The following is a 57,671-nucleotide window of genomic DNA, read 5'->3' as shown; positions in this document are numbered from 1 at the left end:
GCTTCAACGGTCGGTTCATCAAGGCCGTCAATTTCCAGCAGTTCTTTCATTGGCACGTAGGCCAGTTCTTCCAGCGTCGCAAAACCTTCTTCCACCAGAACTGTCGCGAAATCTTCATCGATATCGAGATATTTGGTGAAGGTATCGATGGCGGCATGTGCTTCAGCCTGATGCTTCGCTTGCAGGTCATCAACGGTCATTACGTTGAGTTCCCAACCGCTCAGTTGTGAAGCCAGGCGGACGTTCTGACCGTTACGTCCAATCGCCTGAGCCAGGTTACCGGCTTCAACCGCGATATCCATGGTGTGTTTGTCTTCATCCACCACGATAGAAGCGACATCTGCTGGCGCCATTGCGTTAATCACGAACTGCGCCGGGTTATCATCCCACAGGACGATATCGATACGCTCGCCGCCCAGTTCGGTAGAGACCGCCTGAACGCGCGCACCGCGCATACCCACACACGCGCCGACCGGATCAATACGCTTATCGTTGGTCTTAACGGCGATTTTCGCACGAGAGCCCGGATCGCGAGCAGCCGCTTTAATTTCAATCACTTCTTCGCCAATTTCTGGCACTTCAATGCGGAACAACTCAACCAGCATTTCCGGTTTGGAACGGGTGACGAACAGTTGCGCGCCGCGCGCTTCCGGGCGCACAGAGTACAGAACGCCACGAATACGGTCGCCAGGGCGGAAGTTTTCACGCGGCAGCATGTCTTCGCGCAGGATCACGGCTTCAGCATTGCTGCCCAGATCCAGGGAAATGTTGTCACGGTTAACTTTTTTCACCACACCCGTAACGATTTCGCCTTCGTGTTCGCGGAACTGATCAACAACCATTGCGCGTTCAGCTTCACGTACTTTCTGTACGATAACCTGTTTCGCAGTCTGGGTGGTGATACGGTCAAAGGTGACAGATTCAATCTGATCTTCAACATAGTCGCCCACGTTCAGGCTTTCGTCTTCGAAGCGTGCCGCTTCCAGCGTAATTTCTTTGGTTGGCTGGGTAACTTCTTCTACGATTACCCAACGACGGAAGGTATCGAAATCACCGCTTTTACGATCAATTTCTACGCGGACGTCGATCTCTTGCTCATATTTTTTCTTTGTTGCTGTAGCCAGCGCACTTTCCAGCGCTTCAAAAATTTTCTCGCGTGGCAGCGCTTTTTCGTTGGATACGGCTTCAACAACAGCCAAAATTTCTTTGTTCATCGCGGGCTTTTCACCTCAATCCAGACTGTTAAAAGTGGGGAACCAGGTTCGCCTTCTGGATATTACTCAGCGCGAACACTTCATCTTTACCTTCGACTGTGACCGTGATCATCTCACCGTCCACCGCTTTGATAACGCCCTGCCATTTACGACGGTTTTGAACCGCCATACGAAGAACCAGCGTGACTTCTTCCCCCAGGAAACGCACGTAGTGTTCAGCAGTGAACAGAGGACGGTCGAGACCCGGCGAGGAAACTTCCAGGTTATAGGCAACGGTGATTGGGTCTTCGACATCCATCACGGCGCTTACCTGATGGCTCACATCAGCACAATCATCAACATTGATGCCATCTTCACTATCAATATAGATGCGCAGTGTGGATGTGCGACCGCGAATAAATTCGATGCCGACCAGTTCGTAGCCCAGGGCTTCAACCGGGGCTGTAATCATCTCTGTTAATTTTTGCTCTAATGTGGACAAGCCCACCCCCAAGACATAAAAAAAGGGCCTAAAGCCCAGTTATTCTGTAGTCAGATAACAAAAAACCCCGATAAATCGGGGCTTTAGATAACTGAACCCTATAACCGCACCTGCGGTTCGGAGAACCTTCCGAAAGAATTTTTTTCAAATCCAGCTACGAAGGCCTAAGTCTTCACAGTATATTTGAAAAAGAACTCTAAGGGAAAGTGGTTGCGGGGGCCGGATTTGAACCGACGACCTTCGGGTTATGAGCCCGACGAGCTACCAGGCTGCTCCACCCCGCGCCTGAAACGTGGCAAATTTTACTCGTTTTGGGTAAAAAATGCAAATACTGCTGGGATTTGGTACCGAGGACGGGACGTAAAATCTGCGCACAGTATATTGATACTCTATGTGTTATGTCAACCTTGTTACCACTATGCAAATCAATGAATGCTGACCAGCGGGTGGTAATCAAGATAAATGTACCGGCCGCGCCGTTATTTAACGAAATTATCACTAAACTCTTCCTGTCATCCAGAAAAGATGATTAAATGAAAACTCATTTATTTTGCATAAAAATGCATTTAGTATAATAAGCCGACCTCTTCACCAGTCTATCAAGCAGGGTTTTATTTTATGACGACGATTCTCAAGCATCTCCCGGTAGGTCAACGTATTGGTATCGCTTTTTCCGGCGGCCTGGACACCAGTGCAGCACTGCTGTGGATGCGACAAAAAGGGGCTGTCCCATATGCATATACTGCGAATTTGGGCCAGCCGGATGAGGATGACTATGACGCCATTCCTCGCCGCGCAATGGAATATGGTGCTGAGAATGCTCGCCTGGTAGATTGCCGTAAGCAACTGGTTGCCGAAGGGATCGCAGCCATTCAGTGCGGCGCATTCCACAACACTACTGGCGGACTAACCTATTTTAATACCACCCCACTGGGCCGTGCAGTCACCGGCACCATGCTGGTTGCCGCCATGAAAGAAGATGGCGTGAATATCTGGGGTGACGGCAGCACCTATAAAGGCAACGATATTGAACGTTTCTATCGTTACGGCCTGCTGACCAACGCGGAACTGCAGATTTACAAACCATGGTTGGATACCGATTTTATCGACGAGTTGGGTGGTCGCCATGAGATGTCCGAATTTATGATCGCCTGCGGTTTCGACTACAAAATGTCTGTCGAGAAAGCGTACTCCACTGACTCCAATATGCTCGGCGCGACCCACGAAGCAAAAGACCTGGAATTCCTGAATTCCAGCGTCAAAATCGTCAACCCGATTATGGGCGTGAAGTTCTGGGATGAGAGCGTGAAGATCCCGGCAGAAGAAGTGACCGTACGCTTTGAACAGGGTCATCCTGTAGCGCTAAACGGTAAAACCTTCAGCGACGACGTTGAGATGATGCTGGAAGCCAACCGCATCGGCGGTCGTCACGGTCTGGGCATGAGCGATCAGATTGAAAACCGTATTATTGAAGCTAAGAGCCGTGGTATCTATGAAGCCCCGGGGATGGCGCTGCTGCACATCGCTTACGAGCGTCTGCTGACCGGTATCCATAACGAAGACACCATTGAGCAATATCACTCTCATGGCCGTCAGTTGGGCAAACTACTGTACCAGGGCCGCTGGTTCGACTCGCAGGCGTTGATGCTGCGTGATGGTCTGCAGCGTTGGGTCGCCAGCCAGATTACCGGCGAAGTGACGCTGGAGCTGCGCCGCGGCAACGACTACTCCATCCTCAATACCGTCTCTGATAATCTGACTTACAAGCCAGAACGTCTGACCATGGAGAAAGGCGAGTCAGTATTCTCACCTGACGATCGTATCGGCCAGCTGACAATGCGTAATCTGGATATCACCGATACCCGCGAGAAGCTTTTCGGCTACGCGAAAGCCGGTCTGTTGACCGCCTCTTCAACGACCGGCCTGCCGCAGGTTGAGAATCTGGAAAACAAAGCAAAGTAAGCATTCATCATTTTAAGGCCGCGAAAGCGGCCTTTTTTATGCGCGGAATATAAGGTGTCTGTAGGCCTGATAAACGTAGCGCCATCAGGCGTTGCAATAATGTCGGATGGCGGCGTAAACGCCTTATCCGACCTACAGACAGCCACGAGTAACAGACGAAAAAAAAGACGCTTTGCAGCGTCTTTTTCTGGAATTTGGTACCGAGGATGGGACTCGAACCCACAAGCCCGTTAGGGCACTACCACCTCAAGGTAGCGTGTCTACCAATTCCACCACCTCGGTACAGAATACTTAGTGTGGGATATCGCTGGTCGGCTGAGCCGGAGCAGCTGGCTGAGTTTGCTCGGTTTTCGCCGGTGCGCTCAGATTTTCCCACTCACTTCCTTTATTGGTCTTATTGCTGTTCATGTTACCCAGCACCAGACTGATGATGAAGAACAAGGTTCCCAATACAGCTGTCATACGGGTCATGAAGTTACCAGAACCACTTGAACCAAACAGAGTACCAGAAGCGCCTGCGCCAAAAGAGGCTCCCATATCAGCGCCTTTACCTTGCTGCAGCATGATCAAGCCTACCAGGCCAATTGCCACAATAAGGAAAACTACTAAAAGAGCTTCGTGCATAATCAACCTGTTCCTTGCGGAGTTGCCGCGTACAATGCTTCGACCATTAAAGCGGGAATATTTACTGTTTCCCACTGAAGCGGGTGTGAATACTAACCAAAGCGAATCACCTTCGCAAGGGCATTTTTAGTGCATTGTATCAACTGCGGAAAAAAACAGCAAAAGCGCCGCATTCTGCCGGTTAACGGCGGAAAAACGGCTATAAAACAGCCGGCTATTCGGGTTTCGCTTCCGGCGACACTTTCACGAGCCTGTATTTTCCATACCGTTTAACAATGCGCCATACGCCATCCGGCGTCTCTACGGGTTCTCTCTGCGCGTAGAAGGTGGTTTTTTTACCGACGCGCACGCCTATCTGCAAATTCTCCCCTTCCCCACTAATCAAAGCGATGGTCGGCGTCATATCCACCGGCTCGATAACCGCCTGTGTATCTGCCACGTGCGACACCCGCCTGGCATTGGGGTTTAATGTCGACGCAAAAAGCACCTCCATTGGGTTTACCAACTGGTGATGATGGCTGAGTTCCAGGTGGAGATGAGGACCGTTGATTCGCCCGGTCGCCCCTGATAAGGCGATAACATTGCCTCTGAATACCTTATCGCCTTTATGAACCTGAAGCGTATTTAAATGCAAATAGCGGCTGCTCCAGCCATCGGCATGACTGACGGTAATATAGAACCCCGTCACCGGACCATAGCCGGTCGCCGTCACTTCGCCATCGGCAACCGACATTACCGGGCTATTTACCGGTGCGCGCAGATCCACGCCTTCATGCCGCATAAACTGACGGGTGACCGGGTGGTAACGCATGCCATAAGGAGACGTTACAACAATTTCGTGCGTCAGGGGGAAGATAAACGCCCCGGCAGGCAGGGTATCGACCTCAGAAACGGCATGACGATTCGATAAAGACTGCCAGTTTGGCGCTGGGGCGCTGTTCGTGGGGATCGTCAGATTCAGCACCGAAAAAAAGCTGCTCGCCGTATCATTATCAGGAGCCGGATTGGTTGCAAAGCGATCGGTAGATACAACGCCAGCAGGAAAGAAGCTTGCCAGCGCCATAACCTGCGCGCAGGAAAGATCATCATCGGCATCGGCGTTCACCGTAACGTCAGAGGGCCACGTCATAAAAGCGCGACGTGACAAGGTAGCAGCGCTGATGCGACAGGAGAGAGGGTCGGTTTCCCGTCGGGTCTCAATAAGGTTCGCATGGTGTTTACCAGTCTGAAGATCATCGAAACAAGGCTGATAGCGCTGCCGTATTAAAGGCGATGTTGTTACTGGCGGCTGATTCATCAGCACCGCTGTTGCACAGGTTTTCTGCTGATGCACTGGCCGCCATACTGGCAGCGACAATAAATAAAGCGTACGTGGTATTCGCCCCGTCATGGCTGGCACGGTAGTGTATTGTCGTGGAGCGGGCGGAATGAGCGATACCGTCACGCTGAATTCATCACGCGCAACCTCGTCCCGATACATATCTGGCGCAGCGCGCAGCAAAAGTAACGAAAGCAGAAGAGTGATCACAGGTTAAGCACCGCCGTATACATTAGATAGATCGACATCACAACGATCGCCGGGCCAAATGGTATGTATCCCTGTTTCGCCAGCTCCCCCTGCGGCGCGAATCTGCGGATATAGAAGTAGCGAAACAGAAACAGGCAAAGACCCAACAGGGCTGAGCCCAGCATCAGCACCGCAATATTTTCCACCCCTAACCATGTCGCACACGCGGCGAACAGCTTAACGTCCCCTTTACCGAAACCTTCCCGACCGGTTATCCAGCGGTAACCTTCGGCCATTAGCCAGGTAAAGCCCCATATAAAAACGGCGCCCATTACGCTATCCCGCGGTGAAATTGGAATAAGGTGGCGTACAGAGGCAATAAGTCCCGCCCACAGCAATAAAAACACCAGGCAGTCAGGAAGCAAAAAGGTGCGGATGTCGATAACCGCAAGGGTGTACAACAGGCAGAGAAATAACGCCATGAACGCGAGCTGGAGTAAGCTATATTGCGGATAAAGCCAGTAAACCAGAGTGCAAAACACAACGCCAATGACCGCCTCACTTAACGGATAAATACCCGAAATTGTGCAATGGCAATGGCGACATCTGCCGCGTAACAGCAACCAGCTCACCACGGGAATGTTATCCCAGGGCATAACATTGTGCTGGCAGCATGGGCAGTGAGACGGCGGCCACCATAAATTTACCGCGGGAAGCGCGTTTCTTTCTTCATCGTCTGCGGTTTCACGCATCAGCATTATCGGTAAGCGATAAATAACGACGTTGAGAAAGCTGCCAATGAATAATCCCAGAAGCAGCGCGAGCCAGGGATAGCCAGGTGAGAAGAAAGCTTCTATATTCGTCATGCGCATTATTGACAACTTTCCGGCAGAGAAGCTAACTGAGTCGACTGGAATGGAAAGACCTTCGCATAGGGCAACAAATCAGAAACATCATCCGCCGGAGTTGACGTGCTATGGTTTAGCCAGATTTGCAGGCCAGAATTTTGCGTTAAGCGCAGCGTATCAGGTAAATTAACCCCGTTAAAATTCCCCGCCGCCGCGGTTCCTCCCATAGAAACAAGTTGCAGCTCGTCTTTGTTGCCTGCTGCGCGGTATTCCACAAAAAACGGCTCTGAATGGCCAACTCCGTTATCAAGCTGATTGGGCACAAACACCTCAATGCGCAATAGCTTATATTTCCTCACTGGCAAATAAAACCAAGTGAATGATGAGCTACTCGATGGGCTGATCGACTTTTGAGCAACACGAATGTCTTCTCCCGTAAATTCAGCTGCTAGCGAATCATAGGCAGAAACGCCTTTTCCTACGGTTCCGCTGCTGCTTTTTTGACATGCCGAAGAGGTCTTACACGCCGCCGTTGCATTACCTTTTAATATTCCAGTTCCAGGCCATGTTTCTACACCATTGACATTATATAAATTGACGTAATCGTCAATGTCGGCTGTATTATCGGCAGATATATAGATTAAGTTGACCTCCATATCTAATACATAAGTTTTGAGGCCGGGGGCAGGCATTCTAAACCCAACGGGAAACGGAGTTGACCAAAACGGACACATTCTCAATACACTACCAAAACCATATTTATTGGCGGAAAACGCCTGTGGCGCGCTAAAAATAAGCCATAAACAGCCCAGAGCCGCCAGGTATTTCCTGTTGAATATATTCATATTTAATCCATCCATGAATCATCCTACTGCACTTTTCGATAACGTATCCATTAATGAGAACAGCGCCAGAAACACCCAGATTACACTCCCGCCCAGGATAACGGTGGCTAAGTTCTTTAACAGTCCGGCAAGTTTTTTAATATATTCCTGTATATGTTCGCGGGAACGCTCCGATACCGAGAGCAAAACCTCATTAAACGAGGGGAGATCGGCATACAGGCTGATGTTGAGTAACTCTTCCGCGCCCATCAGTCCGGTATCGAGCGCTTTGCCATAATTCACGCCGTGCGCCATTTTCTCCAGCATGGTGAAAAGATGCCATTTTAGCCAACGGTTAGCATTGAGCTGAATAATTGAAAGCGCATCCGTCAGAGGAATATTGTTACTCAACATTAGCGACAAATTATTCAAAAAAATGGAGGAAGTTAGCTGCCGATAAGTTGAGAACGGCATAATTCTGTCGAGAACCTTATTCCTTATTGTGCCGCTAAAATTGGCCATTGTCAGCCGTGAAAAGATAACCAGAAAGATAAATCCCAGTAGAATTTTTAGCCACAACCCCTCGTAAAGTGCCACGCCAAAATTATAGAGATTCTGTGTCACGGTTGGCCATTTATCAATCGGCACAACGGAGGCAAAGGCGGGGAATACCTTTTGCGAATAGCCGGCAATAACAATTAACGACAAGGTAATCATTATCAGGGGAAATATAAGCGCACCGATGATCTTTTTACGCAGTTCATCGTTGTATTTAATAATCGAAACCAGGGTAAAAAATCCATCAGAAAGGCTGCCGCTTTTCTCCGCCGCGGTGATCACACTCAGTTCAGAATTCGGCACCATACCTTCGAAAACAGCCGCAACGGATGTTTCCTGCTTCATTTGCGTGATAAGATCCATCAACCGTTTACTAAAGGCTTTCCCCAGTAAAGATTGACCTTCTTTTTGCAGTTTTTGCATCGAATCATACAAAGGCAGACCGGCCTTAATCATGTCTGCGCAAAACTGGTAGATATAGATGCGCTGTTTCTTACTGAATTTTTTCAACGATCATCTCCAGATCTTCTGTTGGCAATACGCCAAATTCCATTGCGTACCAGCGCGCATCCACACGACCAAGCAGCACATGCGCCATGACTTTTTCACGGATCTCAAACCCTTCAGCAAGTCCTACCGCTGTCTTTCTTTTTTCCCGCCACAGGGTGTAAACATTAAGCCACTCCTGCCGGGAGATAGCCGCCAGTTCGTCATAGGTTGGCAAAAAATACTCCATCGCCAGCTGCCGTCCTTTGATACCGCTCTTCTTACACTTTACACACCCCTTCTCGCTTGCCCGGAACAGAGTAAAAGTGCGGCCGGAAAGGGTAATCTCTTCATGGACTTGCTTACAGGTATCGCAAAGCACCGGCACCAGTTTCTGACACTGCAACCCAGCAACGAAGCCTGGCGTGGAGAGCTTGTCACTGCTGATACCTAATGCGGACATACGCTGCAGGAGTGAAACGATATTGCCCGCATGCACGGTGGTAAAACAGTAATGCCCACTCTCAACGGCGCCCGCTAGGGCGTTAGCTGAAACATTGTCACGAATCTCCCCCACCATCAGTACATCCGGGTCGCGGCGTAACGCGGATTTAATCGCGGCGTGGAAGCCTCCCCCCTCGACGCTGACAACGGAGCTTTGCTTGGCGCCGTATATCTGATATTCCACGGGATCTTCGACCGTCAAAAAGCAGCCGCGATCGTCATAGCGGTTAATTTGTAGCCATTCCATCAGGTTTTTCAGCGTGGTGGATTTGCCCGAACCTGTCGTTCCCGCAATGACATACGCGCCATAAGGGTTGCTAAGGATCTTTTTCAAATCGGCAATTTCGGCAGACGAAACGCCTATTTTATCCAGCGAGCCCAGGTTATCTTTTTGCAAACCGGAAGGAATAATACGCAGCACAGCATGGTAACAATCCGCCGTTTCGCCAAAAATGGGAAAATGGGCATAACGGAAGCGGTACGGTTTACCGTTAAGACTGTAGAGAATATTCGCATTCTGCGGAATTGCCCGGTTCCATGTTGTATCTCTGGTTGTAGCCTCTACGTTGTACAAAACAAATACCAGTTCATCACACTGCTGTGATTTAATCTGCATAAACGGCATCAATACGCCATTTACGCGCGCCTCAAGCAACGCCAACACATCATTCCGTGTAATATGAAGGTCGCTGGCCCCCATATTTACAACGCGCTGTAAGATATTGACCAACTGTTTTTGCGTGTCTGTGATATCAATATCATTATGCGCAGCGTTAAGGGCTTTAAGAGAGATAAATTCCAGTATATGAAAATAATCTTCTTCCGTTACTATCGCCAGGCCAATGACTGGCCGTTTATGCATTGATTTCAGCCGGCTTATCTGGAGCTTGTATTCAAATAGCTTATCGATATTGATAGTGTGTACTAATAAATACTCATAACCATCATGAATAGCATTAATGCCTATTCCTTCAAATTCATGATATTCCCAAAGACCGGAAAATATATCTTCAGTCGTTATTCGTTTAAAATCTATATTCACGGGTTAGCTTCCTTAATTTGCAACCCGTTTTTACGATCTTTGGTTAAAATGTATTGTGCGCCGTCCATGGAAAATACATTTCCTGGAGTGACGTATAACAATGTATCACCGCGTTGATTAGCAATAGCAACCCGAGAAAGACCGCCAATGACTGATTCCAGTACTACGTGCGGCTTCGCAATATTATTACCTGTATTTACCGCAGGCGCGCTCTTTTCAGTCTTGATCTTCGCTTCGATTACGGGAGTTGGAGTTGCCCTCGCTTTTATTTTATCTTCACCGCGCAGCTTACGAATTTCGCTCAACATTTTTTCTAGTTCAACCTGTTGCTGTAGCTTGCGATATTCTGACTGATATAGATAATCCTGCTCAACGAGTGCCTGAATATGATCCTGCATCGTCAGTTCCGCTGACTGTTCATTCAGGGCTTTCTCATCGACATTTTTTACCTCAGGAGACGCAGCTTTCTCGCCATTGCCTACCAGCGCTGGTTTACCGGTCTGGTTTTTGGGTGCAGGCGGCAAGTCAGTAGTCGGAGCGGCCTGTACCAGTCCGGATCCCACCATTAATACTGCAAATATGATGATATTTTTTACGCTTTGCATACTAATCCTCCGGATACTTTTATTCCATCGTTAATTGTTTCAATCTTCCTGATAAGAAAGGCATCCCGATACGCCTGTTTATACAAGGCAACCTGTAATAATATCCCTTCGTTCACTGATGTGGAGTGTGGTTTTGTCAGCGTCATGTTCCACTCTGCTGAAAGCATACCGTAAGCCTTAACGTCCCCCGCTAATGTTTTTTCCAGCGCTGCGACTGTCGATTTAGGCAGGGTCTTAAATACAATCTCGCCATTTTTCTTTTTACCCTTTCCGCCCGTCAACGTTGAGTTATAGCTTTTGATATAAGAGATAACCTCATTACAGGAATATAACGACAAAGGTTTGTTCTTCTTATACGCGCTTAATAAGCCGTTTTCTTTGCGGGCAATTTTCATGTCATTGTATTCAAGTGAAACCCCATTCGACCTGTTCTTTCCTTTTTTTACAGGAAATGATGCTGCGTAGGTTTTACCAAAGAAAGTTAACTCTGGTTGCGTCAGAATAGCAGCGGGATCGATTTCAAAAGTCATGTGACACGACTTTAGCGAACAGCCATAACTTCGTCCCTCAACAGGAAGTTTAATCAATGCGAACGGAATAACGCTGCGATGAATTTCATCAATCAGGCGAATACCGAAATCAATACTCATTCCCTCTAATGATTTCTCATACCAGTCATGTACAGAAGCCTTATCGTTAAGCAGTTTCTGCGCAGCCTGCTGTTGCTGAGCAAGCATTTCGTCTTGCGGCATCTTTATAAAATAATACCAATAGCCTGCACCAGCGCCACACAACAGTAAAGCAATAACCAGAATAATAATTATAATTCGACTTGTAGAAAATATTCCGCTCTTACCTTTCCAGAAATAGAGACTTTCCAGCATAAATTACCCCGCCACCAGAAAATGAAGTGCTAAAGCAAGCAGCGCCAAAAATATCAGACCACCAGCCAGAATGGAGCTAATAATGAATCTGCGACGTCGCTTCAGAGAGAGCTGATGCGCCGCGCATTTCTCTATCACCACAGAAAGCTGGACTTCGGTCAGCGACGTCACTTCCAGGTGTTCATATTGTTCCGGGTGCCGCATGAGCTCATCAAACAGGCTGCGCTCTATAAAGCAATCGGTTCCACTGACAATCCGGCCACCATTAATAATGAGCAGATAAGTGAAATTATCATCACCATGTGAGAAATAGATGCCATCCCCAAATAACTCTTTAATATAAATCGCAAAAGGCTCATAAAGGGTAGAAATTTTCTCACAATAACCCACTGCTAAACGCCCGTCAGAATCTTTATAGATTACCCGACGATTAGCCTTTACCATTCCGCGAAAAGCTGCCTGCGCGCCAGGGTCAAGGTGAGACATACTGTCCGGTTCCCAGAGCAGACCGGTAAGGATATTATTATCCTGTAACAGTTTATCCATAACCATTTATTCCTATCGGGAAGTAATAGGCTGACGATAATAATCGACGCCAATTACCATGACGATCGTCGCAGATTCATCTTCATTTTTGTCACCGATACCCAAGACCTGATATTCCAGACCACCATTTTCACCTTTCACATCATACTTGCCTACCATTAGCAGATCGCCCGGCATAATAATTGACGAATTAAATGATTCCGTGGTGCTTACGTTCGGTAACTGCACATCATCATAAGTTTCAATGCCTTCCAGATACCGTTTTGTGAAACCACTCACTACCTCAATTCGACCATCTGAAAGCACGCGGGGGGTGATGATAAAACTGGTCCCTGTAATAATGGATGATGTTTCGACCGCGACGTTAACCTCACCATTGTCATCGACGGTACGGGTTTTGCTGGAGACGTAATTTTGCGACTTCGTCATATTCAGCGGTATCGCCATATTGTTACGCGTGATAAAGGAACCGCTTTGTAACGTCCGGTCACCCGTTAACTTATATAACGCATCCAGCCCGCTGCTGATATCAACATTGCTGTTTTTCCAGCCTGCCGATATGCCACCCGTTAATGAGTCCAGCAAACTTGAACTGATCTTCATGGTGTTTTGCCCATCATCCAGAGAGAAGTTAACGCCGGCAGAAAGCTGTTTCACTTTCGATTTATCGAGCGTGAAAATTTTATAGGTAACAATAAACTGACGGCTGTTATCCGCTTTATATTTATCTAACGCACGATTGAGCGCCTCATACTCTGACGGTCTTGAGTTAACCATTAAGACAGAAGAATCTTTGAATAGGTTGTAGTTTCCTGAAGAAATATAATTCTTCGCCATATCCTCCACATCATCCCAGAAAGATGATTCGAATTTGGTTTCGGTCTTTCCGGTCAACCCGCCGCTGGAAGTCGCCTCGTTACCAGAAAGATCCAGGTTCGTTTCTGTCTTATTGTTTTCACCATAAAAGTCCAGCTTAATGACATACGTTTCATAAACATTTATTTTAAGAACGTTATGATTATCAAGTTTTGGGCTTACGTCATAAAGAGAAGCGATATACTGGATAAACGCCTCAAAGGTGCCATCAAATTTTACGCTACGCGCCGTATTCCAGCTACCGCTGTTATTTGACGCACCGGCTTTTGCGCCTATCGCACTCTCGTTGATCCGGTAACTGATTCCCGTTTGTGCAGAGACAGCGTCCATAATGACTGCCAGCGTGGCGGGTTCATAGGATGAAATTTTGACATGTTTTCCCATGATTCGCTGCTGCTCAACGCTGTAATCCACCTTTTTCCCTATGTATGCGCGGTCGTACTTGATATACGGCTTCGCTTTTGATTCATCCTGGGTGGTCGCATCTTTAAAATGCTTCTGAATCTGGTTTTCTGAGTCATATTTTTCTTCAAAATCGCTGACACAACCCTGAAGAAAAATGGCTAATATTAACAACCCTGTCTTAATCTTCATCCCTGCACCCATTTTACATTTCATCAATAACAATAACGCGATTTTTTTGATATTTCTTGACTACCAGGCCATAATTCTCAGAAAAAAACAGCTCGCCAAGTTCTTGTAGGATCTCGTCATCCGATTTCCCTGCCAGCGTAATATTGTTATAAACCAGGTAATCTTTTGCACTGTTCCAGAAAAGCTTATAGCCATTAGCCTCCACCCATTTTCTGATTTCCTGGCTTAATAATTTATCTTCCTGAATTACCAGTGGCGGCGCTGAAGGCGCATCCGCGTGATAAGTGTCACCAGTAAACGGGTTTCTGCCGGTATGTTGAACAACCGCACCAGAAGACACTGGAGATGCCGTCATATGGATCTCTGATGAACTATTATTACTTGCCATAGCCTGCGGCAAAAGCATTACCGACAATAAAAGCAGGCAGTATTTCCTGATAATCATATTATCTTCCCTCTGTTTATCAGATTGCTATTATTTGTATTCTGTCGTCGTCAATAAATCATATGGCGTACCTGATTGCGGTATCGTACTGCACCATTTGGTAATAACATAAGATATTGTCTGCGGGTTTACTATGCTAAACCCTGCTCCCGTTTCTGAATCATACATGCCCATCGTTGCGGTCACTGCCCATACATACTTGCTGCCCGGGAATATGTATTTTTGCGCCACATTATGATCGACACGAGCCCCACTTGAAACGTCCATCTCAGCCAACTCTACCTGCACAGTAACGCCACCAAGCAAATCTACTTTCTTGCTATCATCTAATTTGGCGCGAGTCTCATTTTGTTTGACATAGCTACCAGATATGCCGCCATCGTTGTAAGCTGAGACAGAAGATATACTGGCAGACAACCGTGGATATAACGCCCGGGTAACTTTTGTTTTTTCCTTATTGCCATCTTCATCCAGGATTGCGTCACCGTTGGCGTCACGCAAAATAATTTCCTGTTCGATGACAGGGCAGGTCTGCACTGCAAATCGATGCATGCCAGAGTTTATTGAACTGTCATCATATGCTGCCACATAATCTTTCTTATCTGTAATATCCGCAGATAAAAGTTCATAACCAGAATATTCACTCACTGACGGAGTCACAAGTTCAAAAGCATCATATGTACTGGAAGGGTAATAATCCGAAATAATATCAAATCCAGCCATGCTGCTGCCATTCTAGGCATGATAAGAGGTATTATCATCCAGATAAAAATCACCCTCAATTTCTTCGTTATTGTTATTTTTGTATGTAAAGCGCTCAGGGTTACCGTCGGCGGAAAGCATTAAATCACCGCCATAATTACGCTTGAATAAAAAAACTGGCCGTGACGTATTTTCCATCACCAGATTGGCTTTTAGCGTACCCGTTTTGGTCTCATCACCATAATTCTCCGGATCGGTCATATCCAGCGAAAGGATCTGATCTTCGCCATGGGCACCTGTGCCTGCCTCCTGGTTGTAACACAGTTCAACTTTACTTGCCTGGGTGTTCCAGCATGCCGTGCCTGAGCCGCCGCCATTGCTCCCCTGATCGTTATCATTCATGTCAAAGGTGATGCGAATACCCAGTTGCTGACCCTTTCCCAGCGTTTCCAGTCGCTCCAGGTTAGAGGCCATATCGGAAAACTCGACTGGCGTACTGCCGTCAGATTCCGTTATCAGTTGCCAGGCATCCGCCGTCCTGGCCCGGCGAACAAGCATGATATGCGAAGCAATCATGCCTGAGTTATTTAACGCATTGTTAAACGCGGAGGCATAATTGGCAAAACTATACTTGTCGTTACTCTCCGTGTAGTTGAACGCAACAATAGCATCCATACGCGCAATCGTGCTGGAGGGGGTTTTAAGATCGTCAGAAGCAAACCCAATCCGTTCAATTTTCGCCGCGGGATTTTTAGCCGCCGTCACAAGTGAGCAGGGTAAATATTCTTGTGTCAGTTCAAATGTTGATTTAAGTGAGACGTTACAGCTTTTGCTGATGAACAAATAACGTTGTTGCTTTTGCTGATTCGCCCCCTCTCCCCACAAAAAATAGTTCGTCCCGGTCCCGGTATCAATGTCCGTAACGTTATTAGTTATCCGGTAACGATATTGGGAATCGGTACTGCTGCCTTGCGTGGCTTCATACAGTGGGTTATCTTTTTCACCGTCTTTTGTTTGCAGAGTTTCATCACGCAAATAATTCATCACGCCCTTCATCTCCTGGACAAGCGCGTTCGCGATGGTCTGGCGCATTTCTTTCGCTGCTTGTTTACGGGCATAATTGGTATACATAGCTAGCGCGCCACCAATGATTGCCAGTACAACAATAACTTCCAGTAGTGAAAATCCAGCCTGATGGTTTCGGGACCGCATACTAATTCCTGAAGAACATGAATCATTTTTATATAAATAATAAGTGGCTATTCACAGTAAATAGCCACTTGTTTTTATTCTAAAAAAGAACAGATTCTAATTTAGAGCACAAAGTATTATTTACTACCGAAGATAACACCGTTAATAGAACCCTGACCGTCACAGACGCCAGTTGCAACAATATCAGAAGGCGAAATATCACTCGAGGTCAGCGTCTTAAGAATTGCACCACTTTTACCCACACTGAAGTCTCGGTCAGCGATACTTGGTTCAGACCCGGCAGCGGCACCGGTATTGAGCGCTTCAACATAGTCCCACTGGTTACCCATCTGGGAAATCAGGTTACGACACTCTTCAGACGCCAGACCATTCACCACCACAACAAAGCCTTTTCTCTGAGAACTTGAGCTATCCGTTAACGCGTTATCCATCTGGAACGCATCGTTAGAGAAGCCGTTAAACGCTTCATCAGCAGAGATTTTACCCATACGTACCAGAGTGGCGATTGGCGAGTCATTGGATACAGAAGTATCATTGATATCGGATTTAGACAAACCTTTAATAGAATCGCTTTGCGCCGGATATTGAGCCTGATCTTTATAAGCTTCATTCATTGCAGTACGTACACTGGTCAAGTCATCCTGTACAGCAGACAAGTCCTGAGCCGTAAAAGCCCGCTGGGCTAAAATAACCACACCAGCGGCAATAACACCGATAATCCCTAAGACAATAATTATTTCCAACAGCGTAACACCTCGCTGTTTCTTCATCTCTTTTAACTTAGAGACCTTTTTGGTCATATTCCCTTTTATGTTTAAAACCATTGTACTCATGTTATACACCCTTATTAATTCCGTTAAATTCAGGCTTAGCCACCTGTTCGAATATTATTAATATGGAAAAATAAGAATGCAACAGAACGAAAAAAAACTAAGAATACATTTATATTCAGCAAACACATTTCATACATTATTTTTATAAAATTTATAGGAAAGTATAATTATTATGAATTAGTTAAACCAATAAAACAAAACGTACTTTATAGCTGTACTTTTACATGAGATGCGGAATATTTTCAATAATTAAATGTCAATCTTGATAAGTTTCTCTTCTTCCTTATTTATTAAGCCCTTATCGATAAAACAATACCGATAATACTGTCATTCCTGTTACTCTGGCATGAGAATGAAAAAAAATGCCCGGTTAAATTAACCGGGCGTCTGATAAAAAATTATAACGTTCTTTAATAGAGGTAAAACTAACCCCTATAGCTATGTATTAAACCGCTTTCACTGCATCTGCAATACGATGGGCGAACTCAGATACCTGTGCCTCGTCTTCACCTTCAACCATCACACGAATTAATGGTTCAGTGCCAGACTTACGCAGCAGGACGCGTCCACGATTACCCAGCGCCGCTTCAACGTCTGCCATCACCGCTTTCACATTGTCATTTTCCAGCGGATCGCCGCTACCTGCGGTGTAACGTACGTTAACCAGCAGCTGCGGGAACATTTTCATGCCGCTGCACAGGTCGTGCAAACTCATATGATTGCGCACCATCGCGGTCAACACCTGCAGACCCGCCACGATGCCGTCACCGGTGGTGGTTTTATCCAGCAGGATCACATGGCCTGAGTTTTCCGCACCGATACTCCAGCCTTTTTCCTGCATTTTTTCCAGGACATAGCGGTCACCGACTTTCGCACGGGCAAACGGAATGCCCAGCTGTTTCAACGCCAACTCAAGGCCCATGTTGCTCATCAGCGTGCCTACCGCGCCACCGCGTAGTTGCCCCTGACGCAGCGCTTCACGGGCGATGATATACATGATTTGGTCACCGTCGACCTTATTGCCTTCGTGGTCGACCATGATCACGCGGTCGCCGTCGCCGTCCAACGCGATACCCAGATCGGCTTTTTCCGCGATCACGCGCGCCTGCAAGGCGCGGACGTCGGTAGCGCCGACTTCTTCATTGATGTTAACGCCGTTTGGCTCACAACCGATGGCAATAACATTGGCGCCCAGCTCACGCAGTACGTTTGGCGCAATGTGATACGTCGCACCGTTAGCGCAATCCACCACAATTTTAAGCTCACTCAGGCTCAGTTCATTCGGGAAGGTGCCTTTGCAAAACTCGATATAGCGACCGGCGGCATCGACAATACGGGTGGCTTTACCCAACTCAGCCGAGTCCACACAGGTGATCGCTTTTTCCATCTCGGCTTCTATGGCTTCTTCAACCGCATCCGGCAGTTTGGTGCCGTCGATAGAGAAAAATTTGATCCCGTTGTCATAGTACGGGTTGTGCGAAGCGGAGATAACAATCCCTGCTTCAGCACGGAAAGCACGCGTCAGATAAGCAACGGCAGGTGTTGGCATTGGGCCAGTGAAAGAGGCAGAAAGACCTGCGGCAGCCAGGCCCGCTTCCAGCGCAGATTCCAGCATATAGCCAGAAATACGCGTATCTTTACCGATGATAATTTTTCGTGAACCATGACGTGCCAGCACTTTTCCCGCCGCCCATCCCAGTTTGAGCACAAAGTCAGGGGTAATTGGGGAGTCGCCTACGCGGCCACGGATCCCATCAGTGCCAAAATATTTACGATTACTCATAGCGTTTGTTTTCCTTTGCAGACAATGTGGCTTCCACCACACGCATCGCTTCTACGGTTTCTTTGACGTCATGGACACGGACAATCTGCGCCCCCTGCATGGCGGCAATCACCGCGCACGCAAGACTACCGTTCAGGCGTTCGGATGGCCCCACATTCAGCAGTTGACCAACCATTGATTTTCGTGACATTCCAACCAGCAGCGGCAGCTCAAAATGATGGAACTCAGCCAGGCGCGCCAGTAATGCGTAGTTATGGGTGAGATTTTTACCGAATCCGAATCCCGGGTCGAGCAACAATTTATCTTTTGTGATTCCGGCTCGTTCACAACGTGCTATTTGCTCAACAAAGTAACGATTTACCTCAGCGAACACATCCTCGTACTTTGGCGCTTCCTGCATGGTTTTCGGTTGCCCCTGCATATGCATCAAACAAACCGGCAGCCCGGTTTCCGCGGCGGCTTCCAACGCCCCGGGCTCCGAGAGTGAACGAATGTCATTAATGAGATGTGCGCCGACCCGCGCGCATTCGCGAATCACTTCGGGTTTTGAGGTATCGACGGAAATCCATACTTCAAAACGTTGAGCAATCGCCTCCACCACAGGGATCACTCGCTGCAGCTCTTCTTCTACGCTCACATCAGCAGCGCCAGGACGCGTGGACTCCCCCCCCACATCAATGATAGTCGCCCCAGCGTTAATCATCAGATTTGCGTGTTTTACCGCCTCAACCAGAGAGTTGTGCGCCCCGCCATCGGAAAAAGAATCTGGCGTAACGTTTAAAATCCCCATGACGTGAGGATGGCTGAGATCCAGTGAAGAACCCTGAGCAAAGAGTTTCATAGTTTTATCCCTGGTAAAAATCTTGAGTATGCAGATAAGAAAAACCCCGGAGCAAGCCCCAGGGTTTTCAATTAAAACACGGTCATCATCAACGATAACTTATTTGTCGCCCAGTTGCTCTGACATGGTGCCAGAGTCCGGCGCACGCGGTTCATCAACCGGACGCGGCGCGCTCGGCTTGCCGGTGCTGCCAGAGTTGTTGTTCGAAGAACCCGGTTCTTCCCAACCCGCTGGCGGACGCACATCGCGGCGAGCCATCAGATCATCAATCTGCGGCGCATCGATGGTCTCATATTTCATGAGCGCATCTTTCATCGAGTGCAGAATGTCCATGTTTTCGTTCAGCAGACGACGCGCACGGTCATAGTTACGCTCAATCAACAGCTTAACTTCCTGATCGATGATGCGAGCCGTTTCATCGGACATATGTTTAGCTTTCGCAACAGAACGTCCCAGGAATACTTCGCCTTCTTCTTCAGCGTACAGCAGCGGACCGAGTTTATCGGAGAAGCCCCACTGAGTAACCATGTTACGCGCCAGGTTAGTCGCGACTTTGATGTCGTTCGACGCACCGGTAGAAACATGTTCAGCACCGTAGATGATCTCTTCCGCCAGACGACCGCCGTACAGCGTGGAGATCTGGCTTTCCAGCTTCTGACGGCTGGCGCTAATTGCGTCGCCTTCAGGCAGGAAGAAGGTCACACCCAGCGCACGACCGCGCGGGATAATCGTTACTTTGTGTACCGGATCGTGTTCCGGTACCAGGCGACCAATAATCGCGTGGCCAGCTTCGTGATACGCGGTAGATTCTTTCTGCGCTTCCGTCATCACCATGGAACGACGTTCCGCACCCATCATGATTTTGTCTTTCGCTTTCTCGAACTCAACCATCGACACGACGCGCTTGTTGCCGCGAGCAGCAAACAGCGCCGCTTCGTTCACCAGGTTCGCGAGGTCAGCACCGGAGAAGCCAGGCGTACCACGCGCAATGATTGCCGCATCGATATCCGGAGACAGCGGTACGCGACGCATATGCACTTTCAGGATCTGTTCACGACCGCGAACGTCCGGCAGACCAACCACAACCTGACGGTCGAAACGGCCTGGACGCAGCAGCGCAGGGTCAAGAACGTCCGGACGGTTAGTTGCCGCGATAACGATAATACCTTCGTTACCTTCGAAGCCGTCCATCTCAACCAGCATCTGGTTCAGGGTCTGCTCACGTTCATCGTGACCACCGCCCAGACCAGCGCCACGCTGACGGCCTACGGCGTCGATTTCATCGATGAAGATGATGCACGGTGCCGCTTTTTTGGCCTGTTCGAACATGTCACGCACACGAGATGCACCCACACCCACGAACATTTCCACGAAATCAGAACCGGAAATTGTAAAGAATGGAACCTTCGCTTCACCGGCGATAGCTTTCGCCAGCAGGGTTTTACCGGTACCCGGAGGACCGACCATCAGGACGCCTTTCGGGATTTTACCGCCCAGCTTCTGGAAACGGCTCGGTTCGCGCAGGTACTCAACCAGCTCAGCAACCTCTTCCTTCGCTTCGTCACAACCCGCAACGTCAGCAAACGTGGTTTTGATCTGATCTTCCGTCAGCATGCGCGCTTTGCTCTTACCGAACGACATGGCGCCTTTGCCACCACCGCCCTGCATTTGACGCATGAAGAAGATCCAGACACCAATCAGCAGCAGCATTGGGAACCAGGAAATGAAGATAGAAGCCAGCAGGCTCGGCTCTTCAGGCGGCTCGCCGACAACCTTGACGTTTTTGGTCAGCAGGTTATCAAGCAGCTTCGGATCGTTAACCGGAATGTAGGTCGTGTAACGGTTACTATCTTTCTTGGTAACGTTAATCTCACGTCCGTTGATCTTCGCTTCACGAACCTGGTCCTGATTGACCTCTTGCAGGAAGGTAGAGTAATCAACCTTACGGCCATTAGACTCGCTGGGCCCAAAGCTCTGGAATACTGACATCAGCACAACGGCAATGACCAGCCAGAGAATTAGGTTTTTCGCCATGTCACTCAAGGGATTAACCTCATATTACAACTGTGTTAAAAACAGCGTCAGGATACTCTATATCCAGTTTCTTTCAAACTTTCGTTTGAAATCTACCGGTTATGGTTTACGCCCGGTCGCTACAATATACACTTCACGCGAACGGGCGCGAGAAGAGTCCGGCTTACGAACTTTGACCTTCGTAAACAGGGAGCGAATCTCTCTTAGATACTCATCGAAGCCTTCGCCCTGGAACACCTTCACTACAAAACTACCACCTGGCGCTAAAACATCTCGAGCCATTCCAAGCGCCAGCTCTACCAGATACATGGCCCGGGGAATATCCACCGCCGGTGTTCCACACATATTTGGTGCCATATCAGACATGACAACTTGTACTTTACTGTCACCTACGCGTTCAAGTAACGCTTGCAGGACTAATTCATCACGAAAGTCGCCCTGAAGGAAGTCCACACCAACGATTGGATCCATAGGTAAAAGATCGCAAGCGATAATGCGGCCGCTGTTGCCGATCTGCGTAACCGCATATTGCGACCAGCCACCCGGTGCAGCGCCGAGATCAACAATCGTCATCCCCGGTTTAAAAATTTTGTCACTTTGCTGTATTTCATCAAGTTTAAACCAGGCACGGGAACGTAACCCCTTTTTCTGCGCCTGTTGAACATATTTATCGCTAAAGTGTTCCTGAAGCCAGCGACTCGAGCTGGCAGAACGCTTTTTACCTGTCATTTCACATTCCCAAAGGGCAGTTCATCGTAACCAATGGTGTAAATTTCTACACAGCTATTTGGTGATATATGGGAGATGGCGGTAGAATGACCCGTTTTCAATCCCAACGTAAGCAAAAATATACGATGAATCTGAGTACTAAACAAAAACAGCACCTGAAAGGTCTGGCACATCCGCTCAAGCCGGTAGTTATGCTTGGCAACAATGGTTTGACCGAAGGGGTACTGGCCGAGATTGAACAAGCGTTAGAGCACCATGAACTTATCAAGGTGAAAATCGCCTCGGAAGATCGCGATACCAAAACCTTGATCGTGGAAGCTATCGTACGCGAAACCGGCGCCTGCAATGTACAGGTCATCGGCAAAACGCTGGTACTGTATCGCCCGACTAAAGAACGTAAAATCTCGCTGCCACGCTAAGAATATCCCAAAGTCGCACACGAAGTTTGTGTAAAACGCGGGGTTTTCCGCTAGCAGGAGAGCAAAATGCCACGCTCTCTTCGTTGATAAAAGGCCGCTATGCGGCCTTTTTCCTTTCTTTACAATGTATCAACATCTTAACCAAGATGCGAATTACAGGTATTCGACCTTCGTTACTTCATATTCAACTTCACCGCCCGGCGTTTTGATAACGACGACGTCATCCTGCTCTTTGCCAATCAGGCCACGAGCAATAGGCGAGTTCACTGAAATCAGGTTCTGTTTAAAATCAGCTTCATCATCGCCGACAATACGCCAGGTCTGCTCTTCGTCATTATCGAGATTCAGAACGGTAACCGTCGCGCCGAAAACAACACGGCCATTGTTCGGCATTTTAGTGACGTCAATCACCTGCGCATTGGACAGTTTAGCTTCGATATCTTTAATGCGTCCTTCGCAGAATCCTTGCTGTTCGCGAGCCGCGTGATACTCCGCGTTCTCTTTCAGGTCACCGTGCTCACGCGCTTCCGCGATAGCGGCGATAATTTCAGGACGGCGCACAGATTTCAGAAAATCCAGCTCTTCGCGCAGTTTTTCAGCACCACGTAAGGTCATCGGGATAGCTTGCATTTGTTATACCTCTTGAACATTCCTGTAGGGGGCGATGCTTCTCACCCCGGCTGCTAAGCCCACCCTGGCATACACCATGCCAGAGTCAGAAGCAAAAAAATACCGACCCGGGGCTCAAGGTCCCAGGTCAGCTACAATTCTCTATTTGATGATCATTTTACCCTGGAGTTCCCTATGGGTCATCGTTTACTTTTTGGGGCGTTGCGCCGTAGTATGACGGCCTGTTTCCAGGTTGTTAGCGCGAGATTATGCGATTTCCCAGATTTACCATTGGATTGACTGCCAGTATAGCGTTCAGCGTTCAGGCTGCGAATGTCGACGAATACATCAACCAGCTTCCTGCCGGGGCCAACCTCGCCCTTATGGTACAGAAGGTTGGCGCATCTGCACCCGCTATTGATTTTCATAGCCAGCAGATGGCGCTCCCCGCCAGTACCCAGAAAGTGATCACCGCGCTGGCGGCGTTGATTCAGCTCGGGCCTGATTTCCGTTTTACCACCACGCTTGAGACGAAAGGCAACGTGGAAGGCGGCGTTTTGAAAGGTGACTTAGTGGCGCGATTTGGCGCCGATCCGACGCTAAAACGCCAGGATATTCGCAATATGGTAGCGACTCTGAAAAAATCTGGTGTGACGCAAATTGCCGGAAATGTTCTGATCGACACCTCTATTTTTGCCAGTCATGATAAAGCCCCCGGTTGGCCCTGGAACGACATGACGCAATGTTTTAGCGCCCCGCCTGCCGCAGCCATTGTCGATCGCAACTGTTTCTCGATTTCGCTCTACAGCGCGCAAAAACCGAACGATCTGGCATTTATTCGCGTGGCATCCTACTACCCGGTCACCATGTTCAGCCAGGTGCGAACCCTCGCGCGTGGCTCTGCCGAAGCGCAATATTGTGAACTGGACGTGGTTCCAGGCGATCTCAACCGCTTCACGCTGACCGGATGCCTACCTCAACGCGCCGATCCGCTGCCGCTGGCATTCGCCATTCAGGACGGTGCCAGCTATGCCGGGGCGATTATCAAAGATGAGCTAAAACAAGCGGGTATCACTTACAGCGGCACGCTGCTGCGCCAGACGCAGGTCAACGAGCCGGGAACCGTGGTTGCCAGCAAACAGTCAGCGCCGCTGCATGACCTGCTTAAGATTATGCTGAAAAAATCGGACAACATGATCGCCGATACCGTTTTCCGCATGATTGGCCATGCACGATTTAACGTCCCGGGCACCTGGCGGGCAGGTTCCGATGCCGTACGCCAAATTTTGCGTCAGCAGGCGGGCATCGATATTGGCAACACCATTATTGCCGACGGTTCTGGTCTCTCCCGCCATAACCTGATTTCCCCGGCGACCATGATGCAGGTGCTGCAATATATCGCTCAGCACGATAACGAGCTGAACTTTATTACTATGCTACCGCTGGCGGGCCATGACGGCTCCCTGCAATACCGTGCGGGCCTGCATCAGGCTGGCGTGGATGGCAAAGTATCGGCGAAGACAGGCTCACTACAGGGCGTCTACAACCTCGCAGGCTTCATCACCACGGCAAGCGGTCAGCGTATGGCATTTGTGCAGTATCTGTCGGGCTATGCGGTACAGCCGGCTGACCAACGTAATCGGCGTATTCCGCTGGTACGCTTCGAGAGTCGGTTGTACAAAGATATTTATCAGTCTAACTAAGCGGATGCAGGGAGCGGTAACGCTCCCTCGTCGTTTCTAATCGTTTACCGGGATTATCCGCAGCTCGGTTAACCCAATCCCCAGCTTCCTTGGCGGAGCGGATTTAGGAAAACCGATATAATTTCCCTCGTTACTCAACTCCGGATAAGGGGGGACAATCGTTAGCGTATCGAGTCTGTCAGGATTCGTCATATGTAATATCACCGTTTCCGCCTCTGCGTGCAGGGTGAGATAGTGGGTACAGGAACCGATGGAAACGGGAAGTGGTGCACCAATATTTTTGCCAAAGGCTTTTGCCTTGATCTCAACGTCAAATTTCGCGGGCAGTGGTTGGTTATAGGTGATAGCCACCGCGGGTGACAGGTTCGCATCTGACCACCGTCCCCAGTATTCTGGATGCCCCACTCCTGTTATTGATTTCACAAATGCAGGCAGTCCTTCCGCCGCAAACAGTATGCGATCGGACTGATAGCGGACATCCTTTGCGGAAAGTAATAACCGCGCCTGGATACGCTGAAAGCGTTCATGATTCGTTTCGCCCGGAAATTCACTCATCCCGCCTGAATAATCTTCAGCCATTATTTTCTCGATGTGAGTCTCGCTACCGGCTTTTCCAGAGGCAACACACCACCCAGTATTGACGGCAGAATCCGGTTGCCATACGGGGCCAATGCTCAGGCATTGATCTATCCAGATAAATTTATGGCCTTCAGGCAGAAATCCCAGGGTATTCCTTAAAGACATTCCCACGTCATTCCCGTCATCGACAACCGGCCAGACTCGTCCCGGAGATACTTCCAGTAAGGCGGGAATAGGGTATTCAAAACTATCAAAACGCAGCAACTTTCTTCTGGTATCAACGGTAAAATTTTTAATGGACTCGGGAATTCCCCAACGGGAGCGGATAGCAGGCCCCCAGGCTAACAACTTATTTTTAAAGTCGTCAAAAACCGCTGCCAGTGAAGGCTGACTTAATGAACTTCTCCCTAAGCCTATTGCATTATCGCCCCCCATCAGCTCAAGCACCGTTGCCCCATTATCTAACGTGCTTCGCTTATCGGCGATAACTTTCGGCGTCACACCATTTCTGAAAACCACAAATAAATTGCGACGAGGCATTTTATTTAAATAATCCACAGCAGCCGTCATATTTTGCATTACCAGATGATCGGATGAGAGAACAATAATTGTATTACTGGCCCAGGGCGAAGCCTGTATCCGTCTAATGAATTTAGCGATTTCCCTTTGGCTACAAAGCACAGAGGTTAACGCATCGACTTCACTACCATTTTTTTTATAGCTGACAGGACAGCTCGTGGGGATATAACCTTCAGGGGGATGGGTATCCAGCGTCAACGTGAATAACGCAAAAGGCGTTTTTTGCCGGGACAAATGCTCAAACTTGCGCCAGACCTTTTCCAGCAGCATATCATCATATAGCCCCCAGGCATTCTGGGCGGAAAAATCCTTCTCCAGGCCAGACTCCGCCAGTCCCCAGGCATGGTCAATGCCGTGCGTTTTAAAAAACACATCCTTATCGGCGAAACGTAAATCAGCGCCCTGCATAAACCAGGTTTCATAACCTGAATTTTTCAAAATATCCCCAAGGCAGACTGAAGAGGAAAAGAAGCCCAGACTTGCTTTCTTGCCACTTAAATCGGTCGGTGCAAACAGCGGAAGACCACACTGCGATGCCACGATCCCTGCTATGGTAAAATCCGTCGCCGGATACTGTTCTGTGCCACTAAAATCCAGGCCATCTTGTTTCAGCGCCGTTAAATCAGGCAGCAACTGAGGAAATGTGTCTTTATCAAAGTAGGTTCTTTCCAGGCTTTCTGCATAAATATATACCAGATTATATTTTGGATTATTTATCCTGGTATCTGGCGTAATATAGTAGCGCGAAAAATCGGAGCCATCTACTTCTGCTGGCGGCTTGTTATAATTAGTGAATTGTAATAACGCCGGAGAGATGCCAACAGCAAAAAATGTCAGCAATACGGCGGTTATCGAAGCGTAATGTTTTCTCTCTTTTTGAACATTTTTACCTTGCATGAATCGCCAGCTCAGAAAGAGTAGCAGTCCAATCAGCAAGACAGCAACGACAAAAGGCGCGACGTAATCTTTAAAATCCGCGCCATAAAGCGAGCGGGTCAAAGTATAAATAACAGCGTCATTAACCCCTTCGCCCGTAAAGTAATAACAGCCTAACCAAAACAGGCTTAAAAATAAAGAAATGCACTGAGCAAGTAAAATAAGAGAGGCGTAATAGATTGCCCTATAGCCTTTACTTTTATAAATCAGGGCGGCCAAAACCATTGAGGCCAGTGATATAATAATTGCTACAAATGAGTATTGCATTACCTCGTCTCATACATGCACGCTAAATGAGGAGGAATTATAATTGGTCGTTTAATGCGGGAACATCATTAATATTTTTTTCAGAATATATAAATAAAAGGGCTGGTAAACCAGCCCTCAAAATCAACGCTTATAAATGAACTCAACGCCTTCTTCGTCGTCTTCGTCCCAATCGTCATCCCAGTCATCTTCCGCTTCGTCTTCGACTTCAGCGAGCTGCTGGCGGTGATAATCATCCCACATGAACTCAACTTTCTCTGGCTGTTTCGCTTCTTCAGCCTGAACAATCGGGTTCTCAATGATAAAGGTCATCACATCCCAGCACAGATCCTTCACGCCCAACTGGCTGGCGGCGGAGATCAGGTAATATTTACCTTCCCAGCCCAGCGCTTCAGCGATCGCTTTCGCTTTCTCTTCCGCTTCGGCCTTGTCCAGCAAATCAATTTTGTTGAACACTAACCAGCGCGGTTTAGACGCCAGATCCTGACTGTACTTTTCCAGTTCGCCAATAATGATACGGGCGTTTTCTACCGGATCGGAGCCATCAATTGGATCGATATCGATGAGGTGCAGCAGCACGCGGCAGCGTTCCAGGTGTTTCAGGAAGCGAATCCCCAGACCCGCGCCTTCAGCCGCGCCTTCAATCAGCCCCGGAATGTCGGCCACTACGAAGCTCTTTTCGTTGTCCATACGTACCACGCCCAGGCTTGGTACCAGGGTGGTGAACGGATAATCGGCAACTTTCGGCTTCGCCGCGGATACCGCACGGATAAACGTCGATTTACCGGCATTTGGCATACCCAACATACCTACATCCGCCAGCAGCATCAGCTCCAGCAACAGATCGCGCTTATCGCCCGGTGTCCCCATCGTTTTCTGACGCGGAGTACGGTTGACCGAGGATTTGAAACGGGTGTTACCCAGGCCGTGCCAGCCGCCTTTAGCGACCATCAGACGCTGACCATGCTTGGTCATGTCGCCCATGGTTTCGCCGGTGCCCTGATCGATAACGCGCGTACCGACAGGCACTTTAATCGTAACGTCTTTACCGCGTTTACCTGTGCAATCGCGGCTCGCGCCATTCTGACCACGTTCCGCACGGAAAGATTTTTCAAAACGGTAATCGATCAGCGTGTTCAGGTTTTCGTCGGCTTCCATCCATACGTCGCCGCCATCACCGCCATCACCGCCGTCCGGGCCGCCTTTTGGAATATATTTTTCACGGCGGAAGCTCACGCAACCATTACCGCCATCACCTGCAACGACCAGAATCGATGCTTCATCAACAAACTTCATTTTACTCTCCGTAAATCATTCGCCTGAGCGGGGTTGCGAAACCACCGTTTCATGCTTACGTAAACCGCCCCAAATTCGATGACCAATGGCGGAATACATCGCGCCCGCAACCACGATAAACGCACCGAGATAACCTAAAAGGTTTAGCATCGGTCTGGCGAAGAAATCGGGCCAGGCCAGTGATAATAAATCTGAAAATAACAACGTAAACAGCGGGGTAAGCGTAATAATGGCGCTTACCTGCGCCGCCTGCCAGCGCGCCATCGCTTCCGCGAGAGCGCCGTATCCTACCAGCGTATTCAGGCCGCAGAATACCAGGCAGGCCAGCTGCCAGTCGCTGAGCTGCGTGATGACACCGGGTTTAGCCAGCGGCAACAACGCAATCGTACATAAAGTGTACAGTAAAAACAGGATCTGCGGTGACGCCAGACGGCGCAATAACACCTTTTGCGCGACCCCATAGCTCACCCAGACCATCGCCGCACCGACACCAAAGATAACGCCCCAGGTGTAATCGGTGAGTCGGGTAAAAATTTCGATCAGACTGGTATTAAAAAACAGAACCAGGCCGCTCAGAAGCATAATGGCGCCAATCACCTGCGTGCCGCGCATCTTTTCTTTCAGGATAAAGACGCTGGCGATCATCATACCAACGGGTGACAGCTGACCGATAACCTGCGAGGCCGTTGGGCTCAAGTACTGCAAAGATGAACTAAACAGAATGAAGTTACCGAACAGCCCACCGGTGGCTATTGCCAACAGCACCAACCAACGCGCTTTGCGAAAAATGCGCAATGGGGGGAGCTTTTTTTTAACCGCAAGGATAGCGCCAAGGCCAATACTTGCCATTAAAAAACGGTAGAACACCACGGTAGGAGGCTCCATCACCTCCAGCACTTGCTTCATTGCTATTGGCAAAGCGCCCCAACATATTGCAGTCGTGAGTGCTAACAGAATACCAATGCCTGCCTGCTGCTTCATGCCGTATTCCCTGCAAGGGCTCGTTTCCGGTTTATCACGGCGCGACGAGCATATTTACCGGCCGTCGAATGTAAAAAGCCCCGCAACGTGTTGCGGGGCTTTTATCCGTTACCGGGACGCGAAAAACTTATTCAGCAACGATGCTGATGAATTTACGGTTTTTCGGGCCTTTCACTTCAAATTTCACTTTACCGTCTGCTTTAGCAAACAAAGTGTGGTCTTTGCCGCAACCAACGTTGGAGCCAGCGTGGAATTTAGTACCACGTTGACGAACGATGATGCTACCAGCCAGAACTGTTTCACCGCCGAAGCGTTTTACGCCCAGACGTTTAGCTTCTGAATCGCGACCGTTACGAGTCGAGCCGCCAGCCTTTTTATGTGCCATTTAATCTGCTCCCCTTAACTTAAGCGCTGATGCCAGTGATTTTCACATCAGTGAACCACTGACGATGGCCCTGCTGCTTACGGTAGTGTTTACGACGACGAAACTTAACGATTTTAACTTTCTCGCCACGACCATGAGCAACAACTTCAGCTTTGATAACGCCGCCATCAACGAAAGGAACGCCGATTTTGACTTCTTCACCGTTTGCGATCATCAGAACTTCAGCGAATTCAACAGATTCGCCAGTTGCGATGTCCAGCTTTTCCAGGCGAATGGTCTGACCTTCGCTTACTCGGTGTTGTTTACCACCACTTTGGAAAACCGCGTACATAAAAAACTCCGCTTCCACGCACACCTTTTTGATGATTCAGAGTGCGCTATAAATATTCACAATAGGGCGCGAATATTACGCAAAACGCGAGCCTTTGACAAGTGCTACCGTCAATACATGAAGAAAAAAAACACAACACGTACGGTAACGTTTATCTACGGCGTTTTTTCAGTACAATCAGCATATATTTATAAACCTGAACCCGACGTTACCTTGCCATACGGTGAGGTAATCGGGGCGAGAAGCCCGGCTTTTGCGATGAATTTAGAAAAAATCAATGAGTTAACCGCGCAAGATATGGCGGGGGTCAATGCGACAATCCTTGAACAGCTCAATTCCGACGTCCAGTTGATCAATCAGTTAGGGTACTACATCGTGAGCGGCGGCGGAAAACGCATTCGCCCAATGATCGCAGTACTTGCAGCACGTGCTGTTGGTTACCAGGAAAATGCGCACGTTACGATTGCAGCCCTCATCGAGTTTATCCACACTGCGACCCTCCTGCATGACGATGTTGTGGATGAGTCCGACATGCGCCGCGGGAAAGCCACAGCGAATGCGGCGTTTGGTAATGCGGCCAGCGTGCTGGTCGGCGATTTTATCTATACCCGCGCATTTCAGATGATGACCAGCCTCGGCTCACTGAAAGTACTGGAAGTCATGTCAAAAGCGGTTAACGTCATCGCAGAAGGTGAAGTTCTGCAGTTGATGAACGTCAACGACCCGGACATCACCGAAGAAAACTATATGCGCGTCATCTACAGCAAGACTGCGCGTTTGTTTGAAGCCGCAGCCCAATGCTCAGGTATTCTGGCTGGCTGCAGCGAAGAACAAGAGAAAGGGTTGCAGGATTATGGCCGTTATCTTGGTACTGCGTTCCAGTTAATTGACGATTTACTGGATTACAGCGCAGATGGCGAGCAGTTGGGTAAAAACGTCGGTGATGACCTGAACGAAGGTAAGCCGACGCTACCGCTGCTGCATGCCATGCGCCACGGCACCCCGGAGCAGGCGCAGATGATCCGCCAGGCCATTGAACAAGGTAACGGTCGTCACCTTCTGGAGCCGGTTCTGGAAGCGATGAACACCTGTGGCTCTCTGGAGTGGACCCGACAGCGTGCGGAAGAAGAGGCCGATAAAGCCATCGCCGCGTTGCAGGTGCTGCCTGATACGCCATGGCGAGAAGCGCTGATTGGTCTGGCGCATATCGCCGTACAGCGCGACCGCTAATTACCTTCCCCCCAGCCACTCATCATCCCGTGCCTCGCACGGGATGCTCTTATAAATTCCAATAAGCCCTTTCATCTTTCCGGATTATCACGCCAGACATTGGCATAATCTGAATATACTCACGCCTTACATGAACATTTTAGAACATTTGTTCTCGGAGCGTTATAGTGTCGCCACAACCGATCGTGAAACCGTAAGTCATTAACCAAAGGAGAGATGAATTTATGGAAAGCAAGCTGATTGACTGGCATACGGCCGACATCATCGCCGGACTGCGCAAAAAAGGCACCTCAATGGCCGCTGAGTCACGTAAAAATGGCTTGAGTTCATCAACGCTGGCGAACGCGTTAACGCGGCCATGGCCGAAAGGAGAGTTGATTATTGCCCGGGCGCTGGGAACCGACCCTTGGGTGATCTGGCCGTCGCGCTACCACGATGCAAAAACGCATGAATTCATCGACAGAACACGGATGATGAGGGGACCGAGAGGGAAAAAGAATCCTGAATGAACATTAAGCAGTAACCCCCGGCCCAAAGACCAGGGGGTTACCAGAGGCGTTGACGATTACTCGCCTTTCACGCGCTCAATGTTTGCGCCCAGCGCACGCAGTTTATCTTCGATGCGCTCATAGCCGCGATCGATGTGATAAATACGGTCAACCACCGTCGTACCTTCAGCAATACAACCCGCCAACACCAGGCTTGCTGACGCACGCAGATCGGTCGCCATCACTTGCGCGCCGGAGAGCGTTTCCACACCGTGGCAAATCACAGTGTTGCTTTCGATTTCCGCGTGAGCGCCCATACGGCTCAGCTCAGGCACGTGCATGAAGCGGTTTTCAAACACGGTTTCCGTGATGAAGCCTGTTCCTTCTGCCACCAGATTCAGCAGCGTGAACTGGGCCTGCATATCAGTCGGGAACGCCGGGTGCGGCGCAGTGCGTACATTGACCGCCTTCGGACGCTTGCCGTGCATGTCGAGGCTTATCCAGTCGTCGCCGACTTCGATATCCGCCCCCGCATCACGCAGCTTCGCCAGGACGGCATCCAGCGTGTCAGGTTGCGCATTGCGGCAGATAATTTTGCCGCGAGAAATCGCTGCTGCAACCAGGAAAGTGCCGGTTTCAATACGGTCTGGCAGAACGCGATAAACACCACCGCCGAGACGTTCAACACCTTCGATGGTAATGCGATCGGTACCCTGGCCGCTGATCTTCGCACCCAGCGCAATCAGGAAATTAGCGGTATCGACGATCTCCGGCTCGCGTGCGGCGTTTTCAATGATGGTGGTGCCTTCAGCAAGTGTTGCCGCACACATAATAGTGACCGTCGCGCCGACGCTCACCTTATCCATAACGATATGCGCGCCTTTCAGACGGCCATCAACGGACGCCTTCACATAGCCTTCTTCCAGCTTGATCGTCGCGCCTAACTGCTCCAGACCGGTAATGTGCAGGTCAACCGGACGCGCGCCGATGGTGCAACCGCCCGGCAGTGAAACCTGCCCCTGGCCAAAGCGAGCAACCAACGGTCCGAGCGCCCAGATAGACGCACGCATGGTTTTCACCAGATCATACGGTGCACAGAAGACGTTAACGTCACGCGCATCAATGTGCACGGAACCATTACGCTCAACTTTCGCACCCAACTGGCTCAGTAGCTTCATGGAAGTGTCAACGTCCTTCAGTTTCGGGACGTTTTGGATCTCTACAGGTTCTTCCGCCAGCAGCGCCGCAAACAGGATCGGCAGTGCGGCGTTTTTAGCGCCTGAAATTGTGACTTCGCCCTGGAGCTTCGTTGGCCCCTGAACACGAAATTTATCCATTATTCTGTTCTCTGTTAAGAATTTATCTTCGCTACCGGCACATCACCCGTAGCTCAAAAACCATTAAGTTTGCGATCGCGCGCCCATTCCGCTGGGGTAAACGCTTTAATCGACAAAGCATGAATGCGGTTGTCCGCAATGTACTCCATCAACGGGCCATAGACTGATTGCTGCTTCTTGACCCGGCTCATGCCTTCAAACATCTCACCCACGGCAATAACCTGAAAGTGACTGCCGTCGCCAGAAACGTGGACTTCCTGGAGGGAGAGCGCATTCATCAGCACGCTCTGAATTTCATTATTTTCCATGGGCTCTTCATTCGTCAGATAGTGAAAACAGCCCAACATCTTAGAGCAAAGTGGCGCTGTCATAAATAAGCAAAAAGCCTCGCTGATAAATCAGACAAGGCTTTGATGGCAGATCCCTTATGATGGGGATGCTGGATGAAGGCACAAGGCCTTATCCAGCCTGAAAAAATTAACGCGGAAGGACATCGTCAGGCAGATTGTAAAGCTGCGCCAGCGTGTAAACTTTATCGTTAACACCAGCGAGCGAAACGCTGTTCCCCTGCTGCTTGCCCTGATCAATCAAGTGCAGCAGTAACGCCAGACCACCGGTATCCACCCGGGAAACCTGGTTCAGGTCGATGCAGGTTACCCCTTGCATCGCCTCAACTCGCGCATCCCATAATGGATTTAACACGTCTTGATCCAGCTCTCCCGCCAGCACCAGCTTGTCACCTTCACGCTTCCAGGTGAGTGACTGGGTCATTATTTTTTCTCTTCCAGGGTAATTTTCTGCTGAGAAATAGATTTCAGTTGTGCTGTCAGGCCATCGATACCTTTGGTACGCAGCAGGTCGCTCCACTCATTCTGTTTGGTGGTGATCATGCTGACGCCTTCGGCGATCATGTCATACGCCTGCCAGTTACCGGTTTGCGAGTTTTTACGCCACTGGAAATCCAGACGAACCGGAGGGCGGCCATTCGGATCGATAATGGTCACGCGGATAGGCACGATGGTCGCATCACCCAGCGGCTGCTCAGGGGCAATCTGATAGGTCTGACCGTGATACATTGCCAGCGCCTGACCGTAAGCCTGCTTCAGGTATTCACGAAAGGCGGCGAAATAGGCGTCACGTTGTGCCGGGGTCGCTTCTTTGTAGTAGCGGCCCAGGACCAGCGCACCAGCATATTTAACCTGTACGTATGGCAACAATTCCTGATCGACAACATCGCGCAGGTAATCCGGGTTTGCGCGGATTTTAGGTTGCTCGTTCTTCAGGCGGTCAAAGGTCTTCTGCGCCGCCTCATTCATCAACTTGTACGGGTTAGTCTGATCCGCCGCGGTTGCCGCGCTAAGGGGGGCAATGATCAGCATAGCCACCATCATCAATCGTTTAAACATACGTCGATTCTCCTGAGATTATTTCGTTGCGCCCGCAGGCGTAGTGGCTTCATTATTGCCTTCAGTTGCGGCTGGCGCATCGCCAGAATTCTTATTGTCATCACCTTTACTGTTGCTGTTGTAAAGGAACTGACCAATCATGTCTTCCAGCACCATTGCGGATTTCGTGTCCTGAATCGTACCGCCATCTTTGAGGATAGACGTTCCCAGCTCAGGATCTTCAAAACCGACGTTCAATGCCAGATACTGCTCTCCCAGCAGGCCGGAAGTACGGATGCTCAGGGAGCTGGTGTCAGGAATATGGTTAAAACGCGATTCGATTTCCAGGGTCACGCGCGGCAGGTACGTTTTCGGATCCAGCGAGATATCCGATACGCGTCCAACCACCACCCCGCCAATCCGCACCGGAGAGCGTTCTTTCAGGCCGCCAATATTATCAAAAGTCGCATAAATCGTGTAAGTCGGCTCAGTACGCATTGAGGTAACATTCGCTGCCTTCAGGCAGACAAACAGCGCAGCCAGCAGCGCAATCAGCAGAAATAACCCGACCCAAATTTCATTTTTTTTCGTTTGCATGAACTCAATTCCCAAACATCAGTGCGGTGAGCACAAAATCCAGCCCCAGAACGGCGAGAGAGGCGTGCACAACGGTGCGTGTCGTTGCCCGGCTAATGCCGGCTGAGGTCGGGATCGCATCATAACCATTGAACAATGCAATCCAGGTGACCGTTATGGCGAACACCACGCTCTTAATCAGACAGTTGACCAGATCCAGACGCCAGTCGACGGCATTTTGCATCGCCGACCAGAAAAAGCCTGCATCAATACCTTTCCAGCTAACGCCAACCAGCGAACCGCCCCAGATCCCCACCGCGACAAAAATAACCGTCAACAGCGGCAATGAAATGACACCGGCCCAAAAACGCGGAGAGATCACCCGACGCAGCGGATCGACGGCCATCATTTCCAGACTGGAGAGTTGCTCGGTCGCCCGCATCAGGCCAATCTCTGCGGTTAAGGCCGATCCGGCGCGCCCGGCAAACAGTAGCGCCGCAACAACCGGCCCCAGCTCACGTAACAATGACAGCGCCACCAGCATGCCAAGGCTGGTTTCCGCACTGTAGGTCGTCAGAACCAGGTATCCCTGCAACCCCAGCACCATACCGATGAACACACCAGAAACAATAATGATCAGCATCGATAAGACACCGACATTATAGAGCTGGCGTATCAGCAGTGGCGCATGTTTGCGAAACTCCGGCTTGCCGACAACCGCATTGAACAACATTAATCCGGCTCGCCCGAACGTCCTGAGGGTTTTAATCCCTCGATGTCCGAGTGATGCCAGCGCATTTAACAACATGGGTGGCTTAACTCCCTGTTTTGAGTAAATCGATGTGGTAGTCGCCCGCCGGATAACGGAACGGAACCGGCCCATCAGCAATACCGTCAAGGAACTGACGTACGCGCGGGTCGGCGTTTTCTTGCAGAGCCTGAGCACTACCGTAGGCCACTATTTTTTTGTCCGCCATAATATAGGCGTAATCTGCAATACTCAGCACCTCAGGCACATCATGGGACACCACCACGCAGGTGACGCCCAGCGCACTGTTCAATTCCGAAATCAGTTTCACCAGCACCCCCATGGTAATGGGATCCTGGCCGACGAACGGTTCGTCAAACATAATGAGGTCAGGCTCCAGCGCGATGGCGCGTGCTAACGCGGCACGCCGTGCCATCCCACCGGATAATTCAGAAGGCATTAACTTTGCCGCGCCCCGCAGACCAACGGCTTCAAGCTTCATCATCACCGTGCTTTTCAGCAACGCTGCAGGCAACGTCGTATGCTCGCGTAGCGGATACGCGACGTTGTCAAACACGTTCATGTCGGTAAACAGCGCGCCGGACTGAAACAACATACTCATGCGTTTACGCACGGTAAATAAACGCGAACGGGACATGGCCGGAACGTTCTCGCCGTCGAACAGGATCTCGCCCTTATCCGGGGGTATCTGTCCGCCAATCAGACGCAATAGCGTCGTTTTGCCGATGCCTGATGGCCCCATGATCGCCGTCACCTTACCACGCGGCACCGTCAGGGAAATATTATCAAAGATGCAGCGATCGCCTCGGGAAAAGCTGACATCGCGCATATCGACTAGATTCGCCACAGACTGACCCATTGATTCATCCTTTACTATTGCCTCGTTGATCGAAGAGTTTGGCGCTCAATTTAGCCCTGAACCCAACATATTTACAGATTATTGCCTGTCCTGGTTAGCGAAAGCTGGCATTTGTTTTACTTTTTAGCCGCATAAAGTCAAAATTAAGACTTCGTTACGGCTTCCAGAAGATCCTTCAAGTGGACCGGCGAGTATACCTGAAGAAAGGACTTTAGATGCTTTTAGCGACGGCGCTGTTAATAATTGGTTTACTTCTGGTGGTCTACGGTGCCGACCGTCTGGTATTTGCCGCATCCATTTTATGTCGAAATTTCGGTATCCCCCCCATTATTATTGGGATGACCGTTGTCAGCGTAGGGACGTCGTTACCCGAGATCATTGTCTCTGTGGCGGCATCAATAAATGGGCAACTCGATCTGGCCGTGGGTACCGCTATCGGCTCTAACATTACCAACATTCTGCTTATTTTAGGTCTGTCGGCGCTGATTCATCCTTTTACCGTGCATTCTGATGTTCTGCGCCGTGAATTACCGCTAATGTTGCTGGTGAGTATTTTAGCCGCATCCGTGTTGTATGACGGCCAGTTGAGTCGTAGTGACGGTTTCTTTCTCCTGCTTCTGGCCGTGCTATGGCTGCTATTCATTGTTAAAATCGCCCGTCTGGCTGAGCGACAAGGCAATGACACGCTGACCCGAGAGCAGATAGCGGAACTTCCACGCGAAGGCGGATTGCCGGTCGCATTTTTGTGGTTGGGCATTGCGTTGATTATTATGCCAATGGCAACACGGATGGTGGTGGATAACGCCACCGTACTGGCGAACTATTTCGCCATGAGCGAACTCACCATCGGGCTGACGGTAGTCGCTATTGGTACCAGTTTGCCAGAGCTGGCAACGGCCATTGCGGGTCTGCGTAAAGGCGAAAACGATATTGCCGTTGGCAACATCATCGGCGCGAACATTTTTAATATTGTTATCGTCCTCGGGTTACCGGCGCTAATTACGCCGGGTGAAGTCAATCCGATGGCCTTCACCCGTGACTATAGCGTCATGCTGCTGGTGAGCGTGATTTTTGCACTACTCTGCTGGCGACGTCCGCGCCAGATTGGTCGCGGCGCGGGTGCGCTGCTGACCGGCGGTTTTATCATATGGCTGGCGATGCTGTATTGGTTATCGCCACTTCTCGTTGGATAACTGGAAACGCATTATGTCGCACTTAGAGTTGCAACCGGGTTTTGACTTTCAGCAAGCAGGCAAGGAAGTCCTGGCAATTGAACGTGAAGGCCTGGCGGAGCTTGATCAGTACATTAATCAAAACTTTACCCTCGCCTGTGAAAAAATATTCAGTTGCCCGGGCAAAGTCGTGGTGATGGGGATGGGGAAATCCGGACATATTGGGCGGAAGATGGCGGCCACTTTTGCCAGCACCGGCACCCCCTCATTTTTCGTGCACCCGGGCGAAGCCGCGCATGGTGATTTAGGCATGGTCTCGCCGCAGGATGTGGTGATCGCCATCTCTAACTCCGGCGAATCCAATGAGATAGCGGCGTTAATCCCGGTATTAAAACGTCTTCATGTCCCGCTTATCTGCATCACCGGCCGTCCGGAAAGCAGCATGGCGCGTGCGGCAGATGTGCATCTGTGTGTTAAAGTGCCCAAGGAAGCTTGCCCGTTAGGCCTGGCGCCGACCAGCAGCACCACCGCAACGCTGGTGATGGGCGATGCCCTTGCCGTGGCGTTATTAAAAGCACGCGGCTTCACCGCGGAAGATTTTGCGTTATCGCATCCGGGTGGCGCACTGGGCCGTAAGCTTTTGCTGCGTGTTAACGATATTATGCATACGGGTGATGAGATTCCGCATGTTAATAAAAGCGCCAGCCTGCGTGACGCCTTACTTGAGATCACACGTAAAAATCTCGGCATGACCGTCATTTGCGATGATGCAATGAAGATTGACGGTATTTTCACGGATGGCGATTTACGTCGCGTCTTTGATATGGGCGTAGATGTACGCCAGTTAGGCATTGCCGATGTGATGACCCCTGGAGGCATTCGCGTGCGTCCGGGCATTCTTGCCGTTGATGCCCTGAACTTAATGCAGTCCCGCCATATCACTTCGGTAATGGTTGCTGATGGCGACCAGTTACTCGGTGTGTTACATATGCATGATCTGCTGCGTGCAGGTGTAGTGTAAGAAACTCAAGGATAAAGAAAATGAGTAAAGCAGGTGCGTCGCTTGCGACCTGTTATGGACCCGTCAGCGCTGACGTTATCACCCGGGCAGAGAACATCCGTTTGCTGATCCTGGATGTGGATGGCGTATTGTCTGATGGTCTGATTTATATGGGCAACAACGGTGAAGAGCTGAAGGCTTTTAACGTCCGCGATGGCTACGGAATTCGCTGTGCGCTCACTTCCGGTATTGAGGTTGCTATTATTACCGGACGAAAGGCTAAACTTGTAGAAGATCGCTGTGCCACATTGGGGATCACGCATCTGTATCAGGGGCAGTCAGACAAACTGATCGCCTTTGACGATCTGCTTGGAAAACTGGCGATCGCGCCGGAAAATGTGGCCTATGTTGGCGATGACCTGATCGACTGGCCAGTGATGGCAAAAGTGGGATTAAGCGTAGCGGTGGCGGATGCCCATCCATTGCTGATTCCACGCGCCGACTACGTCACCCGTATCGATGGGGGACGCGGCGCTGTACGTGAAGTCTGCGATTTATTACTCCTGGCGCAGGGCAAACTGGACGAGGCCAAAGGGCAATCGATATGAGCAAAACCAGACGTTGGGTTATCATTCTACTGTCGCTGGCTGTCCTTGTGATGATTGGTATTAACCTGGCAGACAAAGACGAGGCCACTCAGGTCGCCGTCAATAACAACGAGCCAACCTATAAAAGCGAACATACCGATACCGTCGTGTATAGTCCGGAAGGCGCGCTGAGCTATCACTTGATCGCCCAACACGTTGAATATTATTCGGAGCAAGCGGTTTCGTGGTTTACTCAACCGGTATTAACCACGTTTGATAAAGATAAAGTACCGACCTGGTCAATCAAAGCCGATAAAGCCAAATTGACCAACGATCGAATGCTGTATCTGTACGGCCATGTTGAAGTTAACGCCCTGGTGCCTGACTCTCAACTACGCAGAATTACGACCGATAACGCACAGATTAACCTGGTGACTCAAGACGTCACTTCTGATGATCTTGTCACGTTATATGGCACAACATTTAACTCCAGCGGACTGAAGATGCGCGGCAACTTACGCAACAAGAACGCCGAGCTGATTGAAAAGGTTAGAACCTCATATGAAATCCAAAATAAACAAACTCAGCCTTAATCTTGTGCTTGCCAGTTCACTTCTGGCCGCCAGCATTCCGGCATTTGCCGTCACCGGCGATACCGAGCAGCCGATTCACATCGAGTCGGACCAGCAGTCCCTGGATATGCAGGGCAACGTGGTGACGTTTACTGGTAACGTGATTGTGACTCAGGGCACCATCAAAATTAATGCCGATAAAGTCGTTGTGACCCGCCCGGGCGGTGAAGACGGTAAAGAAGTGATTGATGGTTACGGTGAGCCCGCCACCTTTTACCAGATGCAGGACAACGGTAAGCCAGTGAAAGGCCGCGCCTCACACATGCACTATGAACTGGCGAAAGACTTCGTCGTGCTCACCGGTAAGGCTTACCTGGAACAGCTCGATAGCAACATCACGGGTGATAAGATCACCTATCTGGTAAAAGAGCAGAAAATGCAGGCCTTCAGCGATAAAGGCAAACGCGTCACCACCGTTCTGGTTCCGTCGCAGTTGCAGGACAAAAACAAGGCTCCGGCAGAGAAAAAAGGTAACTGATTCGTTATGGCAACATTAACTGCAAAGAACCTTGCAAAGGCCTATAAGGGCCGCCGTGTGGTGGAAGATGTCAGTCTGACCGTCAACTCCGGGGAGATCGTCGGTCTGCTTGGTCCTAACGGTGCGGGCAAGACAACGACATTTTACATGGTGGTCGGCATTGTCCCGCGCGATGCGGGCAACATTATCATTGATGACGAAGATATCAGTCTGCTGCCACTGCATGCGCGCGCGCGTCGCGGCATCGGCTACCTACCGCAGGAAGCGTCTATTTTCCGTCGCCTGAGCGTGTTTGATAACCTGATGGCGGTACTGCAAATTCGTGACGATCTCACCAGTGAGCAGCGGGAAGATCGCGCCAATGAGCTGATGGAAGAATTCCATATCGAACATCTGCGTGACAGCATGGGCCAATCGCTCTCCGGTGGTGAACGACGCCGTGTGGAAATCGCCCGCGCGCTGGCCGCGAATCCGAAATTTATCCTGCTTGATGAACCGTTTGCCGGTGTTGACCCGATTTCCGTTATCGATATCAAACGGATCATCGAACACCTGCGCGACAGCGGGCTTGGGGTGTTGATTACCGACCATAACGTCCGCGAAACGCTGGCAGTTTGTGAGCGCGCCTATATCGTGAGCCAGGGACACCTGATCGCCCACGGCACGCCAACAGAAATACTGCAGGATGAGCACGTTAAGCGCGTATACCTTGGGGAAGACTTCAGACTCTGATAGGGTAGAAGACTTCACGTCACCGCAGGAGAAAACAACTCTGAACATGAAGCAAGGTTTGCAACTCAGGCTTAGCCAACAACTGGCGATGACGCCTCAGCTACAACAGGCGATCCGTCTGTTGCAGTTGTCCACGCTGGAACTTCAGCAAGAACTTCAGCAAGCGCTGGAAAGTAACCCACTGCTCGAGCAAACCGATCTTCACGACGAAATTGATACCCAGGAAAAACAGGACAGCGAATCCCTCGATACCGCAGATGCGCTCGAACAAAAAGAGATGCCAGAGGAATTGCCGCTTGACGCCAGTTGGGATGAAATCTACACCGCCGGTACGCCTTCAGGCACCAGCGGAGATTACATTGACGACGAACTGCCTGTTTATCAGGGGGAGACCACGCAATCGCTGCAGGATTACCTGATGTGGCAAGTGGAGCTGACCCCGTTCTCGGATACCGATCGCGCCATTGCGACATCAATTGTTGATGCGGTTGACGAAACCGGTTATCTCACCGTGACCTTGGACGATATTCTCGAAAGCATGGGCGATGACGACGTCGGTATGGATGAAATCGAAGCCGTGCTTAAACGCGTTCAGCGCTTTGATCCCGTTGGCGTGGCAGCCAAAGATCTGCGTGACTGCTTACTGATCCAACTTTCGCAATTTGATAAGTCCACACCATGGCTGGAAGAAGCGCGCCTGATCATCAGCGATCACCTCGATCTGTTAGCCAACCATGACTTTCGCTCGCTGATGCGCGTAACCCGACTGAAAGAAGACGTGCTGAAAGAAGCCGTCAACCTCATCCAGTCGCTCGATCCCCGCCCAGGACAGTCGATCCAAACCGGCGAGCCGGAATACGTCATCCCGGATGTGCTGGTGCGTAAGCATAACGATCGTTGGGTGGTCGAACTCAACGGCGACAGCATTCCACGCTTGCAGATTAACCAGCACTACGCCGCGATGTGCAATAGCGCGCGCAACGATGCCGACAGCCAGTTTATTCGTAGCAATTTGCAGGATGCGAAGTGGCTGATTAAAAGTCTGGAAAGCCGCAATGATACGCTTCTGCGCGTCAGTCGCTGTATCGTTGAACAGCAGCAGGCCTTCTTTGAGCAAGGCGAAGAATTTATGAAACCGATGGTGCTGGCGGATATCGCCCAGGCCGTCGAGATGCACGAATCGACCATTTCCCGAGTGACCACGCAAAAGTATTTGCACAGTCCGCGCGGCATATTTGAACTGAAGTATTTCTTTTCCAGTCACGTTAACACTGAAGGCGGGGGCGAAGCCTCATCCACAGCGATCCGCGCACTGGTGAAGAAATTAATTGCTGCGGAGAACCCCGCGAAACCGCTGAGTGATAGCAAGTTAACCTCTATGCTGTCGGATCAGGGTATCATGGTGGCGCGCCGCACCGTTGCGAAGTACCGAGAGTCTTTATCCATTCCGCCGTCTAACCAGCGCAAACAACTGGTGTGACCCAACCGATAAGGAAGACACTATGCAGCTCAACATCACTGGAAACAACGTCGAAATCACGGAAGCTCTGCGCGAGTTTGTTAATACCAAATTCGCCAAGCTTGAACAATATTTCGACCGGATTAATCAGGTCTATATTGTGTTGAAAGTGGAGAAGGTTACACATATCTCGGATGCAACACTGCATGTAAACGGTGGTGAAATTCATGCCAGCGCGGAAGGTCAGGATATGTACGCCGCCATTGACGGTTTAATTGATAAACTGGCTCGGCAGTTAACAAAACATAAAGATAAACTGAAACAGCACTAACTTGTCCGGGCAGTTAGCGGGTGCAGGACGGCCTGTTGTGCAGCACAACGGGCCATTTGTACAGTTAGCGCTTAGGTGAAATTATGACAAATAACGATACGACTCTACAACTGAGCAATGTTCTTAACCAGGAATGTACGCGCGCGGCCGTTCACTGCCAAAGCAAGAAACGCGCACTGGAAATCATCAGTGAACTGGCGGCAAAACAGCTCAGCTTGCCCTCTCAGGTGGTATTTGAAGCCATTCTGACGCGTGAAAAAATGGGCAGTACCGGCATCGGTAATGGTATTGCCATCCCGCACGGCAAGCTGGAAGAAGACACGATGCGCGCGGTTGGCGTGTTTGTGCAACTCGAAACCCCCATCGCCTTCGACGCCATTGATAATCAGCCCGTCGATCTGCTTTTCGCCCTGCTGGTCCCGGCAGACCAAACCAAGACGCATTTGCATACATTATCGCTGGTCGCCAAACGTCTGGCAGATAAAGCCATCTGCCGTCGCCTGCGCGCCGCACAGAGTGACCAGGAGTTGTATCAAATCATCACGGACACCGAAGGTGGACAGGATGAAGCATAACAACCTAATGGCATCCTTTTTTGTCGTTGTGAGGAGAAACAGTACATGGTACTGATGATCGTCAGCGGTCGTTCAGGGTCAGGCAAATCCGTTGCCCTGCGTGCGCTGGAAGATATGGGTTTTTACTGCGTGGATAACCTTCCCGTAGTGTTGTTGCCCGATCTGGCTCGTACACTGGCCGATCGCCAGATTTCTGCGGCCGTCAGCATTGATGTGCGTAACATGCCGGAATCCCCGGAGATTTTCGAGCAGGCAATGAACAATCTGCCTGAAGGCTTCTCACCGCAGTTGCTGTTCCTTGATGCTGACCGTAACACGCTGATTCGCCGCTACAGCGACACGCGTCGTTTACACCCCCTCTCCAGCAAAAACTTGTCGCTGGAAAGCGCTATCGATAAAGAAAGCGATTTGCTGGAGCCGCTGCGTTCCCGCGCAGACCTGATTGTTGATACCTCCGAAATGTCCGTACACGAACTGGCGGAAATGCTGCGTACCCGACTGCTGGGCAAACGTGAACGTGAATTGACGATGGTATTCGAATCCTTTGGTTTCAAACACGGTATCCCGATTGACGCGGACTACGTCTTTGACGTGCGCTTCCTGCCCAACCCACACTGGGATCCGAAGCTGCGCCCGATGACCGGTCTTGACCGCCCTGTCGCCGCCTTCCTCGACAGGCACACAGAAGTACACAATTTTATCTACCAGACCCGCAGCTATCTTGAGCTATGGTTACCCATGCTGGAGACCAACAACCGCAGCTACCTCACTGTAGCCATCGGCTGTACCGGCGGGAAACACCGTTCGGTGTATATTGCAGAGCAGTTGGCAGACTACTTCCGCTCACGCGGTAAAAACGTGCAGTCACGCCATCGTACGCTGGAAAAACGTAAATCATGACCGTGAAGCAAACCGTTGAAATCACTAATAAGCTGGGCATGCATGCCCGGCCAGCAATGAAACTTTTTGAATTGATGCAGGGTTTCGAAGCAGAAGTTTTGCTGCGTAATGATGAAGGAACGGAAGCCGAGGCAAACAGCGTTATCGCGCTGCTGATGCTGGATTCTGCGAAGGGGCGGCAGATAGAAGTTGAAGCCACAGGCCCGCAGGAAGTTGAAGCTCTGGCCGCGGTGGTTGCCCTGTTTAATTCAGGGTTTGACGAAGATTAATCGAGTACACAGAACGTAGCCAGTAGGCCGGATAAGGCGTTTACGCCGCATCCGGCAATAACTCCGCTAATACAGCTTATTTTCCCGCATAAACGACTCACCGCCTAACTGGCGCATTTGGCGCATAATCCACGCCTGACGGCTACGCACATAACCCGAAGGCGCATTCGCTTTAAAACGTAAAGGATTAGGTAGGACCGCCGCCAGCAAGGCCGCTTCAGACATACTCAAGCGACTGGCAGGCTTATGAAAATACCGCTGCGCCGCCGCCTCCACGCCAAAAATGCCGTCGCCAAACTCCGCAACGTTCAGATAGACGGTCAGAATACGTTTCTTGCTCCAGACCGTTTCCATCCCCAGCGTGAGCCCGGCTTCAAGGCCCTTACGCACCCAGCTACGTCCATCCCACAGAAAGAGGTTTTTTGCCGTCTGTTGCGATAACGTTGACGCCCCGCGAATACGGTTTTCATTACGTTCATTATGCGCCAGAGCTTTCTCGATGGCAGAGACATCGAATCCCCAATGGTCAGGGAACTTCTGGTCCTCGGCGGCAATCACCGCCAGCCCCATCCACGGTGAGATCTCATCCATACTCACCCAGTCCGAGTGCGCCACATACCCGAAATCACCGGATAACCATGCGCCCAGTTGCCGTTCGACCATCACCGCTGAGAACGGCACCGGCATCACGCTGAAAAGGGCGATGCCCCCGCCCCAGAATACGGCGAGGACGATAACCGCCCGTAGAAAGATACGCCGCAGAAAAGCGGTAACGCCTGTTCTCATTCAACCAACACCAGCACACGCGAGACCAGTTTATCGATGCCACTCGCGGCCTGAGCGATATCCTGCGCCAGCATATAGGCGGGCGTGGTGACAATTTTGTTGTCTTCATCAACGACAATGTCATCAACCGGACAAGGCACATGTTCAGCGCCCATCTCCTCCAGTACCTCTGCCGTATCGATATCCGTGCCAATGGTCAGACGCAGCGGAAAATCAAAAATTTTGGGTAACATGGCGGGCGCAATACACATAAATCCCAACGGTTTCCCCATCTGATGCATGGCAACTGCCAGCGCGGCTAAATCACTGTCAACCCGGCATTCGCTGCCCTGGCTGGCAAAATTACTCAGATTTTTGGCGGCGCCAAACCCACCCGGCACGATCAACGCATCCAGTTCCGTTGAAACCGCCTGAGCAAGCGGGCGAATCTCGCCGCGTGTGAGGCGAGCGGCTTCAATCAGGACATTGCGTGTTTCCGACATCGGCTCACCGGTCAGATGATTAATCACATCAGCTTGTTGTTTATCCGGTGCGAAGCAGACGGCCTGCGCGCCATTGCGGGCAATGGCCAGCAGCGTGAGTACGGTTTCATGGATCTCTGCACCGTCATACACACCGCATCCGCTGAGCACGACTCCCACTTTTTTCATCGTGATACTCCTTTCTCAACTGGCTGAAACATATTAGTTATTATGATTTAAATGCTACGCTTCACACATTTAACTGATTCATGTAACAAATTATTTAAGATTTGCTATCTTAACTGCGTGCGGCCTGAAAAATAGGGCTGTGCCTTTGTAAACAATGACAATAAGTTACGGCGCAGCCACGATTTCCCTGGTGTTGGCGCAGTATTCGCGCACCCCGGTCAAGCCGGGGTCATTTTTTTTCCACACTCGCCACCCAGGCTTTTAGTACCGCCACGTCGTGCTGCCACTCCTGCTTCATCTCTTCAATCCATTCAGCAACGTTATCTTCCCAGGCTGGAAGATCTGGCGACTGGATTTGCTGACCTAACTGTTGCAGATGGCGCAGCCCCACCGAACCTGCCGCACCTTTAATTTTATGACCTTCCTCAACCACGCCTTTTTTATCACGTGCAGTCAGATTGGATTCCAGCACGCTCAAATATCCCGGCATCATCTTCTCAAACACCGCCAGCCCGTCGGTAATTAACTTCGGTCCCACCAGCTCGAGGTATTGTTCCAACATAGGAATATCTAACAGCGCTTGCGATTTACTGCTCTCTTCAGATGTCACAGTGCTCTCCTCTTTGTTTCGGGTATCCCAGTATTTTTTGATCATGGCGGTTAAAGCCGGGACTGACAGCGGCTTACTCAGCACGTCGTCCATTCCCGCATCCAGATACTCTTTTTTATCTTTCAGAACGTTGGCGGTAAGGGCCACCAGCGGCGGCAGATCTTCACGCGCGTATTTTTGCGTAAGCTCGCGGGAGATATCCAGCCCGGTCATATCCGGTAGCTGAATATCCAGCAATACCAGGTCATATTCACCCGGCGTGAACATTTCCAGCGCGGCTTTCCCGGTCATGGCGACATCCACGCTATTACCCAGTTTTTCCAGCACTGAGCGCGCGACAATGACGTTCAGTTCAATGTCTTCCACCAGCAGGACATTCAGGGCGGGCAGCGGCATGTCATCGTCTTCAAAAGCGTCTTCAATCTCTTCCGCTACCGCAGGCGCATGCACAGTCAGCGTAAAGACAGAGCCTTTACCAGCCTGGCTGGAGACCGTAATATCGCCGCCCATATTTTTCGCCAGACGCTTTGATACGGCCAGACCAATCCCGGTTCCTGTTGCCGGTTTGCCGCCGTTACTGTCCTTCACCTGATAATACATGGCGAAGATTTTATCCTGTTCATCCTGCGGAATGCCGATCCCGGAATCTTCTACCTCGAAATGCAGCATATTCCCCTGGTCATAGCGCGCCCGCACGGTCACCAGCCCCTGCTGGGTAAACTTCACGGCGTTGCTGATCAGATTCCACAGAATCTGGCGCAAACGCGTGCCGTCGGTAATCACTTTATGCGGCAACGGTAGCGTTGGCTCAAGCACAAAACGCAGCCCTTTTTGCTGTGCCTGCAGGCCAGAGAGGTTTTCCAGATCCGCCATAAAGCTGGTGAAATCGATCGGCTGGTTATCGAGCTGGACTTTACGCCGCTCCATCTTATCCATATCGATAATATCGTTGAAAATATTGCCCAACGTCACGGCAGAGACATGGATAGTTTTCAGGTATTTTTCCTGCTCGGCGGTCAGATCCGTATCCAGCAGGATCCGGCTTAAGCCAACGATGCCGTTCAGCGGCGTACGCAGCTCGTGACTGATGGTAGAAATAAACGTGGTCTTATCGCGGCTGGCGCGTTCAAGTGCGTCCTGATAACGCTTACGTTCGGTAATATCGCGACCAAAGCCCATCAGGCCATGACGTTTACCAACGCGGTCGTAGTAAGGCACTTTACGAATTTCAAAGCAGGCTTTGCGTCCATCCGGATAGTCCAGCCACTGTTCATAGGTGAGCGAGACGTTATGACGAAACACCTTCTCGTCGGTCTCAATAACTTTTTCAGCCGCCTCAGGGGAGTAAACGTCAGCCGGTTTCAAATTCACCAGTTGCTTTTCGCTCTTGCCGGTCAGCAACTCCATGGCGCGGTTACAGCCGGAAAATTCTTTATCTTCATTACGATAAAAGACCAGGTCCGGCGAGGCATCAAGGAAAGAGCGTAAAAATGAAGACTGTTGCTCAAGCTGAATCTGCGCTTCTTCGCGCTCTTTGATTTCGACCTTCAGCTGCTCAAACGTTTCCTGGCGCTCCGCTTCAGCTTTTTCGCGCTCAACAATTTCCTGATTGAGCTGGGCGATATTATCTTTCAACTGCACATTGAGCTTGAGATCGCGCTCGCGCATCTCTTCCAGCTTTTGCACCAGCCGTGACAGACGCTGCCGGGATTCCTCCAGTTGCTCCACCACCACTGACAAAAAATAGACGGCCCAGGGGGTAATTAACAGACCAAAAAAGATAGAGCGGATGACATCAATGCTTTCTACCTGGCCATGCAGCACCATGGTGACAGCCATTTGCACCACAATTGCCAACACGACCAAAGCCAGCGCTAATAGCAGCGAAAAGCGCACCAGACCTAACTTCATCATCAGGTCGACATAATATTGCGCCAGCATACGAATTTGCTTCATAGAGGGTTCCTTCACGACAACTTGGCACAATAATACTCAATTCTCAGCGTGACGTTGAAGATTGTGCAAGAAATGCGGCGGTTATCGGTGAAATGACCGAGGAGTGGTTCATCGTAGGCCGGATAAGGCAAAGTCGCCATCCGGCCTACATGACTACAGATGGTTAGCTCTCCGGCTGAATCCACGGCGTACCCAGCGCCGAGCCTTGCACGCCGTGCTCGTTAAGGTACTTATCCAGTTCGACCATCCCCGTCCAGCGATTTTCACACCATAGCGGCGCCAACAGCGTTGGGCGACGCGCGCTGGCGGAAATACGATGATAAATCACCTCCGGCGGCGTATGGCGGATCATCTCACCTGCGGTAATCGTGTAGTCGTCCAGTTCAATCCCGTTCAGCCGCCCGGCTTCCCAGGCTTTTGCCATCGTACTGCCTTTCACAATATGCAGCGGATGCAGCTTAATACCGTCAACGCCCGTCTCCACCACGCGTTCCATGGTTTGCAGACATTCTGCCTGCCCTTCTCCCGGCAGACCGACGATCAGATGCGAGCACACTTTCAGCCCGCGCTCGCGCGCCAGCCGCGTGGTGTTTTGGTAGCAGGCGAAATCATGGCCGCGGTTAATTCGGTGCAAGGTTTTGTCATGCGCGGTTTGCAGACCGAGCTCCAGCCACACTTCATAGCCCAGGTCTTTATACTCGCAAAGCAGATCAAGCACCGCTTCCGGCACACAGTCGGGGCGTGTCCCAACGCATAACCCAACGATACTGGCCTGGCTGACCGCCTGTTGATACATCGAACGCAGCACCTGTACTTCAGCAAAGGTGCTGGTGTAGGCCTGGAAATAGGCCAGATAGCGTTTCGCACGATTGACCAGGTGCGCCTGATGTTCAAGCTGCTCGGCAATGGAATGGTGCTGCTGCGCTTCATCGGCAAACGAGGCGACATTACAGAAAGTACATCCGCCGCGCCCGATGGTGCCATCGCGATTTGGACAGCTAAAGCCGCCGTGCAGCGTGAGTTTATGAACCTTTTGTCCATAACGGCGAGAAAGATCCCCACCAAACATATTGACTAATTTCTGTAACTGCATAATCTGGTAGACCGCGCCTTGAAAAGAGGCCAAAGCCTGCCATTTTTTGCCCCAGTCGGCGATGACCTGGATCAATCGCCCTGGCGAGCCTTTATTTATTGCATAACAAATCAAAATAATCGAAATTTCATTCACTAAAAAGGTAATTACTTTTCCTTATATTCGACTCTTTTTTTTATCTTCTTATACTCTTTGCATAAAAACAGTATCTTTAAGACGCCAAAACTTTAAAAACCAGCATAAAATGCCAAGCATCTTGATAAACAAAGGCAGGACGAGGGATATACAGCCGTTCTGACAGTGAGACAGATCACACTTCCCTGACCGTTCCCCCTACGTTAAACCTATGTAAAAAACCCTTTTATTTCAGCAATTTCATAAAGTTAATTGCCCCATAGCACATTTTTGCATAAATAAGATTGCCATTTGACCTGTGTGTGGATTCCCGATAACGTGGAAATCCGCTGGAAGCTTTCTGGATGAGCAGCCTGCTCATCATATTTATGCAGTAATTGAGATTCCCTCTGAAGCAAGTCCTCAAACTTGTTTGACCTGTGCGAAAAGGATAAAGAGGGCGAATGCGAGGTAAGCGTATGCACGCAAACCCCGTCGCCATGCTCTTGGTGTGCCCGTGCGCAACGGTTCAGATGGGAATCCCGCAGAGCCTGGGGAGGTTCACTCATATGTTGTACGATAAATCTCTTGAGAGGGATAACTGTGGTTTCGGCCTGATCGCCCACATAGAAGGCGAACCTAGCCACAAGGTAGTGCGTACCGCCATACACGCACTGGCCCGCATGCAGCACCGTGGCGCAATTCTTGCCGATGGAAAAACCGGCGATGGTTGTGGCCTGCTGTTACAAAAACCGGATCGCTTTTTCCGCATCGTGGCGCAAGAGCGCGGCTGGCGTTTAGCCAAAAATTACGCCGTCGGCATGATCTTTTTAAATAAAGACGCTGAACTGGCGGCAGCCTCTCGTCGCATAGTCGAAGAAGAATTACAGCAGGAGACCCTGTCGATTGTCGGCTGGCGCGACGTGCCGACCAACGAAGGTGTTCTCGGTGAAATCGCTCTATCCTCCCTGCCTCGTATTGAGCAAATTTTCGTTAACGCCCCTGCGGGTTGGCGCCCACGTGATATGGAACGCCGCCTGTTCATCGCCCGCCGTCGTATTGAAAAACGCCTCCTGCAAGATAAAGACTTCTACGTCTGTAGCCTGTCGAATCTGGTGAACATTTATAAAGGTCTGTGTATGCCGGCGGATCTGCCGCGCTTTTACCTGGACCTCGCGGACCTGCGTCTGGAATCGGCCATCTGCCTGTTCCACCAGCGCTTCTCCACCAACACCGTGCCGCGCTGGCCGCTGGCGCAGCCGTTCCGCTACCTGGCGCACAATGGCGAAATCAACACCATCACAGGTAACCGCCAGTGGGCGCGCGCCCGTACCTATAAATTCCAGACGCCACTGATCCCTGACCTGCATGACGCGGCGCCGTTCGTCAACGAAACCGGCTCCGACTCCAGCTCCATGGATAACATGCTGGAGCTGCTGCTGGCGGGCGGGATGGACATCATCCGCGCCATGCGCTTACTGGTGCCGCCGGCCTGGCAGAACAACCCGGATATGGATCCGGAGCTGCGCGCGTTCTTTGACTTCAACTCTATGCACATGGAACCGTGGGACGGCCCGGCGGGCATCGTCATGTCCGATGGTCGCTTTGCCGCCTGTAACCTCGATCGTAACGGCCTGCGCCCGGCGCGCTACGTCATCACCAAAGACAAGCTGATTACCTGCGCCTCTGAAGTCGGGATCTGGGATTATCAGCCGGATGAAGTGGTGGAAAAAGGCCGCGTCGGCCCTGGCGAGCTGATGGTTATCGACACCCGCAGCGGCCGCATTCTGCACTCAGCGGAAACCGATAATGACCTGAAAAGCCGCCACCCCTACAAAGAGTGGATGGAGAAAAACGTTCGTCGCCTGGTGCCGTTCGAAGAGCTGGCTGACGATCAGGTCGGCAGCCGCGAGCTGGACGATGATACCCTCGCCAGCTACCAGAAACAGTTTAACTACAGCGCCGAAGAGCTGGATTCCGTCATTCGCGTGCTCGGTGAAAACGGCCAGGAAGCGGTCGGCTCAATGGGTGACGATACCCCGTTTGCCGTGCTGTCCAGCCAGCCGCGCATCATTTATGACTACTTCCGCCAGCAGTTCGCGCAGGTGACTAACCCGCCGATCGACCCGCTGCGTGAAGCGCACGTTATGTCGCTGGCCACCAGCATCGGTCGCGAAATGAACGTCTTCTGCGAAGCCGAAGGTCAGGCACACCGTCTGAGCTTTAAATCGCCGATCCTGCTGTACTCCGATTTCACCCAGCTCACTACCATGAAAGAGGAGCATTATCGCGCTGACCGGCTGGATATCACCTTTGACGTGACCGAAACCACGCTTGAAGAGACCGTCAAAGCCCTGTGCGATAAGGCGGAACAGATGGTACGTAATGGCACGGTACTGCTGGTGCTCTCTGACCGTAACATCGCGAAAAACCGCTTGCCGGTTCCGGCACCGATGGCCGTGGGCGCAGTGCAAACGCGTCTGGTAGAACAAAGCCTGCGTTGCGACGCCAACATCATCGTCGAAACGGCGAGCGCGCGTGACCCGCACCACTTCGCGGTGCTGCTCGGCTTCGGTGCGACGGCCATTTATCCGTATCTGGCGTATGAAACGCTGGGGCGTCTGATCGACACTCAGGCGATTGCCAAAAATTACCGGACCGTGATGCTGAACTACCGTAACGGCATCAACAAAGGTCTGTACAAGATCATGTCCAAAATGGGCATCTCAACCATCGCCTCTTACCGCTGCTCGAAGCTGTTTGAAGCCGTTGGTCTGCACGATGATGTCGTGGCGCTGTGCTTCCAGGGCGTAGTCAGCCGCATCAGCGGCGCAGCTTTTACCGACTTCCAGCAGGATCTGCTAAACCTCTCGAAACATGCCTGGCTGGCGCGGAAACCGATTAGCCAGGGCGGTTTGCTGAAGTACGTCCACGGCGGCGAATACCACGCTTACAACCCGGACGTGGTACGCACGCTGCAACAGGCTGTACAAAGCGGCGAATACAGCGACTATCAGGAATATGCCAAGCTGGTCAATGAGCGTCCGGCGGCCACGCTGCGCGATCTGCTGGCGATTACGCCTGGCGATGAAGCCGTGAGCATTGACGAGGTAGAGCCCGCGAGCGAATTATTTAAACGCTTTGATACCGCAGCCATGTCTATCGGCGCATTAAGCCCGGAAGCACATGAGGCGCTGGCGGAAGCGATGAACAGCATCGGCGGTAACTCTAACTCCGGCGAAGGCGGCGAAGATCCTGCGCGTTATGGCACCAACAAGGTATCGCGTATTAAGCAGGTGGCTTCCGGTCGCTTTGGCGTAACCCCGGCGTACCTGGTCAACGCCGACGTCATTCAGATTAAAGTCGCTCAGGGCGCGAAGCCGGGCGAAGGCGGTCAGTTGCCGGGTGATAAAGTTACCCCGTACATCGCCAAACTGCGCTATTCGGTGCCGGGGGTGACGCTGATCTCCCCGCCGCCGCACCACGATATCTACTCTATCGAGGACTTAGCGCAGCTGATTTTCGACCTTAAACAGGTTAACCCGAAAGCGATGATCTCGGTGAAGCTGGTGTCCGAACCGGGTGTCGGCACCATCGCCACCGGCGTGGCGAAGGCCTATGCGGATCTGATCACCATCGCCGGCTACGACGGCGGCACCGGCGCAAGCCCGCTCTCCTCTGTGAAATATGCGGGCTGCCCATGGGAGCTGGGTCTGGTGGAAACCCAGCAGGCGTTGGTCGCCAACGGTCTGCGTCATAAGATTCGTCTGCAGGTCGATGGCGGTCTGAAAACCGGCGTGGATATCATTAAAGCGGCGATTCTTGGCGCGGAAAGCTTTGGTTTCGGCACCGGCCCAATGGTCGCGCTGGGCTGTAAATACCTGCGTATTTGCCATCTGAATAACTGCGCAACCGGCGTGGCAACTCAGGACGACAAACTGCGTAAGAACCACTATCACGGTCTGCCGTTCAAAGTGACCAACTACTTTGAATTTATCGCCCGCGAAGTACGCGAGCTGATGGCCGAGCTGGGCGTGAAACGTCTGGTGGATCTGATTGGTCGTACCGACCTGCTCAAAGAGCTGGAAGGGTTTACCGCCAAACAGCAGAAGCTGGAGCTGTCGCGTCTGCTGGAAACCGCCGAGCCGCATCCTGGTAAGGCGTTATTCTGCACCGAGAACAACCCGCCGTTTGATAACGGCGTGCTGAACGCACAGCTACTGCAACAGGCAAAACCGTATGTCGACGAGCGCCAGAGCAAAACCTTCTGGTTCGATATCCGCAACACCGACCGTTCCGTCGGCGCGTCGCTGTCTGGCTATATTGCCCAAACCCACGGCGATCAGGGCCTGGCATCTGACCCAATTAAAGCGCACTTCAACGGTACTGCAGGCCAGAGCTTTGGCGTGTGGAACGCGGGCGGCGTCGAGCTGTATCTGACCGGCGATGCCAACGACTATGTCGGCAAAGGTATGGCGGGCGGCCTTATCGCGATTCGTCCGCCAATAGGTTCCGCATTCCTCAGTCATAAAGCGAGCATCATCGGTAATACCTGCCTGTACGGCGCCACCGGCGGTCGTCTGTTTGCGGCAGGTCGTGCGGGCGAGCGCTTTGCGGTGCGTAACTCCGGCGCAATCACCGTGGTGGAAGGTATCGGCGACAACGGCTGCGAATACATGACCGGCGGCATCGTCTGTATTCTCGGCAAAACGGGCGTTAACTTCGGGGCAGGTATGACGGGCGGATTCGCCTACGTACTGGATGAAGATGGCGATTTCCGCAAGCGCGTGAACCCGGAACTGGTGGAAGTGCTGGACGTTGATTCTCTTGCCATTCACGAGGAACACCTGCGCGGTCTGATTACCGAGCACGTACAACATACCGGCTCTTCACGCGGCGAAGAGATCCTGGCTAACTGGCCAGCATTCTCAGCGAAATTCGCGCTGGTAAAACCAAAATCCAGTGATGTGAAAGCACTGTTGGGTCACCGTAGTCGTAGCGCAGCAGAGCTGCGTGTGCAGGCGCAGTAAGGGGTAGCAGCAATGAGTCAGAACGTATACCAATTTATCGACCTGCAGCGCGTTGATCCGCCGAAGAAACCGCTGAAGATCCGTAAGATCGAGTTTATCGAGATCTACGAGCCTTTTTCTGAAGGCCAGGCGAAAGCGCAGGCGGATCGCTGCCTGTCCTGCGGCAACCCGTACTGCGAGTGGAAGTGCCCGGTGCATAACTACATCCCAAACTGGCTGAAGCTGGCCAACGAGGGGCGTATTTTTGAAGCGGCTGAGCTGTCACACCAGACGAACACCCTGCCGGAAGTTTGCGGCCGCGTCTGCCCGCAGGATCGTCTGTGTGAAGGATCCTGTACCCTGAATGACGAGTTCGGCGCGGTGACCATCGGTAACATCGAGCGCTATATCAACGATAAAGCGTTCGAAATGGGCTGGCGCCCGGATATGACCGGTGTGCGCCAGACGGACAAACGCGTGGCGATTATCGGTGCGGGGCCGGCGGGCCTGGCCTGCGCTGATGTGCTAACCCGCAACGGCGTGAAGGCAGTGGTGTTTGATCGTCATCCGGAGATCGGTGGTCTGCTGACCTTCGGCATTCCGGCTTTCAAGCTGGAGAAAGAGGTCATGACCCGCCGCCGTGAAATCTTCACCGGCATGGGTATTGAGTTCAAACTCAACGTGGAAGTGGGCCGTGACGTCCAGCTCGACGACCTGCTGAAGGATTACGACGCGGTATTCCTTGGCGTAGGTACTTATCAGTCGATGCGCGGCGGACTGGAGAACGAAGACGCTTCCGGCGTATTCGACGCCCTGCCATTCCTGATCGCCAATACTAAACAGTTGATGGGCTTTGGCGAAAGCAGCGACGAGCCGTACATCAGCATGGAAGGCAAACGCGTCGTCGTTCTCGGCGGTGGCGATACGGCAATGGACTGCGTGCGCACTTCGGTTCGCCAGAACGCAGCACACGTAATCTGCGCCTATCGCCGCGACGAAGAGAACATGCCGGGTTCCAAGCGCGAAGTGAAAAACGCGCGTGAAGAAGGCGTGGAATTCCAGTTCAACGTCCAGCCGTTAGGCGTGGAAGTGAATGCCAACGGTAAAGTATGCGGCGTGAAAATGGCGCGTACCGAAATGGGCGAACCGGATGCGAAGGGTCGTCGCCGCGCGGAGATCGTCGCCGGTTCCGAGCACGTTGTACCGGCGGATGCGGTGGTACTGGCGTTTGGTTTCCGTCCGCACAGTATGGAATGGCTGGCAAAACACAGCGTCGAACTGGATTCTCAGGGCCGGATTATCGCCCCTGAGCGCAGTGACATCGCCTTTCAGACCAGCAACCCGAAAATCTTCGCCGGTGGCGATATCGTGCGCGGTTCTGATCTGGTGGTCACCGCGATTGCCGAAGGTCGTAAAGCGGCTGACGGGATTCTGAATTATCTGGAAGTGTAACTCTTCGGGCTCCCCTACCACAGCCTGACGCTGATGGATGGGGAGCTAATATTTTTCCGCTTACATGGTCAGCTTACTGGTATTACTCACAGACGAACTTATTCGTTCGCAAACCATGCTGGAAACTCAACTCACACACGGTGGTTCACTGACGACGGAGAAAAATTAGCGAAACCATTAACCCCATGAATAATCATCAAGAAAACATCACACGAAAACGTTTGCTTTATTCTGAGAACTGTATATTATGCGGCGGATTTTTTGGGCAAAATTCATGGAGGCGTTGTGTCGCAGGACAACAATTATAGCCAGGGCCCCGTCCCTCTGGCGGCGCGAAAAGGCGTGATACCACTAACGTTTGTTATGTTGGGGCTCACATTTTTTTCCGCCAGTATGTGGACCGGTGGCACACTCGGTACCGGTCTTTCTTATAATGATTTTTTCCTCGCAGTTCTCTTCGGTAATCTTCTCCTCGGTATTTACACTGCATTTCTCGGTTTCATCGGCGCAAAAACCGGACTCTCCACCCACCTCCTTGCTCGTTACTCATTTGGCGTGAAGGGTTCCTGGCTTCCTTCACTGCTATTAGGCGGCACCCAGGTAGGCTGGTTTGGCGTGGGTGTGGCCATGTTTGCCATCCCGGTTGGCAAAGCGACGGGGATTGACGTCAATATCCTGATTGCGGTTTCCGGCCTGCTGATGACGATGACTATCTTTTTTGGCATCTCGGCACTGACCATTTTATCTATCATCGCCGTGCCCGCCATCGTCATTCTTGGCAGCTACTCCGTCTGGCTTGCGGTGAGCGATGTCGGCGGTTTAGACCATTTAAAAGCGATTGCGCCGCAAACGCCGCTTAATTTCTCCACCGCTCTGGCGCTGGTGGTAGGCTCGTTTGTCAGCGCCGGGACGTTAACTGCTGACTTCGTTCGCTTTGGCCGCAATGCCAAAGGCGCGGTGCTGATTGCCATGGTCGCTTTTTTCCTTGGCAACTCGTTGATGT

General features: G+C 51.0%; 56 protein-coding genes, 2 tRNA genes and 1 pseudogene (2 of these 59 cut by a window edge). 20 read left to right on the top strand and 39 right to left on the bottom strand.

The window, feature by feature from the left end; genetic code table 11:
* From nusA to FDW97_RS03175, 3 genes are all read right to left on the bottom strand, one after another.
* Positions 1-1,214, bottom strand: partial view of a transcription termination factor NusA gene (nusA, locus tag FDW97_RS03185; RefSeq protein ID WP_038634199.1) — the 5' portion only. It extends 274 nt beyond the left edge of the window; the window shows 1,214 of its 1,488 coding nt (coding positions 1-1,214); its start codon is at positions 1,212-1,214; its stop codon lies beyond the left edge, outside the window.
* A 28-nt stretch (positions 1,215-1,242) separates the two neighbouring features.
* Positions 1,243-1,695: a ribosome maturation factor RimP gene (rimP, locus tag FDW97_RS03180; RefSeq protein WP_003024996.1), complete on the bottom strand. Its 453-nt coding sequence runs from the start codon at positions 1,693-1,695 to the stop codon at positions 1,243-1,245.
* Positions 1,696-1,902: 207 nt separating this feature from the next.
* Positions 1,903-1,979, bottom strand: a tRNA-Met gene (locus FDW97_RS03175).
* A 334-nt stretch (positions 1,980-2,313) separates the two neighbouring features.
* On the opposite strand from FDW97_RS03175, the gene argG reads away from it, so the two are divergent.
* Positions 2,314-3,657, top strand: a complete 1,344-nt coding sequence (argG, locus tag FDW97_RS03170) for an argininosuccinate synthase (protein ID WP_006687887.1) — start codon at positions 2,314-2,316, stop codon at positions 3,655-3,657.
* Positions 3,658-3,852: 195 nt separating this feature from the next.
* Here the strand turns inward: argG and FDW97_RS03160 are convergent.
* The 19 genes from FDW97_RS03160 to rlmE all read right to left on the bottom strand — a co-directional run bounded on the left by FDW97_RS03160 (position 3,853) and on the right by rlmE (position 22,134).
* Positions 3,853-3,939, bottom strand: a tRNA-Leu gene (locus FDW97_RS03160).
* 9 nt (positions 3,940-3,948) lie between these two features.
* Complete coding sequence (gene secG, locus FDW97_RS03155) at positions 3,949-4,281, bottom strand: preprotein translocase subunit SecG (RefSeq protein WP_006687886.1); 333 nt, start codon at positions 4,279-4,281, stop codon at positions 3,949-3,951.
* Between the two features lie 214 nt (positions 4,282-4,495).
* Positions 4,496-5,809, bottom strand: a complete 1,314-nt coding sequence (locus tag FDW97_RS03150) for a M23 family metallopeptidase (RefSeq protein WP_137350634.1) — start codon at positions 5,807-5,809, stop codon at positions 4,496-4,498.
* Positions 5,806-6,660 (bottom strand): A24 family peptidase, encoded by an 855-nt coding sequence (locus FDW97_RS03145; RefSeq protein WP_085048655.1) that lies wholly within the window; start codon positions 6,658-6,660, stop codon positions 5,806-5,808. The genes FDW97_RS03150 and FDW97_RS03145 overlap by 4 nt, the downstream gene beginning before the upstream one ends.
* Entirely contained in the window at positions 6,660-7,496 is an 837-nt protein-coding gene (locus FDW97_RS03140; RefSeq protein WP_137350633.1) for a hypothetical protein, read from the bottom strand. Before FDW97_RS03140 ends, FDW97_RS03145 begins: the two co-directional genes overlap by 1 nt.
* Before the next feature lie 3 nt (positions 7,497-7,499).
* The gene (locus tag FDW97_RS03135; RefSeq protein ID WP_085048653.1) at positions 7,500-8,528 is read right to left on the bottom strand and encodes a type II secretion system F family protein; all 1,029 of its coding nucleotides are present in this window, start codon (positions 8,526-8,528) and stop codon (positions 7,500-7,502) included.
* Complete coding sequence (locus FDW97_RS03130; RefSeq protein WP_170973651.1) at positions 8,512-9,870, bottom strand: ATPase, T2SS/T4P/T4SS family; 1,359 nt, start codon at positions 9,868-9,870, stop codon at positions 8,512-8,514. Before FDW97_RS03130 ends, FDW97_RS03135 begins: the two co-directional genes overlap by 17 nt.
* A 176-nt stretch (positions 9,871-10,046) precedes the next feature.
* Positions 10,047-10,655 (bottom strand): hypothetical protein, encoded by a 609-nt coding sequence (locus tag FDW97_RS03125; RefSeq protein ID WP_051594486.1) that lies wholly within the window; start codon positions 10,653-10,655, stop codon positions 10,047-10,049.
* Positions 10,643-11,539, bottom strand: coding sequence for a hypothetical protein (locus FDW97_RS03120; RefSeq protein WP_085048651.1), 897 nt, complete (start codon positions 11,537-11,539; stop codon positions 10,643-10,645). The genes FDW97_RS03125 and FDW97_RS03120 overlap by 13 nt, the downstream gene beginning before the upstream one ends.
* A 3-nt stretch (positions 11,540-11,542) precedes the next feature.
* Positions 11,543-12,085: a hypothetical protein gene (locus FDW97_RS03115; protein ID WP_038634220.1), complete on the bottom strand. Its 543-nt coding sequence runs from the start codon at positions 12,083-12,085 to the stop codon at positions 11,543-11,545.
* 12 nt (positions 12,086-12,097) lie between these two features.
* Positions 12,098-13,567, bottom strand: coding sequence for a type II and III secretion system protein (locus FDW97_RS03110; RefSeq protein ID WP_233638375.1), 1,470 nt, complete (start codon positions 13,565-13,567; stop codon positions 12,098-12,100).
* Between the two features lies 1 nt (position 13,568).
* Positions 13,569-14,000 carry a TcpQ domain-containing protein gene (locus FDW97_RS03105; protein WP_085048649.1) on the bottom strand — a complete coding sequence of 144 codons (432 nt, stop codon included), beginning with the start codon at positions 13,998-14,000 and terminating at the stop codon, positions 13,569-13,571.
* 30 nt (positions 14,001-14,030) lie between these two features.
* Positions 14,031-14,723 carry a hypothetical protein gene (locus tag FDW97_RS03100; RefSeq protein ID WP_137350632.1) on the bottom strand — a complete coding sequence of 231 codons (693 nt, stop codon included), beginning with the start codon at positions 14,721-14,723 and terminating at the stop codon, positions 14,031-14,033.
* A gap of 12 nt (positions 14,724-14,735) precedes the next feature.
* Positions 14,736-15,914, bottom strand: coding sequence for a prepilin-type N-terminal cleavage/methylation domain-containing protein (locus FDW97_RS03095; RefSeq protein ID WP_137350631.1), 1,179 nt, complete (start codon positions 15,912-15,914; stop codon positions 14,736-14,738).
* Between the two features lie 116 nt (positions 15,915-16,030).
* Positions 16,031-16,747: a type IV pilus major pilin gene (locus FDW97_RS03090; protein ID WP_085048647.1), complete on the bottom strand. Its 717-nt coding sequence runs from the start codon at positions 16,745-16,747 to the stop codon at positions 16,031-16,033.
* 445 nt (positions 16,748-17,192) lie between these two features.
* Positions 17,193-18,530, bottom strand: a complete 1,338-nt coding sequence (gene glmM / locus FDW97_RS03085) for a phosphoglucosamine mutase (protein ID WP_038634228.1) — start codon at positions 18,528-18,530, stop codon at positions 17,193-17,195.
* Entirely contained in the window at positions 18,523-19,371 is an 849-nt protein-coding gene (gene folP, locus FDW97_RS03080; RefSeq protein ID WP_137350630.1) for a dihydropteroate synthase, read from the bottom strand. Before folP ends, glmM begins: the two co-directional genes overlap by 8 nt.
* Before the next feature lie 99 nt (positions 19,372-19,470).
* The gene (gene ftsH / locus FDW97_RS03075) at positions 19,471-21,405 is read right to left on the bottom strand and encodes an ATP-dependent zinc metalloprotease FtsH (RefSeq protein ID WP_003025013.1); all 1,935 of its coding nucleotides are present in this window, start codon (positions 21,403-21,405) and stop codon (positions 19,471-19,473) included.
* A gap of 99 nt (positions 21,406-21,504) precedes the next feature.
* Entirely contained in the window at positions 21,505-22,134 is a 630-nt protein-coding gene (gene rlmE / locus FDW97_RS03070; protein ID WP_006687879.1) for a 23S rRNA (uridine(2552)-2'-O)-methyltransferase RlmE, read from the bottom strand.
* A gap of 125 nt (positions 22,135-22,259) precedes the next feature.
* Here rlmE and yhbY point away from each other — a divergent pair, with 125 nt between their 5' ends.
* Positions 22,260-22,553 carry a ribosome assembly RNA-binding protein YhbY gene (gene yhbY, locus FDW97_RS03065; protein ID WP_003025016.1) on the top strand — a complete coding sequence of 98 codons (294 nt, stop codon included), beginning with the start codon at positions 22,260-22,262 and terminating at the stop codon, positions 22,551-22,553.
* A gap of 153 nt (positions 22,554-22,706) precedes the next feature.
* Here the strand turns inward: yhbY and greA are convergent, their stop codons facing one another.
* Positions 22,707-23,183 (bottom strand): transcription elongation factor GreA, encoded by a 477-nt coding sequence (greA, locus tag FDW97_RS03055; RefSeq protein WP_003025019.1) that lies wholly within the window; start codon positions 23,181-23,183, stop codon positions 22,707-22,709.
* 248 nt (positions 23,184-23,431) lie between these two features.
* On the opposite strand from greA, the gene dacB reads away from it, so the two are divergent.
* Positions 23,432-24,865, top strand: a complete 1,434-nt coding sequence (gene dacB / locus FDW97_RS03050; protein ID WP_085048645.1) for a serine-type D-Ala-D-Ala carboxypeptidase — start codon at positions 23,432-23,434, stop codon at positions 24,863-24,865.
* 36 nt (positions 24,866-24,901) lie between these two features.
* Here dacB and opgB read toward each other — a convergent pair whose 3' ends face one another.
* From opgB to rplU, 5 genes are all read right to left on the bottom strand, one after another.
* Complete coding sequence (gene opgB, locus FDW97_RS03045) at positions 24,902-27,226, bottom strand: phosphatidylglycerol--membrane-oligosaccharide glycerophosphotransferase (RefSeq protein WP_137350629.1); 2,325 nt, start codon at positions 27,224-27,226, stop codon at positions 24,902-24,904.
* A 123-nt stretch (positions 27,227-27,349) separates the two neighbouring features.
* Positions 27,350-28,522 carry an Obg family GTPase CgtA gene (gene cgtA, locus FDW97_RS03040; RefSeq protein ID WP_038634240.1) on the bottom strand — a complete coding sequence of 391 codons (1,173 nt, stop codon included), beginning with the start codon at positions 28,520-28,522 and terminating at the stop codon, positions 27,350-27,352.
* 15 nt (positions 28,523-28,537) lie between these two features.
* Positions 28,538-29,503 (bottom strand): DMT family transporter, encoded by a 966-nt coding sequence (locus tag FDW97_RS03035; protein ID WP_006687874.1) that lies wholly within the window; start codon positions 29,501-29,503, stop codon positions 28,538-28,540.
* 127 nt (positions 29,504-29,630) lie between these two features.
* A complete protein-coding gene (gene rpmA / locus FDW97_RS03030; protein WP_003025030.1) occupies positions 29,631-29,888 on the bottom strand; it encodes a 50S ribosomal protein L27 in 258 nt (85 codons plus the stop codon).
* A gap of 19 nt (positions 29,889-29,907) precedes the next feature.
* A complete protein-coding gene (rplU, locus tag FDW97_RS03025) occupies positions 29,908-30,219 on the bottom strand; it encodes a 50S ribosomal protein L21 (RefSeq protein ID WP_010436026.1) in 312 nt (103 codons plus the stop codon).
* 258 nt (positions 30,220-30,477) lie between these two features.
* Here rplU and ispB point away from each other — a divergent pair, with 258 nt between their 5' ends.
* Both ispB and sfsB read left to right on the top strand, forming a co-directional pair.
* Positions 30,478-31,449, top strand: coding sequence for an octaprenyl diphosphate synthase (ispB, locus tag FDW97_RS03020; protein WP_137350628.1), 972 nt, complete (start codon positions 30,478-30,480; stop codon positions 31,447-31,449).
* Positions 31,450-31,673: 224 nt separating this feature from the next.
* A complete protein-coding gene (sfsB, locus tag FDW97_RS03015) occupies positions 31,674-31,958 on the top strand; it encodes a DNA-binding transcriptional regulator SfsB (RefSeq protein ID WP_038634246.1) in 285 nt (94 codons plus the stop codon).
* A 56-nt stretch (positions 31,959-32,014) separates the two neighbouring features.
* Here sfsB and murA read toward each other — a convergent pair whose 3' ends face one another.
* The 7 genes from murA to mlaF form a co-directional block, all read right to left on the bottom strand.
* On the bottom strand, positions 32,015-33,274 hold the full coding sequence (gene murA, locus FDW97_RS03010) for a UDP-N-acetylglucosamine 1-carboxyvinyltransferase (RefSeq protein ID WP_047026390.1): 1,260 nt from the start codon (positions 33,272-33,274) through the stop codon (positions 32,015-32,017).
* 53 nt (positions 33,275-33,327) lie between these two features.
* Positions 33,328-33,582: a BolA family iron metabolism protein IbaG gene (gene ibaG / locus FDW97_RS03005; RefSeq protein WP_032940719.1), complete on the bottom strand. Its 255-nt coding sequence runs from the start codon at positions 33,580-33,582 to the stop codon at positions 33,328-33,330.
* 169 nt (positions 33,583-33,751) lie between these two features.
* Positions 33,752-34,045 carry a lipid asymmetry maintenance protein MlaB gene (mlaB, locus tag FDW97_RS03000; protein WP_038634251.1) on the bottom strand — a complete coding sequence of 98 codons (294 nt, stop codon included), beginning with the start codon at positions 34,043-34,045 and terminating at the stop codon, positions 33,752-33,754.
* Complete coding sequence (gene mlaC / locus FDW97_RS02995; RefSeq protein ID WP_038634253.1) at positions 34,045-34,680, bottom strand: phospholipid-binding protein MlaC; 636 nt, start codon at positions 34,678-34,680, stop codon at positions 34,045-34,047. Before mlaC ends, mlaB begins: the two co-directional genes overlap by 1 nt.
* Before the next feature lie 18 nt (positions 34,681-34,698).
* A complete protein-coding gene (gene mlaD, locus FDW97_RS02990) occupies positions 34,699-35,256 on the bottom strand; it encodes an outer membrane lipid asymmetry maintenance protein MlaD (protein ID WP_038642894.1) in 558 nt (185 codons plus the stop codon).
* A 4-nt stretch (positions 35,257-35,260) separates the two neighbouring features.
* Positions 35,261-36,043, bottom strand: a complete 783-nt coding sequence (mlaE, locus tag FDW97_RS02985; protein ID WP_085048643.1) for a lipid asymmetry maintenance ABC transporter permease subunit MlaE — start codon at positions 36,041-36,043, stop codon at positions 35,261-35,263.
* A 7-nt stretch (positions 36,044-36,050) separates the two neighbouring features.
* Positions 36,051-36,863 (bottom strand): phospholipid ABC transporter ATP-binding protein MlaF, encoded by an 813-nt coding sequence (mlaF, locus tag FDW97_RS02980; protein ID WP_038634255.1) that lies wholly within the window; start codon positions 36,861-36,863, stop codon positions 36,051-36,053.
* 215 nt (positions 36,864-37,078) lie between these two features.
* On the opposite strand from mlaF, the gene FDW97_RS02975 reads away from it, so the two are divergent.
* The 11 genes from FDW97_RS02975 to npr all read left to right on the top strand — a co-directional run bounded on the left by FDW97_RS02975 (position 37,079) and on the right by npr (position 44,998).
* The gene (locus tag FDW97_RS02975; protein WP_038634258.1) at positions 37,079-38,056 is read left to right on the top strand and encodes a calcium/sodium antiporter; all 978 of its coding nucleotides are present in this window, start codon (positions 37,079-37,081) and stop codon (positions 38,054-38,056) included.
* A gap of 13 nt (positions 38,057-38,069) precedes the next feature.
* Entirely contained in the window at positions 38,070-39,056 is a 987-nt protein-coding gene (gene kdsD, locus FDW97_RS02970; RefSeq protein ID WP_085048642.1) for an arabinose-5-phosphate isomerase KdsD, read from the top strand.
* Positions 39,057-39,076: 20 nt separating this feature from the next.
* Positions 39,077-39,643 carry a 3-deoxy-manno-octulosonate-8-phosphatase KdsC gene (kdsC, locus tag FDW97_RS02965; protein WP_079225927.1) on the top strand — a complete coding sequence of 189 codons (567 nt, stop codon included), beginning with the start codon at positions 39,077-39,079 and terminating at the stop codon, positions 39,641-39,643.
* Entirely contained in the window at positions 39,640-40,215 is a 576-nt protein-coding gene (gene lptC / locus FDW97_RS02960) for an LPS export ABC transporter periplasmic protein LptC (RefSeq protein ID WP_038634267.1), read from the top strand. The genes kdsC and lptC overlap by 4 nt, the downstream gene beginning before the upstream one ends.
* Positions 40,184-40,732: a lipopolysaccharide ABC transporter substrate-binding protein LptA gene (gene lptA, locus FDW97_RS02955; protein WP_038634270.1), complete on the top strand. Its 549-nt coding sequence runs from the start codon at positions 40,184-40,186 to the stop codon at positions 40,730-40,732. The genes lptC and lptA overlap by 32 nt, the downstream gene beginning before the upstream one ends.
* Positions 40,733-40,738: 6 nt before the next feature.
* Positions 40,739-41,464: an LPS export ABC transporter ATP-binding protein gene (gene lptB / locus FDW97_RS02950; RefSeq protein WP_003025073.1), complete on the top strand. Its 726-nt coding sequence runs from the start codon at positions 40,739-40,741 to the stop codon at positions 41,462-41,464.
* Between the two features lie 46 nt (positions 41,465-41,510).
* Positions 41,511-42,944 (top strand): RNA polymerase factor sigma-54, encoded by a 1,434-nt coding sequence (gene rpoN, locus FDW97_RS02945; protein WP_038634272.1) that lies wholly within the window; start codon positions 41,511-41,513, stop codon positions 42,942-42,944.
* 22 nt (positions 42,945-42,966) lie between these two features.
* Positions 42,967-43,254, top strand: coding sequence for a ribosome hibernation promoting factor (hpf, locus tag FDW97_RS02940; protein ID WP_038634275.1), 288 nt, complete (start codon positions 42,967-42,969; stop codon positions 43,252-43,254).
* A gap of 83 nt (positions 43,255-43,337) precedes the next feature.
* Entirely contained in the window at positions 43,338-43,829 is a 492-nt protein-coding gene (gene ptsN, locus FDW97_RS02935; RefSeq protein ID WP_038634278.1) for a PTS IIA-like nitrogen regulatory protein PtsN, read from the top strand.
* A gap of 45 nt (positions 43,830-43,874) precedes the next feature.
* Positions 43,875-44,729 carry an RNase adapter RapZ gene (gene rapZ, locus FDW97_RS02930; RefSeq protein WP_003025085.1) on the top strand — a complete coding sequence of 285 codons (855 nt, stop codon included), beginning with the start codon at positions 43,875-43,877 and terminating at the stop codon, positions 44,727-44,729.
* On the top strand, positions 44,726-44,998 hold the full coding sequence (gene npr / locus FDW97_RS02925) for a PTS phosphocarrier protein NPr (RefSeq protein WP_003025086.1): 273 nt from the start codon (positions 44,726-44,728) through the stop codon (positions 44,996-44,998). Before rapZ ends, npr begins: the two co-directional genes overlap by 4 nt.
* A 66-nt stretch (positions 44,999-45,064) precedes the next feature.
* On the opposite strand, the gene mtgA is transcribed toward npr, so the two are convergent.
* From mtgA to FDW97_RS02905, 4 genes are all read right to left on the bottom strand, one after another.
* Entirely contained in the window at positions 45,065-45,784 is a 720-nt protein-coding gene (mtgA, locus tag FDW97_RS02920) for a monofunctional biosynthetic peptidoglycan transglycosylase (RefSeq protein WP_038634281.1), read from the bottom strand.
* Positions 45,781-46,434, bottom strand: coding sequence for an isoprenoid biosynthesis glyoxalase ElbB (elbB, locus tag FDW97_RS02915; protein ID WP_110496732.1), 654 nt, complete (start codon positions 46,432-46,434; stop codon positions 45,781-45,783). The genes mtgA and elbB overlap by 4 nt, the downstream gene beginning before the upstream one ends.
* Positions 46,435-46,663: 229 nt before the next feature.
* The gene (arcB, locus tag FDW97_RS02910; RefSeq protein WP_137350627.1) at positions 46,664-49,000 is read right to left on the bottom strand and encodes an aerobic respiration two-component sensor histidine kinase ArcB; all 2,337 of its coding nucleotides are present in this window, start codon (positions 48,998-49,000) and stop codon (positions 46,664-46,666) included.
* Between the two features lie 163 nt (positions 49,001-49,163).
* Positions 49,164-50,093 (bottom strand): TIGR01212 family radical SAM protein, encoded by a 930-nt coding sequence (locus FDW97_RS02905; RefSeq protein WP_121529605.1) that lies wholly within the window; start codon positions 50,091-50,093, stop codon positions 49,164-49,166.
* Positions 50,094-50,776: 683 nt separating this feature from the next.
* Between FDW97_RS02905 and gltB the strand changes: the two genes are divergently transcribed.
* The 4 genes and pseudogenes from gltB to codB all read left to right on the top strand — a co-directional run.
* Positions 50,777-55,237 (top strand): glutamate synthase large subunit, encoded by a 4,461-nt coding sequence (gltB, locus tag FDW97_RS02900; protein ID WP_137350626.1) that lies wholly within the window; start codon positions 50,777-50,779, stop codon positions 55,235-55,237.
* Between the two features lie 12 nt (positions 55,238-55,249).
* Positions 55,250-56,668 (top strand): glutamate synthase small subunit, encoded by a 1,419-nt coding sequence (locus tag FDW97_RS02895; protein WP_038634296.1) that lies wholly within the window; start codon positions 55,250-55,252, stop codon positions 56,666-56,668.
* Between the two features lie 82 nt (positions 56,669-56,750).
* A pseudogene (locus FDW97_RS23585) lies at positions 56,751-56,837 on the top strand (hypothetical protein); the annotation flags it as partial.
* A 116-nt stretch (positions 56,838-56,953) separates the two neighbouring features.
* On the top strand, positions 56,954-57,671 hold the 5' portion of the coding sequence (gene codB / locus FDW97_RS02890; RefSeq protein ID WP_085048636.1) for a cytosine permease. It continues 536 nt past the right edge of the window; the window shows 718 of its 1,254 coding nt (coding positions 1-718); the start codon lies at positions 56,954-56,956; its stop codon lies off the right edge, out of view.

It is taken from the genome of Citrobacter sp. wls708 (assembly GCF_005281255.1).
GTDB lineage: Bacteria > Pseudomonadota > Gammaproteobacteria > Enterobacterales > Enterobacteriaceae > Citrobacter > Citrobacter werkmanii.
This window is presented reverse-complemented; position numbering and strand designations above follow the sequence as displayed.

Excerpts from the sequence above, each read along its gene's own strand:
- FDW97_RS03130 (WP_170973651.1), bottom strand. The coding sequence starts at position 9,870 with ATGCATAAACGGCCAGTCATTGGCCTGGCGATAGTAACGGAAGAAGAT.
- FDW97_RS03115 (WP_038634220.1), bottom strand. The coding sequence starts at position 12,085 with ATGGATAAACTGTTACAGGATAATAATATCCTTACCGGTCTGCTCTGG.
- FDW97_RS03035 (WP_006687874.1), bottom strand. The coding sequence starts at position 29,503 with ATGAAGCAGCAGGCAGGCATTGGTATTCTGTTAGCACTCACGACTGCA.
- FDW97_RS03095 (WP_137350631.1), bottom strand. The coding sequence starts at position 15,914 with ATGCGGTCCCGAAACCATCAGGCTGGATTTTCACTACTGGAAGTTATT.
- rplU (WP_010436026.1), bottom strand. The coding sequence starts at position 30,219 with ATGTACGCGGTTTTCCAAAGTGGTGGTAAACAACACCGAGTAAGCGAA.
- murA (WP_047026390.1), bottom strand. The coding sequence starts at position 33,274 with ATGGATAAATTTCGTGTTCAGGGGCCAACGAAGCTCCAGGGCGAAGTC.
- rpoN (WP_038634272.1), top strand. The coding sequence starts at position 41,511 with ATGAAGCAAGGTTTGCAACTCAGGCTTAGCCAACAACTGGCGATGACG.
- hpf (WP_038634275.1), top strand. The coding sequence starts at position 42,967 with ATGCAGCTCAACATCACTGGAAACAACGTCGAAATCACGGAAGCTCTG.
- FDW97_RS03125 (WP_051594486.1), bottom strand. The coding sequence starts at position 10,655 with ATGCAAAGCGTAAAAAATATCATCATATTTGCAGTATTAATGGTGGGA.
- gltB (WP_137350626.1), top strand. The coding sequence starts at position 50,777 with ATGTTGTACGATAAATCTCTTGAGAGGGATAACTGTGGTTTCGGCCTG.
- FDW97_RS03110 (WP_233638375.1), bottom strand. The coding sequence starts at position 13,567 with ATGGGTGCAGGGATGAAGATTAAGACAGGGTTGTTAATATTAGCCATT.
- ispB (WP_137350628.1), top strand. The coding sequence starts at position 30,478 with ATGAATTTAGAAAAAATCAATGAGTTAACCGCGCAAGATATGGCGGGG.
- kdsD (WP_085048642.1), top strand. The coding sequence starts at position 38,070 with ATGTCGCACTTAGAGTTGCAACCGGGTTTTGACTTTCAGCAAGCAGGC.
- cgtA (WP_038634240.1), bottom strand. The coding sequence starts at position 28,522 with ATGAAGTTTGTTGATGAAGCATCGATTCTGGTCGTTGCAGGTGATGGC.
- mlaB (WP_038634251.1), bottom strand. The coding sequence starts at position 34,045 with ATGACCCAGTCACTCACCTGGAAGCGTGAAGGTGACAAGCTGGTGCTG.
- FDW97_RS02975 (WP_038634258.1), top strand. The coding sequence starts at position 37,079 with ATGCTTTTAGCGACGGCGCTGTTAATAATTGGTTTACTTCTGGTGGTC.
- FDW97_RS03100 (WP_137350632.1), bottom strand. The coding sequence starts at position 14,723 with ATGGCTGGATTTGATATTATTTCGGATTATTACCCTTCCAGTACATAT.
- secG (WP_006687886.1), bottom strand. The coding sequence starts at position 4,281 with ATGCACGAAGCTCTTTTAGTAGTTTTCCTTATTGTGGCAATTGGCCTG.
- mlaD (WP_038642894.1), bottom strand. The coding sequence starts at position 35,256 with ATGCAAACGAAAAAAAATGAAATTTGGGTCGGGTTATTTCTGCTGATT.
- ibaG (WP_032940719.1), bottom strand. The coding sequence starts at position 33,582 with ATGGAAAATAATGAAATTCAGAGCGTGCTGATGAATGCGCTCTCCCTC.
- rlmE (WP_006687879.1), bottom strand. The coding sequence starts at position 22,134 with ATGACAGGTAAAAAGCGTTCTGCCAGCTCGAGTCGCTGGCTTCAGGAA.
- mlaE (WP_085048643.1), bottom strand. The coding sequence starts at position 36,043 with ATGTTGTTAAATGCGCTGGCATCACTCGGACATCGAGGGATTAAAACC.
- opgB (WP_137350629.1), bottom strand. The coding sequence starts at position 27,226 with ATGCAATACTCATTTGTAGCAATTATTATATCACTGGCCTCAATGGTT.
- FDW97_RS03140 (WP_137350633.1), bottom strand. The coding sequence starts at position 7,496 with ATGGATGGATTAAATATGAATATATTCAACAGGAAATACCTGGCGGCT.
- mtgA (WP_038634281.1), bottom strand. The coding sequence starts at position 45,784 with ATGAGAACAGGCGTTACCGCTTTTCTGCGGCGTATCTTTCTACGGGCG.
- rpmA (WP_003025030.1), bottom strand. The coding sequence starts at position 29,888 with ATGGCACATAAAAAGGCTGGCGGCTCGACTCGTAACGGTCGCGATTCA.
- mlaF (WP_038634255.1), bottom strand. The coding sequence starts at position 36,863 with ATGGGTCAGTCTGTGGCGAATCTAGTCGATATGCGCGATGTCAGCTTT.
- glmM (WP_038634228.1), bottom strand. The coding sequence starts at position 18,530 with ATGAGTAATCGTAAATATTTTGGCACTGATGGGATCCGTGGCCGCGTA.
- arcB (WP_137350627.1), bottom strand. The coding sequence starts at position 49,000 with ATGAAGCAAATTCGTATGCTGGCGCAATATTATGTCGACCTGATGATG.
- elbB (WP_110496732.1), bottom strand. The coding sequence starts at position 46,434 with ATGAAAAAAGTGGGAGTCGTGCTCAGCGGATGCGGTGTGTATGACGGT.
- npr (WP_003025086.1), top strand. The coding sequence starts at position 44,726 with ATGACCGTGAAGCAAACCGTTGAAATCACTAATAAGCTGGGCATGCAT.
- lptC (WP_038634267.1), top strand. The coding sequence starts at position 39,640 with ATGAGCAAAACCAGACGTTGGGTTATCATTCTACTGTCGCTGGCTGTC.
- FDW97_RS03145 (WP_085048655.1), bottom strand. The coding sequence starts at position 6,660 with ATGCGCATGACGAATATAGAAGCTTTCTTCTCACCTGGCTATCCCTGG.
- sfsB (WP_038634246.1), top strand. The coding sequence starts at position 31,674 with ATGGAAAGCAAGCTGATTGACTGGCATACGGCCGACATCATCGCCGGA.
- ftsH (WP_003025013.1), bottom strand. The coding sequence starts at position 21,405 with ATGGCGAAAAACCTAATTCTCTGGCTGGTCATTGCCGTTGTGCTGATG.
- folP (WP_137350630.1), bottom strand. The coding sequence starts at position 19,371 with ATGAAACTCTTTGCTCAGGGTTCTTCACTGGATCTCAGCCATCCTCAC.
- lptB (WP_003025073.1), top strand. The coding sequence starts at position 40,739 with ATGGCAACATTAACTGCAAAGAACCTTGCAAAGGCCTATAAGGGCCGC.
- mlaC (WP_038634253.1), bottom strand. The coding sequence starts at position 34,680 with ATGTTTAAACGATTGATGATGGTGGCTATGCTGATCATTGCCCCCCTT.
- FDW97_RS02895 (WP_038634296.1), top strand. The coding sequence starts at position 55,250 with ATGAGTCAGAACGTATACCAATTTATCGACCTGCAGCGCGTTGATCCG.
- lptA (WP_038634270.1), top strand. The coding sequence starts at position 40,184 with ATGAAATCCAAAATAAACAAACTCAGCCTTAATCTTGTGCTTGCCAGT.
- yhbY (WP_003025016.1), top strand. The coding sequence starts at position 22,260 with ATGAATCTGAGTACTAAACAAAAACAGCACCTGAAAGGTCTGGCACAT.
- greA (WP_003025019.1), bottom strand. The coding sequence starts at position 23,183 with ATGCAAGCTATCCCGATGACCTTACGTGGTGCTGAAAAACTGCGCGAA.
- FDW97_RS03120 (WP_085048651.1), bottom strand. The coding sequence starts at position 11,539 with ATGCTGGAAAGTCTCTATTTCTGGAAAGGTAAGAGCGGAATATTTTCT.
- FDW97_RS03105 (WP_085048649.1), bottom strand. The coding sequence starts at position 14,000 with ATGATTATCAGGAAATACTGCCTGCTTTTATTGTCGGTAATGCTTTTG.
- kdsC (WP_079225927.1), top strand. The coding sequence starts at position 39,077 with ATGAGTAAAGCAGGTGCGTCGCTTGCGACCTGTTATGGACCCGTCAGC.
- rapZ (WP_003025085.1), top strand. The coding sequence starts at position 43,875 with ATGGTACTGATGATCGTCAGCGGTCGTTCAGGGTCAGGCAAATCCGTT.
- FDW97_RS03090 (WP_085048647.1), bottom strand. The coding sequence starts at position 16,747 with ATGAGTACAATGGTTTTAAACATAAAAGGGAATATGACCAAAAAGGTC.
- dacB (WP_085048645.1), top strand. The coding sequence starts at position 23,432 with ATGCGATTTCCCAGATTTACCATTGGATTGACTGCCAGTATAGCGTTC.
- argG (WP_006687887.1), top strand. The coding sequence starts at position 2,314 with ATGACGACGATTCTCAAGCATCTCCCGGTAGGTCAACGTATTGGTATC.
- FDW97_RS02905 (WP_121529605.1), bottom strand. The coding sequence starts at position 50,093 with ATGCAGTTACAGAAATTAGTCAATATGTTTGGTGGGGATCTTTCTCGC.
- ptsN (WP_038634278.1), top strand. The coding sequence starts at position 43,338 with ATGACAAATAACGATACGACTCTACAACTGAGCAATGTTCTTAACCAG.